Genomic DNA, 57,671 nt, shown 5'->3' on the forward strand with positions numbered 1-57,671 from the left:
CTGCAGAGGCAGAAGAACGATACTACGCCACGCTGGACGCACCAGCTATGGCCGCATAACTTAAACCAAACGGTCTCCGGCAAAGTCGGGGCGGTTCAATGCGCCGAAAGACAGCTTCGCGGTAGGTGATGAAGAATGTCGGTTTCCTAAGACTTTTGGCGATCGCGCTTGCCCAGTCGGACGTAAGATCCGCCTGCGGGCTCATAACTTGCGCAAAATAATAACGTTCGAGCTGCCTCACTCGGCTGCGATAGACATCGAAGAACCGATACTGCCGGGCTTCGATCAACAAGAGCAGCGAGATGATCAGCATACCGAACAGGATGACGCCATGATGCGATGTTGGAGTTGAAAGAGAGATCGACAACAATGCTGCGACGACGGTGATCGCCCAGTTGGACGTGCGGTCAATTCGATCCCGCCAGCTGGTCATCCTGCCCATCTCGCCCCGGTAGTAGTGGATGACCGCATTGACCTTCTCAGATGAGGTTACCGGCAAAGGCGGGCCCGTCTGATGTTCATCGGTCTCAATCCCCGGATTCACTCCGATCAACGTTTCCATGGTGCAATCCTCCAATACTGCATGTTCTTAAAGCCGAATTTCTGTGGTCTATATCGGCCAGACAAGCAGTAACATCGGAACGCTGACGATGAGAACGATGAAGGACAGGGGCAGGCCCAAACGGGCGTAGTCGCCGAACCGGTATCCGCCTGGACCCATCACCAGCGTATTGCACTGGTGGCCGATGGGCGTCAAAAAATCACAGCCGGCGCCAATAGCGACCGCCATCAGAAATGCGTCCGGCTGAAACCCTAGCTTCGATGCGAAGGTGGCAGCGATCGGGGCCATAACCAGAACGGTAGCCGCGTTGTTGAGAAACGGCGTGACCGCCATGGCCGCGACCATAATCAGAGCCAGCGCACCATAAGGCGGCAACATCTCGGCCGTGCGCGATAGCAAGTTGGCAATGATATCAGTCGTTCCGGTGGTTTTCAGCGAGCCGCTGATTGGAATGAGTGCAGCGAGCATGATCAGGATCGGTGCGTCGAGATGTCGATAGACCTCACGGAGGGGCAAAGACCCGCTTACGACCATGAAGAACGCGGCCGCAACGGGCACACCCCCGAACGCCGTTGCGCCCATTGCGGCGGCAAGAATAAGGACAGGAAGGATAGCGTTGCGGGCACTGCCCAGCTTCAGGTCGCGCTCGACGAGCGGCAGGCATCCCCATTCTCGCAGGAGATCGGGAAGGGCTTGCAGATCTCCTTGGAGAACGACGACGTCGCCGTTGCGGATCTTGATTTCGCCTAAGCGTTCCGTGAAACGTTTGTCACGACGGCTGACGGCGAGCAGGTTGAGACCGGTGTTGTCGAAGAGTGAAACGTCCTTCGCGCTCAGGCCGATGAGGCGTGAATGCTCGCCGACGATCGCTTCGACAGAGGTGATGTCTATGGCCTCGTCAGGCGCGACCACTCGATCGGACAGCTGGAGCTTCGCCTCGCTGACAATCTTGTCGAGCGCGCTTTGCTCACCCTCGATTATCAGAAGGTCGCCATCTTTCAGGATTGTGTCAGGAAGCGGAGTTCGCTTTTGACCCCCGTCGCCGATGATTGCCGTAACCATCGCATCGCCGCCGCCCGGTTTCTGCAGCCAGCTCACCGACTGGCCGATTGCACCGGACAAGGAGGTAATCCGGGCCTCGGTCGTGTAGTTCTTGATGTTTACGGCCTCGTTCATCGAGGCTTCCTGCCGGGCCCGTTCAGGAAGCAGTTTGTAACAGAGGCCGAGAAAGAGGACGCCCGTGACCGTAAGCGCCACTCCCACGGGGGTGTAGTCGAACATCGTGAAAGGCTGCCCGGTGATCTCCTCACGAACCGCGATACGATGATGTTCGGCGATGTTCCGATCTGCGTCATCAGTCCGCCGAGGAGAGACGCAAACGACATCGGCATCAAAAACATGGACGGCGACACGCTCGATTTCCGGGCCATCTGCATGGCGACCGGGATCATGATGGCGAGGGCGCCAATATTCTTGATGAACGCGGATAGCACGGCGACGATAATCACCAGAATGATCAGCTGCGTCCTCGGCCCGCGCCTTTCGGGCGACAGGCGCCGCAACGCGACGTCCATCAGGCCCGATCTTGAAATGGCCGCGCTGACGACGAGCGCGCTACCGACGATAATGACGATATCGTCTGAAAACCCCGAGAAGGCATCATGTGCCGGGACAATACCGACACCAATTGCCGCCAGAAGGGATCCGACAGCGACCACATCGTACCGATATCGGCCCCACACGAAAGCGCCCATCATCAAAGCGATGATGAGAAGAGAAAGCCATTGATCTGTGCGCATGTTTGCTTCCTGGTGGGCCCTACCAAACGGGCGAGACGTGAATTTGATGCTGGGGATCGGGCAGAATGTCTGGCGCCGGGGATAACAACGTCTTCCGGCGCCTTGATCGGCCGATGTCTTCGACACGCTTTACGCTTAAGAGCGAGTATTTTCTTCAAGACGGTCATCGAATTGAACGCGGCTGAAGGTCCGATGAACACAGCTGAGATCGGCCCGGAAATCTCCGACGACCGCGGCAGGGGTTAGGTTTGCGCCGCAAGGCTTCAATTCGGCGCGTGCCAGTCCTTCTGATGGGCTACACCTCTGCCGTGCATAAAAACCGTCGGTGGCCGCACCTTGACTCTATCGATAAGTGTCATTGCCGCTTTTGCCCGGCTTAGCCGGATCATCAGTGTATGGGCGTCCTTCCGGGACAGCAATATTTCGGAAATTTGTTGCCAGTTCGTTCAGCCGGTTTCGCATGCTCGGCCCTCTGACTGGCTTGCCGTGGCCGCTCATCACAAGCTCGGGCTCCAGCGCCGCGAGGTGCTTGACCGATCGCTCCGCCTCGTCCCAATCCGGGGTGAAGTAGCGTGGCGGTCCATGCATTTCCGGCGACTGCATAACTGCTTCGTAAACCGACTCCTGGCCGGTTGTCACAATTGCATCACCTGAAATCAGCGTACGGTCAGATTGGCGCCACAGGGAGACGTGGCCGGGCGCGTGTCCCGGTGTGTGCACCCACGTCCATCCGGGCATGGAGGGTACCGTCTGGTCTGCCGGAAGCATTTTCAGCCATGGTTCGACATTGACGGGAGAGCGGGGAAACAGTGGCGATAGCAATGCCATCAGGCCCCCGCCGACCAGTGGGTCTGCCGGTGGGTAGGAAGCTTGTCCCGTCAGATAGGGAAATTCCAAAGGGTGGGCAAAGACCGGTACGTCCCAGTGCCGTACCAATGCTTCGATCGATCCAGCATGGTCAAAATGGCCATGGGTCATGATGATCGCGGACGGTCTGCTGTTCTGGCCAAAGCGGTGTTCCGCAGCATGGATGATACTCGCCTTGGACGTCGCTAGCCCCGTATCAATAAGGACCCAGCCGTCACCCTTCGTCGGATCCCCATAGAAGACAACATTCACGATTGAGAGGCGCAAATATCCAAGATCGGGAGCGAAAGCGAGCACGCCCGAACCGGTCTCGGTCGCCGGCGCGAGATCTGTTTCTTCAAGCGAAAGCTGAACAGCCATGCGTGTCTCCTGCTGGAGCTGATTGAACCTGCTGAAGGCGTTAAAGTTCCTCCCGGCTCACTGGCTCAATCTGCGACTGTCCGACGGCCGGAGACGGCTCATGTCCGACCGGCTTCATGGTTTAGGGAAACCGGAACTGTCAGCATCGCAGCGCGAGACCGAGGCATCGGGCTGCGGCTTTCGTTTATATGCTGGTTTTGCCACTCTTTGCCGGGCCTTGTCGCCGCGTTTTCTCGTCGTTGATGCCTCCCGTCGGCGGATAGACCAGATGTGCAGCCGAAATGGCAGCGGTCACTGTATTACCGTCGGGATCTTTTTGGTCATGATCGTTCCTTGTTTCGAATAGACAGATCTCGCCGGACCCGACCCCTCGCGTTCCGAGATAAAGAAAGGCTTGATATTCTTCGTTCCTGTTGAAGCGCCTTTCCGCGATGCTTGGCGTGGGAACTTGTTCGCGCAGAACCAGTTAGCGCGCCACAGGAGAAACCAGATGACCCCAGAAAACCCTAAAAACAGATCGTTCCCGACGCCCACGATTGCTAAGTCTGTTTCAAAGCCAGAGTCGCTCAACCTTAACGAGGTGGATCTAAGCCGCGATGGCACCCAAGGTGATGTCGTTGTCTCCAAGGGGCGTTCACGCACGTTCGTCAGCAAGAGATCAACAGCTGGCGATGACAAATGATCACCATGTCGCTTTACGCTTGGAAATTAACCGTTCCCACAAGACTGCCCTACGAGAAAACCGGTACGCTGGACGAACTGGAAGCGTATCTGGACGCCTCAGGGCTTGCGGGCGCTAGCCCAGCGAGACCGCTAATCGAACGCACTCGACTTTTGCAGTCTGAGAAGGGGTAGAGGTAGTATGAAGAACCGACCAACGGGGACGGCTGGTCGTTGCTTTGGGTCGAGCTCCGCGCCGGCGACAAAACCCGCCCCAAGTCTAGACGGCTCCTCGGTGAGTGAAAAAGACAAAGATCCTCGGCCGTCGCGGCTCTTGAAAATGCGAGGGCAAAGAAAGGCTTCAATGTCGGGCAAGCTTGAACAGACTATCTGGGACTGTGCGGTCATCGGTGGCGGTCCCGCTGGCTTAACGGCGGCAATTTATCTGGCCCGCTATCATCTCTCGGTGACGGTATTCGACGATAACACCAGCAGGGCGGCGATGATCCCGATATCGCATAATCATGCAGGATTTCCGGATGGGATTAGTGGGCCGGAACTTCTGGCTCGAATGCGCGCACAAGCACAGCGGTACGGCGCTTCGATCCGAGGGCGCAAGATCACGGGAGTGCAAAAAGACCATGGCCTTTTTACTTTGCAGTGCGACCGGGGCACATCGTTTGCACGGACGGTCCTGATGGCGACGGGCGTCCTCAACCATCGTCCATCGATGCTGCCAGCCGCGCACGACGAGGCGGTAGCGCGTGGGTTGCTGCGTTATTGCCCGGTCTGCGATGGGTTCGAGGTCTCGGACAAGCCCGTTGGTGTCCTCGGTTCGGGCACGAAAGGGTTTAGCGAAGCAAAGTTCTTGCGAAGCTACACCCGGGATGTGACGCTGCTGGCGCCTGATGGAGAGCATCAACTTGCCGACGCCGAGCAAAGAGACTTGGAAGGTCTCGGCGTCAAAGTTGAGGACGGACCGGTGATATCAATTGCGTTAGGTGCAGATACCATCACCGTTGCTACAGCTGCGCGATCATTTGCGTTCGCTTCACTCTACCCGGCCCTGGGCTCCGACATTCGTTCCGACTTGGCGAAATCCGCCGGAGCCCGCGTTTCGGACGAAGGATGCATCGACGTTGACAGTCATCAGAGGACGAGCGTGCCAGGCTTTTATGCCGCTGGCGATGTCGTGATTGGTCTCGACCAGATCAGCCACGCGATGGGGCAAGCAGGTGTCGCTGCGACATCTATTCGCAACGACCTCTGTGAAATCGAAGCGTTGGTTCGCTGAGGAACGCGATGTTATACGGTTCCAATTCGCTACGACAATCGATTGCGTCAGATGCCCATCGTGTCACCCGCGTATCCCTGCTATCGACGTGCTGCCAGCCTAAGCCCTAACGGGCAGGCCTGAGTTGGGGCGCGGAGAACCGCGCCCCAGGGACGGTCAGTTGATCGGCGGTGAGGCTTTTCCAAGCTTTACCGATGGCTCGCGTCCCCAAACACGGAGTTTGCCAAGTTCCGACACGAACGCGGACAGACCGTCTTCTCCCGGCAGAGCCAGGACACCTTCGTCAAGATCGTTGGCGATCCCGGCCTTCTCAAGCAACGGCAACGCCGACTGATCGTAACCGATGAACTTGCAGTGCTGGAACGCGTCAGCAACGAAGTCTCGGGCAGTCGCCTCCTTCACCAGATCGTCGATTGCGGCGGCGGAAGTGAGAACGGCAACGGCATCGAACAGAACCGATGGCCCGCCGTCGATCATGTGATGCGCCTCTATCCAGGACCCATCAGATGCCGTCACGCCACCAACCTTCGGCGCAATCAATTCAAAAACCGCCTTCTCCTTGGTGATCGCCGTGGTCAGTTCCTTTAGCAACTTGGCATCGACCCCGTCGGTGATCAGGATCCCGAGCTTGCGACCTTCGAAACGCTTGGGACCGCGCTCGACGATGCTAAGTGCTGGCGAGGGCTCCAGATCCTGACGGGTCGGCATAGCCGCATCGGCCGGCTTCGGCATCGACTGGAACCCCAGCTTCTGCGCGACGGTCGTTGCCAGGGTCTCGTCGATGTTCATCAGATGAGAGACCATTCGTTCCCGAATGACCGGCGCTTCGACCTTGCTGAGCTCAAAGGTCAGCGCCATGGCGATGTGGCGCTGCTCCGGCGGGGTCTGGCTGATATAGAACTGGCGGGCTTGGCTATAGTGGTCGGCGAAGCTTTCAGGGCGAAGGCGGACCTTCGAACCCTGTTCTTCGGACGGAAAGTGCCGGTAGCCATTCACCGGAGACTCCCGTGGTCCCTCGTTGCGCGAGTTCGGCTGATAGTTAGTCCTGCCCACCGGGTTGCGCATCGCCATGTGGCCGTCCTGCTGGAAATTGTGGAACGGACACTTCGGCGCATTGATTGGCAGATGCGTGAAGTTCGGGCCGCCCAGACGCTTCAGCTGCGTATCGAGGTAGGAGAAGTTGCGACCCTGCAGCAGCGGATCGTTGCTGAAGTCGATACCCGGCGGCACGTTCTGGGTCATGAACGCGACCTGCTCGGTTTCGGCGAAGAAATTGTCTGGCATGCGATCGAGCACAAGTCGGCCGATTGGCTGCGGTGGCAGGATTTCTTCCGGTATGATCTTCGTCGGATCAAGGATGTCGAAATCGAAGTTTTCGGCAAACTCCTGATCAAACAGCTGGACGCACAGTTCCCATTCAGGAAAGTTTCCGGACTGGATCGATTGCCAGAGGTCGCGGCGATGAAAATCCGGATCGGCGCCGTTGATCTTGACGGCCTCGTTCCAGGCGACTGACTGCAGCCCGAGCTTCGGTTTCCAATGGAACTTGACGAAAGTGGACTCATCCTTGGCGTTGACGAACCGGAACGTATGGACGCCAAAACCTTCCATGAAGCGGAACGAGCGCGGAATGGTGCGATCGGACATGATCCACATGACCATGTGCATGCTTTCGGGCGTCAGGCTGATGAAGTCCCAGAAATTGTCGTGGGCTGTCTGCGCCTGCGGGAAAGCACGATCAGGCTCCTGCTTGGCGGCATGGATCACATCCGGGAACTTAATGGCGTCCTGAATGAAAAACACCGGAATGTTGTTGCCGACAAGATCCCAGTTGCCCTCCTGGGTATAAAGCTTGACGGCGAAACCCCGAACGTCGCGAGCGAGGTCGGCTGATCCCTTGTTCCCGGCGACGGTCGAGAACCGAACGAAGGCTGGCGTCTTTTCTCCCGGTCGTTGAAAAAGGTCGGCCCGGGTGTAGGCAGCAAGGGACTCGTAGGTTTCGAAGAAGCCATGCGCGCCGTAACCGCGAGCGTGGACAACCCGTTCCGGGATGCGCTCGTGGTCGAAATGAAACATCTTCTCGCGATAATGGAAGTCGTCCATGACGAGCGGACCGCGGGCACCGACACGCAGCGTGTTTTGGTCGTCGGCTACTGGACCACCCTGGGCCGTCGTCAACACCTCATGCCCATCTTCGGCGAACTGGTGGAGCTCGCCTCACACTCCGCGATGAAGCTGCTGGTCATGGATGGTTATGGTGTTGAAGCCGATGGAATTTGGGGTAGACGGGTTCTTGGACTTGGACATCTTCGGCGAAGCTGCTTGTTTTGACGGTGAAGACTTTTTGACCATCGGTGTCTCCTCAGAATGGTGACGGCGCATAGAGAAAAGGCCGCCCGATTGGGCGGCCTCTCAAGAGACGACGAAATATTAGGCAGATTTCTTGCCCTTGGGATTTGCTGAAGCTTTTGCAAGCTGAGTGAGCTTCTGGTCGGTCGCCTCTTCCTCGGCAAGGTTTGCCTGAAGAAGAGGGATCGCATCAGCGAGACCGAGCTGGTCGGCCCACGCAATCAGGGTGCCGTAACGCGCGATCTCATAATGCTCGACTGCCTGCGCCGAGGAAATTAGGCCTGCATCGAGTGCAACCGAACCCTTGTACTCCTCCATGATTTCTTCGCCCTCGGCGATGATGCCCTGGATGGCTTCGCAGGTCTTGCCGCGGGCCGCTTTGCCAAGAAGTTCGAAGACCTGCTCCAGGCGCTCGATCTGGCCCTGCGTTTCATCGCGATGCTGCAAGAACCCGGCTTTGCCTTCTTCGGACTGAGCAGCACGGGCCATTTTCGGCAGCGCTTTGAGAATTTGCTTCTCGGCGAAATAAATATCCTTGAGGGTGTCAAGGAACAGGTCGTCCAATGTTTTCTCGGCCATTATGTTCTCCTTCGGCGGCAAAACTGTTCGCGGCGACTCAACGTAGCGTTCACGAAAATGTTCCCAGCGCTGAAGCCGCCCCGCCAACAGCGGTGGCGGGGGCAGGGCCTTACTATTCACGATCGCAGCGAGATCACAGCGAGGCTAGACTTTGGCTTTTTCGCCGGCTTCCCGCAGCGACAGAAATTTGGTCGTAACTGAAACCAAGTTTTCGTTGAGCCACTGCGCCATGGCTTTCTCTTCTGCAAGGTTCGCCTGCAGCGCCGACGTGGCAGCGGCGTATCCGCCTGCTTCTGCAACTGTCAAAAGAGACTTGTAGGCGGCCATTTCGAAGTTTTCGAAGGCAAAGTTGGCAAAGGAATTCTTCAAGATTTCGTCGCCCGCCATCGCGTGGCCCATCGCCGCCATCGCTCCGGTAAATGACAGCGCCATGTCCTTCAACGAGGAGTGATCTTCATTAAGCCCTGCGAGAACGTCTTCAATACGAACTATCTGGCCTTCTGTTTCACGAATGTGCTGTTCCAGTTTCGCCGCGACTTCGGGATAATTCTCGATGCGCGACAGCTGCGGCTTCATGATCGAGAGGGCCTGGTTCTCCATGGCGTGAGCATTCTTCAAGCCCGTTACAAAGATGGCTCGTGTTTCATCGTTCATTTCAATCTCCAAAGTTGTGTCGTCGTTTAACTCCGCGCAAAATTCAAAGTTCCGCGCCTCGGGCTCCCTCACCGCCACGATTTTGTCAGGCAGTCAGAACGACTTTGATGCAGTTGTCTTTCTTGTCGCGGAAGGTCTCATAAAGCGATGGACCGTCCTCTAGGTTCGCCCGGTGGGTGATGATGAAGCTGGGATCGATCTCGCCCTCCTCGATGCGGCGAAGAAGATCGAGCGAGTAGCGGTTGACGTGAGTCTGTCCGGTGCGGATGGTCAGGCCCTTATTCATCGCGGCTCCGAACGGAATCTTATCGAGGAACCCGCCATAGACGCCGGGAACCGAAACGATGCCACCCGGGCGGCAGGCCATGATGGCAGCGCGCAGGGCGTGCGGCCGGTCCGTGCCCAGAAGCGTCGCCGCCTTGACCTTGTCGATGACGGCGTCGAACGATGCAGTGGCATGGGATTCAGCGCCCACTGCATCAATGCACTTGTCCGCGCCGTGCCCGCCTGTCATTTCCTTGATGCGGTCGGGAATGGTTGCATCTTCATCGTCGAAGTTGATGATCTCGGCTCCAGCCTGCTGCGCCAGTGCAAGGCGTTCCGGTACATTGTCGATCGCTATAACGCGAGCGGCGCCCTGCATCAGCGCGCTTTTGATGCAGAACTGGCCGACGGGGCCACAGCCCCAGATCGCCACGATATCGGACGGTTCGATCTCGCAGTTCGCGGCCGCCATCCAGCCTGTCGGGAAGATATCACCGAGGAACAGCGCCTGCTCGTCGCTCATGCCGTTCGGAATAATGATCGGCGAAACGTCAGCGTAAGGGACGCGAACATATTCCGCCTGGCCGCCGGCATACGCACCGGTGAGATGGGAGTACCCAAACAGCCCTGCCGTTGGATAACCAAAAGCCTTCGTCGCATTGTCGGCGTTGCGGTTGGTCCTTTCGCAGACCGACCAGTTGCCTTTCAGGCATTGCTGACACTCGCCGCAGCAGATGGTGAATGGAACGACGACCCGGTCCCCGACCTTCAATTTCTTGTTGTCGCGGCCGACTTCAACCACTTCGCCCATGAATTCATGGCCGAGAATGTCACCTTTTTCCATAAAGGGAATGTAGCCATCCATGAGGTGCAGGTCCGACCCGCAAATCGCGCAGGCGGTCATTTTGATAATGACGTCTCGACCATCTTCGATCTTCGGATCGGGAACGCTGTCGCAACGAATGTCACCTTTGCCGTGCCAACACAGTGCTTTCACTTATATCTCCTTCAAGAAACAATCAGGCTGCGGTGCCCTCGCCACGGATCTTCGTGGTGAATACCAGCGCCAAAGAAAGGACGCCGAAGACAAAAAATGGCCACTGTGCCGTACCGGTCATATCGAGGGTCAGCGGCAGGAGGAGCATCACGACCCCGAACAACGCGTCAAGCAGCAGATGGAAGCGTATGCGAAGGAAACGTATGGCCCCAAGCTCGTAGTCCGTCACAAGGCTGTACAAGAGAACCACTACGCCGAGCGCGATCAGGATGCCTTTCACGGCACCTTCAGATCCCAGTAGGAAAGGCAGAGCGATAACGGCTAGCCCAACAAGATAATCGGCGACCCCATGAACAATCGTTGGAATGAAGCGCACACCGACCTCCAGCTTACAGTTGAACACTGAACACCAGGATGCGCGCTTTGTTCCGGTTATTCCCCGACTGATGGGTGGCAAGGGTAGTTCAACGCCATCGTCGGAACGCCGGTTGATCGCCGTTTGATGACCTGGACCCTAAAAAACTTGAGGTTTGCCACTCTAATCTTGCGCGACGGCGAAATGCGATGAACGGCTGAAACATTCCTTCGGACACTGCGTTATTTCGTCACCATTCAGCCGAGGTGAACGTTGTCCAGTCCAGTGCAGTCCGACATTGAAGGCGATCTTCCCGCTGCGGCAACGGAACAGGGGATGCTCGATCGGAAGGAGCTTTCGGCATTTGCGTTTCAGCGGACACGAATGCCAATGGTCGTTTCGGATGCCCGGCAAGAGGATTACCCGATCGTCCTCGCAAACGACGCGTTCCTAAACTTGACCGGTTACACTGCCGAAGACCTCCTCGGCAAGAATTGCCGTATTTTGCAGGGAGAAGCGACGTCTCAAACCGCAGTGGCTCAGATTAGGGCGGCCATTGCGAGGCAGCGCGATCTTACAATCGAAATTCTAAACTACAAGAAAGACGGGACGCCGTTCTGGAACCAGCTTCATTTAAGCGCGATCCATGACGAACACGGCGAACTTGCATACTACTTCGCCTCGCAAATTGATGTCACCGACTATCGGCGAATACAAACACTCGAGGAAGCCGAGCACCGCCTGCTTCTCGAGGTCGATCACCGGACGAAAAATGTTCTGGCAGTCGTCGACAGCATCGTGCGTCTTTCGAGATCTGACAATGCAGCCAGTTACGCGGCTTCCGTGCAGCAGCGTGTTCAAGCCCTGTCGCGCACCCATATGCTTCTGGCTGAAAAGGCTGGCAGGAGGTGGAGTTCTCCGAAATTGTCCGCACGCAAGTCGAGGTTTTTGGCGACAGTGGCATCGAGATCGATGGGCCGCTTGTCATGGTTCCCGCTCCTGCCGCGCAACCCCTCGGTCTGGCGATCCATGAACTCGCCGCCAACGCAGCTGTTCATGGAGCACTCGCTCAGCGCCACGGCAGATTACGGATCAGTTGGTTTGCGAATGAGACTGGCTTGACGCTTACCTGGGATGAACTCGGTGGCACGGTAACGCAAGGTGAGCCAGCGCGGGGGTTCGGGAACATACTTCTCGGGGCGGTCGTGGAGAAGCAACTTGGAGGCAATATCACTCGGCATTGGCGCGACGATGGTCTGTCGCTGCTGATCGAGCTACCCGCCTTGGCCCGTGTGGGGCGCGCGATGAAATCCCGGCCGTAACGAGCATGTTCGAACATCGACGAGATCGCGATAGCGAATACACGCCGGCGCCTGTGACCCGGGGCCGCTACTTTCTGGAGGACCGACGATTGCGCATCATTCGGGATAACGGGCTTACCATCGTGTTGCTGGTGTTGTCGCTTTCAACGATCGGAGGCATGCTCCTGACAGGCTGGAACGTGTACAACGAACAACTTTCGGAGCACGGTTCGTCCCAGATCAGCCTCGCAAGTTACGCGCTGTCCGGTCACTTCCTGTCGGCAATCTTCGAAAATTGGGAAAGCGAGTTTCTTCAGATGTCGGCCTACGTGATGCTGACAGCAATACTTTTCCAGCGCGGCTCCGCAGAGTCCAAGGATCCAGACGAGCCGGCCGCCCAGGATCAGGACCCAAAGGACAGACAGACCGCTGGGGACACACCGTGGCCAGTGCGGGTTGGAGGTGTCGCGCGCACGCTTTACTCGTATTCGCTCGGGATCGGGCTGGCGCTATTGTTCGTTCTCAGTTTCGTGCTTCACCTGAGATATAGCGCCGAGGACGCAAATGCCGAAGCGGTGATGCATGGACAACAGCCGGTCTCTCTGCTCGACCATCTCGGCACCGCGCAGTTCTGGTTTGAATCGTTACAGAACTGGCAGTCGGAATTCCTGTCGACGGCAGTTCTGGTCGTCCTGTCGATCTTTCTTCGGTTCAAGGGGTCGCCAGAGTCAAAACCGGTGGCGGCGCCTCACTCCGAAACCGGCAGCTGAAGATGTACTTTTCCATGAAATCAATTACATCTCGCACAAAGAAAACATGCGTGGGTGGCGGCGATCTCAAATTTCCCATTTTCAGGTGTCAGTGGCGACATTATTGACGTCATTCGTGCTTTTCCATGGGCCGAAACGGCCTTAGGGCCAATGTCTGCATGGCCTGCCGAGGTAAAGTCGACAGTCTCGCTGATCCTGCGTTCTAACGTCCCGATGGTGACGATGTGGGGAGAGCGAGGCGTCATGGTCTATAACGACGCCTATGCTGCACTCGCTGGCGCCAAACATCCGAGCCTTTTGGGCTGCGATGTCCGAACGGGATGGCCAGAGGCTGCGGATTTCAACGACAATGTCATGCGTGTCGTCTTGGCTGGCAATAATCTTGCCTACCGCGGACAGGAGCTGACCTTGGACCGCAAAGGCCAGCCGGTTCAGGCTTGGTTTGACCTCGACTACTCACCGATCGTCGGATCGGGCGAATTACCAATCGGCGTTCTTGCGGTCGTGATCGAAACGACGGAAAAAGTTCAGGCTGCCCGCTGGCGCGACAGCGAGCGCGACCGCTTGCGATACATGTTCGAGCAGGCGCCTGGCTTTATCGCGATGATGCGCGGCCCCGACCACGTCTTCGAACTTGTCAATCAGGCTTATCTGCGGCTCGTCGGAAACCGGGACGTGATTGGGAAATCCGCTCGCCAAGCGTATCCCGATCTGGAAGGACAAGGCTTCTTCGAATTACTCGATCAAGTCTACACCACCGGTAGGCCCTATGTGGCCTCAGCTGTTCCAATAACGTTCCAGGCGCATGTAGATAGCCCGCAGGAAAAAAGGGCGATTGACCTCATCTACCAACCCGTCCGTGATCCCGATGGGGAAATTGTAGGCGTCTTCGCGCAAGGCTCGGACGTGACAGATCGGGTAGAGGTCGAGCAGGCGCTTCTGGCAAGCGAACAACAAAGCCGCCAGATTATCGATAGTGCCATTGATTATGCCATCATCGCGCTCGACCTTGACGGGAGGATACTTCGCTGGAGCGACGGTGCAAGACGGACGTTCGGCTGGACGGAAGACGAAGTCGGCGGTCTCTACTGGGAAATGCTGTTCACGCCGGAAGATCGCGCAGCCGACAAACCGAAAGAAGCCATGGACGCCGCGCTCGAGTTCGGTGAGGCGCATCACGATCGATGGCATCTTCGTAGGTCCGGCGAAAAATTCTGGGCCAATGGCGAGATCCGCCCGCTCCGCGACGGGGCCGGGAACGCGATCGGACTTGTCAAGGTTCTCCGGGATCGCACGGTCGAGCATTTGGCCGGCGAGGCGTTGAAGGAAGCGGAAGCCAAGCTGCGTCGGGCACAGCAGGCCGGGGGCGTGGGTGTCTTTTCGCTTAGCCTCGTAGACGACGTGCTCACACCGACGCCCGAATTCTGCAAAATCTACGGCCTCGATGAGGTCGAAGCAATTCCAATCTCCGCAATCCAGGATTTGGTGGTCGCCGAGGATCAAGATGTGGCGTCCAACCCGCAGACGCGCAAGGACGGCACCTCCCCGCTTAACGTGGAATATCATATCCGCCGCGCCGACTCAGGCGACATTCGGATCATAGCTCGCCGAGGCGAATTCGAACGCGATGAACAGGGAGATCCTATTCGTTTCGTCGGGGTCGTTCAGGATGTCACTGATCGCCGAAAGGCTCAGGCCGAGCTTCGCGACAGCGAAGCCCGCTTCCGCGCTCTGATGCAGGCTCTCCCCAATCATGTCTGGACGGCGCGATCTGATGGTCAGCTCGATTGGTTCAATGATCGCGTTCTCGACTACTCGGGGCTGATGCAGGACGAGTTGCACGGTGAAGGCTGGGCCCAAATGGTCCATCCTGACGACCTTGCTTCGACGTCTGAACAGTGGGCTTCAGCGCTCAACACGGGATCTACATATGAAACCGAGTTCCGCCTGCGCAACAGGGGCGGAAATTATCGGTGGCACATTGGACGGGCCGTTCCGATCAAGAACGATAAAGGCGATGTATTGCGTTGGATCGGCACCAACACCGATATTGAAGATCAGCGGACTGCGAGGGCGAAGCTTGAGGACTTGACGCAGACTCTCGAGCAGAGGGTAGCGGAACGGACGGCTGATCGAGACCGCATGTGGCGGTTGTCGACGGATATCATGCTTGTAGCCAGTTTCGACGCCACAATTAGCGCAATCAATCCTGCCTGGACCGCAGTCCTGGGGTGGGTCGAAACCGACCTTATTGGCAGATCGTTCATGGACCTTATCCATGTTGACGACGTCGACGCCACCATGCAGGAAGTCGGAAAACTGGGGAAGGGGGTCACCACTTTCAAATTCATCAACCGGTATCAGACCAAGGACGGAGGCTACCGTGTTATTTCCTGGACAGCCGTCCCGGATAACCAGTTTATCCATGCCGTCGGGCGCGATATCACCGAAGAACAGGAAGCGGCTGCCGCCCTCAAGAAAACGGAACTGGCCCTCCAGCAGTCGCAAAAAATGGAGGCGATCGGCAACCTGACGGGGGGCGTGGCGCACGACTTCAATAACCTGCTGCAGGTCGTAGCCGGCAACCTTCAACTGCTCAGTAAGGACCTTGCCGGAAACGACAGGGCGCAGCGGCGCGCCGCCAACGCGCTCGAAGGCGTTAATCGAGGTGCCAAACTGGCATCCCAGCTTTTAGCGTTCGGACGCCGTCAGGCGCTTGATCCGCGTGTCGTCAACGTCGGCCGGCTCGTTCGTGGTATGGACGACATGCTGCGGCGTACGATTGGTGAGGGAGTCGAGGTAGAGACAATTGCCTCTGGTGGTCTTTGGAATACGCTGGTCGATCCCATGCAGATCGAGAACGCCCTATTGAACCTGGCAATCAACGCGCGTGATGCCATGGAAGGGTTTGGCAAACTTACAATCGAGGTCGGCAACGCATTTCTCGACGACTCGTACGCTCGCTTGCATCAGGACGTCGATCCCGGGCAATATGTTGTGCTTTCGGTCACGGATTCTGGAAGCGGAATGGCACCCGAGGTCATGGAGAAGGTGTTCGAACCTTTCTTCTCGACCAAACCCGAGGGAAAAGGCACCGGCCTCGGGCTCTCAATGGTCTACGGCTTCGTCAAGCAAACCGGCGGTCATGTAAAAATCTATAGCGAGCTCGGTCTTGGCACGACGATCAAGATGTATCTTCCGCGTTCGACCCAGCAGGAAGATTTGGAGGTAATCCGGCCCGACATGCCCGTGGAAGGCGGCCAGGAAACTATCCTTGTGGCCGAGGACGACGAGGGAGTGCGCGCAACAGTCATCGAGCTTCTCCAGGAGCTTGGTTATCGAGTGCTGAAAGCCCCAGACGCCGCGTCCGCGCTGACGATCATCGAAAGTGGCGTCGCAATCGACCTGTTGTTCACGGATGTGGTGATGCCTGGCTCCCTCAAGAGCGCCGACCTTGCCAGGAAAGCCAAGGAACGCCTTCCGCACATCGGAGTACTGTTCACATCAGGATACACTGAAAACTCGATTGTTCACGGTGGTCGGCTGGATCGGGGCGTACAGCTACTGTCGAAGCCCTACAGCCGTGAGCAGCTCGCTCACAAGATCCGCTATGTCCTCAACAACCGCCAACAGCAGGATGTTGCCGTTGCTCGCCTTGCATCCGAGGCGCCGGCAAGTAACGAGATAGCGATGAGCGGGCATGAAGAGGGAAGGGTCGTATCCCTCCTGCTTGTCGAGGATGAGCCACTGATCCGAATGTCGGCTATGGATATGCTGGCAGAGGCAGGATACCAAGCCCGTGAGGCAGGATCCGCCGAGGAGGCACTCCTGCTCCTGGAGCAAGAGGTCGCCGACATTGTGTTGACCGATCTAGGGCTGCCCCGGATGAGCGGTGAGGACTTCTGCCACGAGATCAGGAAACGTTGGCCTCAGATCGCGATCATCATTGCGACTGGCATGACTCCCGGTCCAGTGTTGGACGAGCAGGCGCGGGCCACTCTTTTGCGGAAACCATTTGGGATGGAAGAGTTGGTATCGGCAATCGAAGAGGTTATCCGACGTTGTTAAAGTTGGGAGCGGGGCGGCCCGCACATTTGCCCGACCTCGATATCTGGTACGATCCGGAGGACATCGCACTGAAATTTATGTTAGACTTTCCACGCTTTTCGCTAAGAGAGCGGGCATCTCGGCAGCTTTGAAAGGCACCGGTAGAGTTGGATGGTAGCTTCCACATTCGTTGAATGACGCTAACAATTGGGATCTCGCTACCCCTTCCGATGAATGCACAGCTTTTGCGAGACGAGAGGTGGAACAAACGCCGCACGGACAACATTTGCATTGCAAATCACCGTGAGACGCCGATGGCCGATAATCTCTCGAAATACCGCGAGAAACGCGACTTCAAGAAAACCGCCGAGCCCAGCGGCGAAGCCGGGGTGAAGTCATCGAACCGCCGTCGCTTCATCATCCAGAAGCACGACGCGACCCGGCTCCATTACGATCTTCGGATCGAGATGGGCGGGGTGTTCAAATCGTGGGCGGTGACAAAGGGACCATCGCTCGATCCCCAAGATAAGAGGCTCGCAGTCGAGGTCGAGGATCACCCGCTCGACTATGGCGATTTCGAAGACACCATTCCCAAGGGCCAGTATGGCGGCGGAACCGTCATGCTCTGGGACAGGGGATACTGGGAGCCGGAGGGAAACAAAACGCCTGAGCAAGCCTTGGCCAAGGGCGATTTCAAATTCAAGCTCGAAGGCGAGCGCCTGCACGGCAGTTTCGTGCTTGTCCGGATGCGGGGGCGCGAAGGTGAGAAGCGAACCAACTGGCTTCTGATCAAGCACCACGACGACTATGCGGTCGAGGAGAACGGCGCGGCCATCCTTGAAGAGAACGATACCTCTGTTGCATCTGGTCGCACTATGGAGGCGATCGCGTCCGGAAAGGGCCGCAAGCCAAAACCCTTCATGAAGAAGGGCTCTGCCGTCGAAGCCGATGCTGTGTGGGATAGCACCGAAGGGATCGCCGCCGACGAGCGTAATGCCGGAACGAAGACGAAGGCAAAGCCGACCAGGAAAACCGCCGCTGCGAAGCCGCCGAACAGCGCCGTGCCGGAATTCGTGCCGCCGCAGCTTTGCGAAACGCTGTCTCGTCCACCTTCGGCCGCAGGCTGGATTCATGAGATCAAGTTCGACGGCTACCGCATCCAGATGCGTGTGGTAGATGGCGAGGTGACTTTGAAAACACGCAAAGGCCTGGAGTGGACCGCGAAATGGCCCGCCATCGCCAAGGCTGCCTCGTCACTTCCTGATTGTATTATCGACGGAGAGATCTGTGCGCTCGACGATCATGGTGCTCCCGACTTCGCCGCCCTGCAGGCAGCACTATCGGAAGGAAAGACGGATGATCTCGTCTTCTTCGCTTTCGATCTCCTATTCGAAGGTGGGGAAGATCTCCGCGAGGCGCCGCTCACCGAGCGCAAAGAACGGTTGTCGGCAATGCTGTCCGATGCGGGTGACGATCCGCGTCTGAGGTTCGTCGAGCATTTCGAGACAGGTGGCGACGCAGTGCTGAAGTCGGCGTGCCGACTTTCGCTGGAAGGCATCGTGTCGAAAAAGGGCGATGCACCATATCAATCCGGCCGAAGCGAGACATGGGCAAAATCCAAGTGTCGGGCCGGGCACGAGGTGGTGATCGGTGCTTATGCCACGACCAGCGGTGCATTTCGATCGCTGCTGGTCGGTGTCTATCGCGGAGACCATTTCGTCTATGTCGGACGGGTGGGTACGGGCTACGGAGCGAAGGTCGTCGACCAGATCCTGCCGAAGCTTCAAGCGTTGGAAACGTCGAAATCGCCATTCACCGGAATAGGCGCCCCGAAAAAAGCCGCCGAGATCGTATGGCTGAAGCCGGAATTAGTGGCCGAGATCGAGTTCGCCGGTTGGACGGCCGATGGGCAAGTGCGCCAAGCTGCGTTCAAAGGCCTGCGAGAAGACAAGCCCGCAAAAGAAGTCGAGGCTGAGAAGCCGGCCGAACCGACGGAAGTGGATACGCCCGACCCGGAAACCGCTTCCAAGCCGGCTTCGACGCCGACGAAGTCTTCCCGTCTTCGCAAGGGTGCGAAGGTCGACGTGATGGGCGTCCTGGTATCCAGCCCGGACAAGGAGTTGTGGCCTGACGCTCTTGATGGCGAGCCGGTAACGAAAGTCGACCTTGCTCACTATTATGCGGCAGTCGGGCCCTGGCTTATTGACCATATCAAGGGCCGACCGTGCTCGATCATTCGCACGCCCGACGGTATCGGCGGGGAGCAGTTCTTCCAGCGCCATGCAATGCAGGGGATCTCGAACCTGATCGAGCAGGTGAAAGTGTCTGGCGACAAGCAGCCGTACCTGCAGATCGACCGCGTCGAGGGCCTGGCCGCTATCGCGCAAATCGGCGGCGCAGAGTTGCATCCGTGGAACTGCGAGCCCTATCAGCCGGAAGTCCCCGGTCGTCTCGTCTTCGATCTGGACCCAGGCCCCGGTGTCGACTTCGCGACAGTGGTAGAAGGCGCACGAGAAATCAGGGATCGGCTTGAAGAGTTGGGTCTGGTCAGCTTCTGCAAGACGACCGGTGGCAAGGGCCTCCATGTGGTAACGCCTCTCGCCGTGCCGAAGGGAAAGAAGCTAAGCTGGGACGAAGGCAAGGCTTTCGCGCACGACGTGTGTCTGCAGATGGCCCGCGACAATCCCGATCTGTATCTGATCAAGATGTCCAAGGCGCAGCGGGAGGGCCGGATCTTCCTGGATTATTTGAGAAACGACCGCACTTCGACGGCGGTGGCTCCCCTGTCGCCCCGTGCCCGGCCGGGAGCAACCGTCTCGATGCCCCTGAACTGGGCTCAAGTAAAAAAAGGTCTTGATCCGAAGCGGTTCACAATTCGCACGGTGCCTGGACTTCTGAAAGATAATACGGCGTGGCAGGACTATTGCGATGGTCAAAGGCCGTTGGAGCAGGCGATCAAGCGGCTGGCCAAAGTTATGAAGCGGGCTGCATGACCACACATTGCCCGCTTCAGGAAGGCTTAGGTGGCGTCGTCGTCGCTCAGGCTAGCGCAGCGATCATCCTGCTTTGCGGGATTTGAGTTCTTTGGCAACTGACTTTTTCAGAGCATCCATGATATTAACGACGTTGCTCTTTTGCTCGTCGTCACCCTTTGTGGATTTCGAAGCCTTCGCCTTGCTCGGCTTCTTTGCCTTCTTCTTATCGGCGATGAGCTTCAGCAAGCTTTCTTGAATAGGATCGGACACCATGTCCGGTGACCAGTCCTTCATGCGCTTCTTGATGACAGCCTCGACAGCCGATACGCCCTTAGCGTCCGACTTTTTCTCGATCCCCGTGAAATACTCGCTTTCAGGCCGGACTTCATCGCCAAAGCGGAGCGTCCAGACGACGATGCCTTCGCCGCGTGGTTCCAGCAGGACCGCCCGCTCGCGCCGACCCAGAACGACGCGAGAAACGCCAACGACGTCTTCAGCCTCCATCGCTTGTCGGATCACCGCAAAGGCCTCATCGCCGATTTTGTCGTTCGCCGTCAGATAAAACGGCGTTTCCAGGTAAACCCATTCGATGCTTCCGCGCGGAATGAATTTCTCGATGTCGATCGTCCGAACAGTCTCCAGCTCGACCGACTCCAGGTCTTCGTCCCTCAGGAGCACATAGTCGTTCTCGCCTCGCTCGTAGCCCTTGGCTTCTTGCTCGTCTTTGACAGGCTTACCGGTAACGCTGTCGACATATTGCGAGACAACCCGATTTCCCGTGTCCTTGTTGAGTGTGTGGAAGCGAACCTTTTCCGATTCAGAGGTTGCGGGGGTCATCGCCACAGGGCAAGTGACGAGCGAGAGCTTGAGATAACCTCTCCAATAGGGACGACGCGGTGCCATCGATCAACTCGCTTTCTTATGAGTGGGTTTCGCCGGGCTCTTAGTGGACTTTGAAGCAGGTGCTTTCTTGCCCGCGTTGGCATTGGCGGCCTTCGGTTTCTTCACTGACGGCTTATCCATGCCGGCACTCTCCCGCAGCGCCTTGAGGAGATCGTTGGGTTTGGAGACCTTGACGGGCTTGGATTTCGGGAGTGGCTTGCCCTCGGACTTTGCTTTCACCAGTGCGGCCAGTGCGTCTTCATAACGGTCATCGAACTTGGCCGGGTCGAAGTCGCCCTTCTTGGTGCCGATGATGTGCTTGGCCAGGTCGAGCATTTCGGCTTCGACCTTGATCTTTGCCACATCCTTGAACGCCTCGTCGGAGGATCGGACCTCGTAGTCGAAGTTGAGTGTGGTGGCGATGATGCCCTTGCCGTGTGCCCGGATCAGAACGGTTCGCATCCGGCGGAAGAGGACGGTGCGCGCGATTGCCGTCGCGCTGGTATTGCTCAAAGCATCCCGAATGCTCGTAAACGCCTCATGATCTTCGTCGTCGACCGGGACGAGGTAGTAGGGCTTGTCAAAGTAGACGTCATCGATCTTTCCGCAGGGGATGAATGCTTCGGCCTCCAGCATTTTGTCGGAATCCGGCACGACCGCCGCGACTTCGTCCGGGTCGATCATGATATAGTCGCCGTTGCCTGTCTCGAAGCCTTTCACCTGCTGGTCGCGTTCCACAACTTTCTCGGTCTCGCTGTCGATGAATTCGCGCTTCAGCCGGTTTCCGGTCGCCTCGTTAATCATGTGGAAGCTGAGCCGTTCGGATGTGGACGCGGCCGTATAAAGCCCGACCGCACAACTGAGTTCACCGATCTTCAAGTGTCCCTTCCACTGAGCCCGATGCGCTGCCATCTGTGTCCTCCAAACCGTTGCCTTGTAAACGGGAACATTGGCGGCATTGTTCCGCCGAACGCCTTCAGCAAGTGCGCTCCGGCGTGGGTTCGCGAGAAGGGCGCTCAGCGATCGGACCCGGTCCGCAAAAGTCGTTTCGTGAGAAGTTGTCGCTCTTCAGCGACAGTGTCCGCATATAGCTCCAGGCTGGCGAGGTCGAATTCCAGAAGATCCTCTATGATCTCCATTTGGCGAAGGCGGGAACGGAAGCGACGCCTTTCGGGTGTCGGCTCATCTGGAGTCGAATTGCTCATCGCCACGCTTCCAGTAAGTCGCCACTTGATCCGAACAGAGGGTCGGTCTTGGGCAGGGCTAACGATAAGATCGTGTCTAGCATAGCAGGCGTGGCCGCGTCTGTCTGGATGTCCGCGTGCTGATCCGGCGGATAGGCGCCGACGACCTGGAAGTCGTGCGATGACGCGAGCTTGCGATGGCCTGTTCCCGCAGGAAGGACAAGGCAATCGCCCGTCGAGACTTCGAACGCCTGGCCGGCTGGACCGCCGATCAGGAGTGTGGCGCTGCCGCGGCCAATGCCGAGTACCTCATGAGCACCGCAATGGTAACGTTGATAATCGAAGACGCCGTTGCGCCAGATTCCCGTCCAGCCGTTCCGTGCGAAGTTCTCTTCGAAGGCGGAAGAACCTCCGTCCGGCATGGCGGCGCGATAGACCACGACCGGCAACCGTTGATTATTCGGGACCCAGTCACTCTGTGGGAAAAGCACTGTCTCGACGTTCATTGGGTAACCTACGCTGGATGCCGATGTCAGTTCGAGGCTGGCTCGTCACTCTCGTCGTTCAACGACGGGAGGAAAGTTTCGACGTCACGTCTCTCCCGCTCCGACAAGGTCGCTATACGTTCGTTCCAGAACGCCGCCGCTTTCGGTGTGTCGTCATCCCAGTTGCGAGACGATCCGACATTGTCGTCGATCACTGCCACTCGACGGCCGCCAAGCGCGCGATACTCATCGGCTAAACTTTTCGATGCATTTTCCATGTCGTGGCTCCCGGGTTCCTTTACAGTATTAATGGCCGGGACCATTGGTAGTTCCGTTTACAAGCGCGGTGGTCGGAACAGTGTCGTGAAGATTGCGTTCCGTTAAGGCATCGAAAGGGGGCATCATGAGAAGTCGCGTATCGCGTCTGGGATTTCCGGTTAAAGTGATGATCCGCGATGACCTCAAGAGCAACGATGCCCGACGGGCATCGAACATGCCTCACCTGAAGGTGTCGCTCGAATACGTCGATCAGATTCTGGATCACTTGGCCAAGCACAAGATTTCCATGTACCGGCTATCATCTGACTTGGCGCCCTATGCCACCCATCCAGACATGCCGCAGTTCCATGGCATGCTCGATGAAAGCAAGTCCGAGCTCGCCGCCCTTGGCGACAAAGCCCGTCGGCTCGACATACGTCTCTCGTTCCATCCATCTCAGTACATCGTGCTGAACAGTCCGGACCGCGAGCTTGTCGCCAAGAGTGTGTCGGACCTGCTGAGCCAGGCAGAAATGCTCGACTTGATGGGTCTGGGGCCGGAGGCGGTGTTGGTCATCCATGTCGGTGGCGCCTACGGAGACATCCCATCCAGCAGGCAGCGATGGGTGGATACCTGGCACACCCTTCCCGAACCGGTTCGGCGAAGACTGGTCCTGGAGCATCACGACATCAGGTTTTCGGCGGCCGATGCCCTGTGGATTCATGAGCAGACGGGCGTGCGGCTGATTTTCGACCACCAGCATTTCTGGTGTCTGAACCCGGAGAGAGCGGACCTGGTTGATACCTTCGCGAAAATCATGGCGACCTGGCCCTCAGATCAGCAGCCAAAAATCCATTTCTCATCGCCTCGCACCGAGATGCGCGAGAAGATCACCGTCGACAAAGCCACCAGAAAAAAGATCGTGAAGCCGGTCGCGCCGGTCTTCACCGGCCATGCGGATTTCTGCAATCCGTTCGAGTTTGCGACTTTCATGCGGATGGTCGCGGATTTCGATTTCGACGTCATGCTGGAGGCGAAGGCGAAAGATCTTGCTTTGGTTCGGCTGCGTCCGGATTTGCTTCGCTACGCTCCCGATGTTGCGGAGCGCTTCGGCGTGTACCCGGCGGAGTTTAGCAACCTTTCCGAAGAAGAGACTTCGGCCATGGATGACGACGTATCGTGAGACAGATCCATGGACAGCGAGACATATGGCGGCAATCTTATCGCAGCATACTCTTCACCGATCTAACGCGACCGTACAGGGAAACTTAATCGGCCTGCGATAAGCTTACGGTTTAACCGCGGAGATCTGAACGATGTCGAACTCATGCAACGGCTGCCGCGATGCCAAGGCTTTCGATCTGCCCTTCACGATGGCATTCCAGCCTATCGTCGATATCAAGACCGGCGCGATTTTTGCGCACGAGGCGCTGGTGCGTGGTCCAAACGGAGAAGGCGCAGGCTCCGTGTTAAGCCAGGTCAGCGCCGACAATCGCTACGCCTTCGATCAGCAGTGCAGGGTGAAAGCTATCGAGCTTGCCGCAAAGCTCTACGACAGAAACGATCAGGTCAAACTCTCGATCAATTTCATGCCCAACGCGGTGTACGAGCCGCGCGCGTGTATCCGGCTGACGCTTGCAACAGCCATGAAGGTCGGGTTTCCACTGGACCGGATCATCTTCGAGTTCACGGAAGACGAGCGGCTCGACACGAAGCACGTCCTGCATATTCTTCGCACCTATCGCGACATGGGGTTCAAGACCGCCATCGATGATTTCGGAGCCGGGCACGCCGGTCTCGGTCTGCTCACGCATTTTCAGCCAGATATCGTCAAGTTGGACATGGACATGGTGAGAGGCATCGACACCGATCCAGTCCGGCGCACGATCGTCAAGCATACTCTAAGAATGCTCGAGGAGCTTTCGATCGTTCCTTTGTGCGAGGGTGTGGAAACAACCGATGAGCTTCAGGTGTTGCATGACCTCGGCGTCTCCCTCGTCCAGGGTTACGTTCTCGCCAAGCCAAGACTGGAAGGCTTGGCTGAGATGCCGGCCGTTGCCCACCTGCTTGCCGCCGCCTGAAGGCCGGCTGCATCGTAAAGCTGAAATGCGATTCCTGAATTTACAAGAAAAACGAACTCCCGTGCCTGCCATTTGGAGGGTGCGTGGCTAGCGTGACGGCGTTAGCAACGGAGTCCCGGTATGACTGAGCACGTCTACAAGAAAATCGAAATCGTTGGCACGTCAAAGACCTCCATCGATGATGCCATCCAAAAAGCGATTGGCAGGCATCGGAGACGATCAAAAATATCGATTGGTTTGAAGTTGGTGAAATACGCGGCCATGTCGTGGTTGCGAAAGCGGACCATTACCAAGTAACGCTCAAAATCGGCTTTCGCGTCGAGGACTAAAGCGTAAGACTGTCTTCGAAGCTCGTTGAGATTTGCCTGGTACAGCCCCGCGTCGAAGGTTCGCCGCTGTCGATACCTTTAACCCTTCGTTTTCGTGGAACAAACATTTCTCCCAAAGGTTTGCGCTTTAACCAAGGGGGAAATTATCATGAAGACTGGACTTATCGGTACTGTAGCGCTTGTGGCGACGATTTCGATTTCTAATCCAACCCACGCGCAGCAGGGCGACGGAACGGATGTCCAGATCATCACGAATGTTTTTAAACCAAACAAGGTGCAACCGACCAGCGACCGCATCGGGCAACTGAAGGTTCCGGAAGGGTTTACGGTTACGCCGTTCGCGCAGGGACTCGGCAATAGCCGGATCATCGCCGTTTCGGATCAGGGCTTCGTCTATGTCAGCCGCCGAGAGGAAGGCGACGTCTTGCTCTTGAAGGACGAAGACGGCGACGGCAAAGCGGACAGGCCACCGGTACAGGTCGTGGCGCGTGCCCAGGCGCATGGCATGGCGATCAAGGGCGACAAGTTTTACCTCGTCACCGTCAAGGAGGTTTTCGTCACCGATATCAAACAGGACGGCACGCTCGGCCCGCTGGAGATGATCATCGGCGATCTCCCGGACTCCGGCCAGCATCCGAACCGGGTCATGGCGTTCGGCCCGGACGGCATGCTCTATATCAGCGTCGGCTCGACCTGCAATGCGTGTAACGAGAGCAATGCCGAGAACGCCACGATGCTGCGGGTGACACCCGACGGCAAAAGCCGGACGATCTTCTCGTCCGGGCTGCGCAACACGATCGGATTCGATTGGAATCGGCAGAACGGCGAACTCTGGGGCCTCGACCACGGTATCGACCTGCTCGGCGACGAGGTTCAGCCCGAAGAGCTCAACAAGCTCGAACAGGGCAAGCAGTACGGCTGGCCCCATGTCTACGGCAAGGGTGACATTTACCCGCAATCGACGCCTGTCGGTGGACTGACCAAGGAGCAGTGGCGCGCCCAGAGCGTGCCAATGGTTTTGGGTTATACTGCGCATGCGGCGCCGATGCAGATGAAGTTCTATAGCGGCACGTCATTTCCGGCGGAATATGACGGAGATGCATTCGCCACGATGCGCGGTTCATGGAACCGCAATCCCGCATCCGGCTATGAGATCGTCCGAATCCATTTCGAAAATGGTCAGCCAAAAACCATTGAGCCGTTTCTCACCGGTTTCCTTACAGACGGCGGCAAAACGCATTTTGCCCGCCCGGTTGGTTTGGCGATAGCAAAGGACGGATCGTTGCTGATGGCGGATGATGCGAATGGCGTGATCTATCGCATTGCCTACACAGGCGATGCGCAAAAGGTTTCGGAGCAGAAGGCCGCGCCCGCAGATGTGATGGAAGCGCAGGCCGCGAAGGGAGTTGGCGTGCCGCTTGCCAAGGATCGGCCCGAGACCGAGGCGAAGAGCGCCCTCAAAGTTTCGTCGTCCGATATCGCTGCGAACGAGGCTATTCCAATGAAGCACAGCGAATATGCCGATGGCGTGTCGCCAGCGCTTCGTTGGGATGCAGTCCCGGGTGCTGTCTCTTATGCAATCGTCATGGAAGATCCGGACTCTAAGCCGATCAAGCCGTTCGTGCATTGGGTCGCCTGGAATATTTCCGCCACTCTCACCACTCTGCCGGCAGGTTTGCAGGAGCAGCTGCGTCTCGTCGAGCCGGAAGGCGTTCTGCAGGGTCGCAACAGTTCGGGAACGCATGGTTATTTCGGGCCAAAGCCGCCGGTCGGGGACCCCGCCCACCACTATCATTTTCAGGTCCTGGCGCTTGATTCCATGCTGGATATTCCGGCGACCTCTGACCGCGACGCATTTCTGGCAGCCGCTTCCGGGCACGTCCTGGCCAAGGGTGAACTGATCGGCCTTTACCAGCAGAAGATCGAGCCGCCGAAGCAGTAATCGGCTGCTCGCCAACTCTTTAGCTTTTTTGATAGGGAATACCATGCTCGTTTCACCGAAAAAACTCCGCGCCGTCGGCCTTGCTATTGTCCTCCTCTCCTCCGCGGCGGTGGCCCAAGCGCAGCAGGCCCAGCCCGATCCACAGATGCAGGCTGTGCTCGACGCGCTCAAGGCGTTGGATGCCAAGCCCCTGCATACGTTGAGCGTCGCTGAAGCTCGGACGCAAGCGAGTGCCGCAGACGCGGCGCGCACCGTCCAGCGCGACAAGAAAATCTCTCCTTACCCCGAAACCAAAGTTGCAACGAAAGATATCGCCATTCCGAACGCGGCGGGCGCGATTCCCGCCCGCGTGTATATCCCGGAGGGCAAAGGCCCTTTCCCGGTCGTTCTCTATTTCCACGGCGGTGGCTGGGTGGTCGCCGATATCAATACCTATGACGCGACGCCGCGGGCTTTAGCACTCGGGGCCAAGGCGATCGTCGTGTCGGCGGATTATCACCATGCGCCGGAAAGCAAATTCCCGGCACAGCATGAGGACGCCTGGGCTGCTTACACCTGGACGGTCGAGAATATTCATACGCTGAACGGCGATGCCAGTCGTATCGCGGTAGCAGGCGAAAGTGCCGGCGCCAATCTCGCAGCCAACGTCGCTCTGATTGCCAAGGAAAAGTAGACGACCATGCCGGTGTATCAGCTTTTGGTCTATCCGATTGCCGGCAACGACATGAACACGCCGTCCTACCAGGAGAATGCCAACGCCGCTCCGCTTGGCAAGGCTGACATGGAATGGTTTGTCGCAAATGTTTTCAAATCCAAGGACCAGGCGGCGGATCCTCGCATCAATCTCGTCGCTCGCACCGACCTGAAGGAATTGCCGGGGGCAACCGTCGTCACGGCCCAGATCGATCCCCTGCGTTCCGAGGGGCAGGCTTATGCCGAGAAGATGAAAGCGGCGGGTGTATCCGTCAACCTCATCAACGTCGAAGGCGTCACCCACGAATTCTTCGGCATGGCGAAGGTGGTGGATAAAGCAAAAGCTACCGTCGACGCCGCCAACGCCGATCTCGTCAAGGCCTTCGCCAAAAGCAAGTGACCAGCCGCAGCAAATGACCAGCCGCCAAGGAGCGCCCAAATGAATTTCCCAACCTTGCATCTCGCTGCTTTTGCCGTGGCTTTGACCGTCCAGCCAATCGCGGCCCAAGAGATGAAACCGAAGCCCGCCGGCGACGCCGCCCCGATGATGGCAGTAGACACGCCGACCTTTGTCAAGATGGTCACGAGTTCGAACGAATTCGAGATCCGTTCCAGCGAACTAGCTAAGCGGAATGCCGACCAGGAAGGTATCAAGATGGCGGCCGACATGATCATCGCCGACCACAAGAAGGCTGGCGGAAAGCTCAAGGCGACGCTCGAAGCCAAGGGCGGCGCGCCTGCCGAGCCCGTCAAGCTCGCGCCCAAGCACCAGAAGATGCTCGATCAGCTTCAAAGCGCCAAGGGCAAGGACTTCGACACGCTGTATCTCGACATGCAGGCGCAGGCGCATATGGAAGCCGTCGGCCTGTTCCGGACATATGCGGGCTCCGGCGACGATCAGTCTTTGGTGGGTTTCGCCAAGGAAACGCTTCCCAGCCTCGAGACTCACCTTGGCCATGTTATGATGCTGATCGCAAAACAATAATCAGATCTCCGATCAGCAATTGCGCCTTTTAATCTGGAGAAGAATGTGAACATCGAGGATTTTGCGGACAAGACGCCGACCTTCGTTCTGGAAGAGTTTTTCTCCGGGGACCTCAAGGGCTGGGGAACGACCCTTCGTCGGATGGGCGGTCTGCAAAACCGGTTCTCCATCGACGCACAGGGCGTGTGGGATCCTTCGGCCAACGTGCTGTCGCTCAAAGAAATGTACACATTTGACGATGGTCATTCGGACGTGCTCACATGGACGATCATCAAACGCGACGAAGGCAAGTACGAGGGCCGGCAACGCGTTTCGGTGGCAATATCAGCGCGAAGTTCCGTCGGCCAATGGTTCGAAGACCAAGTTCGGCTTCAACGACTGGTTTTTCCTTCATGACGAGCGCAGCATGTCGGCTCACGCTTCCCTCACCAAGCTCGGCGTTGAGGTCGCTACGCTCAACGCGTTCTACCAGAGAGTGACTTAGTGCGAAGCGCTTTCCCCAACCACGGTACAGCAATATCTGATGGAGCGGATCCAGAAGGGCGAGATCGATCCGTCCTTCATTATCACCCACCGCGCCACCCTCGAAGAGGGGCCGGACCTCTGTAAGACATTTCGAGACAAGAAGGACGGCTGCATCAAGGTCGTTCTCAAGCCCTGAGGAGAAAGAAAATGGCGATCGAAACTGTGAAAGGTTTTGCCGTCGTTACCGGCGCCTCCACCGGCATTGGCTATGAACTTGCCAAATGCGCCGCAGAAGAAGGGTATGATCTGATCATCGCCGCCGATGAGCCGCGCATCAATGAAGTGGCCGAGACCCTGAGGAAGAGCGGCATATCGGTCGAGGCGATTGAAGCTGATCTCTCGACTGAAGACGGCGTCGACCGGCTGCTGGAAGCGATCGAGGCGTCGGGACGCTCGGTCGACTTGCTGATGGCCAATGCCGGCCGTGGTCTAGGCAAGGGGTTTCTCGACCAGGACTTTACCGCGGCCCGAAAGGTGGTAGACACGAACATCGTCGGCACGATCTACCTCGTGCAACAGGTCGGCAATCTCATGCGCAGCCGCAGAGAAGGACGCATTCTGCTGACGGGATCGATCGCCGGCTTTATGCCAGGCTCCTACCAGGCGGTCTATAACGGCACGAAGGCGTTCATCAACAGCTTCTCGTTTGCCCTTCGCGAGGAGTTAAAGGACAGCGGCATTACCGTCAGTTGCCTGATGCCGGGGGCCACGGAGACCGAATTCTTCAAGCGCGCCGACCTGATGGATACGTCGATCGGTCAGTCCGAGAAGGACGACCCTGCAGAAGTTGCCCGGATTGGCTTCGACGCCATGATGGACGGCGAGGGCGATGTTGTCAGTGGCTGGAAGAATAAGCTTCAGGCAGCCGTCGCCAATGTCACGCCCGCGAGCGTCCTTGCCCACCAGCATGCGAAGATGGCCGAGCCTGGCTCAGGTGAGAAGTAAGCGCGGTAGCAAAAGCACTGATATCGCGTGAAGTCGGCATGAGTTCCCTTTGGCATTAGCAGCTTAACTTCGCGGCAACGTAAGGGCTCCGGGAACTGTTGGTAGCTTCAGAAGTTTCGCCTCGACAATCGCATTATGATGCTGCTCGAAGGATAGCGCATGGAGTTTTACTCGCCATACAGCCACGGTTTCGTTCGCTGCGCCACCTGCACGCCGGAGTGCGAGGTCGCCGATCCCGAGTTCAACGCTGCGGCAATCCTCAAACTCGCTCGTGAGGGCCACGATCAGCGTGTCGCCCTCATGGTGTTTCCGGAACTGAGCATCTCGGGCTATGCCGTCGACGATCTGCTCGGCCAGGATGTCTTGCTGGACGCCGTCGAAACAGCCATCGATACCATCGTATCGGCCAGCAAAGACCTCAGCCCGGTCCTGCTGGTCGGCGCGCCACTGCGGCACGAAAGTCGGCTCTTCAATTGCGCGGTCGTTATCCACGCAGGACGGGTCCTCGGCGTTGTGCCCAAAACGCATCTGCCCAATTACCGCGAGTTCTACGAAAAGCGCTGGTTTGCATCTGGCCGCACCGTGCAGGACGCCGAGATATCGGTCGCGGGTCAGGTCGTGCCTTTCGGCAGAGACCTACTCTTTGCGGCGAAGAACGTCGCCGACTTCATCTTCCATGTCGAAATTTGCGAGGATCTCTGGGCGCCGGCGCCACCGAGCGACTTCGGCGCCCTGGCAGGTGCTCTCATTCTGGCCAATCTGTCGGCGAGCAATATAACGGTCGGAAAGGCGGATGTCCGTAAGCTCCTCTGCTCGGCCCAATCCGCCCGAACCTGGTCCGCGTACCTTTATTCCGCCGCCGGCCCCGGCGAGTCGACCACCGATCTTGCCTGGGACGGGCAGGCATGCATTTACGAGCTCGGCGATCTGCTGGCCGAGACTGAGCGCTTCCCCGACGGCTCGCAAATGTGCATCGCCGACATCGATCTCGAACGGCTCCGGCTGGAACGGATGCGCACGGGCACCTTCAACGATGCCGCGACGCTGAACGCGGATGCGAAAGCCTTTCGTCGCATCGCGTTCGAGTTCCAGATGCCGTCGGGTCGAATTGAGCTTTTTCGCCCGATCGCCCGTTATCCCTTCGTCCCGGCCGATCCCGGGCGTCTCGATCAGGACTGCTACGAGACATTCAATATTCAGGTCCAGGGTCTGATGAAACGGCTGAAGACCACCGGCATCAAGCGGCTGTGCATCGGTGTGTCGGGCGGACTGGACTCGACCCACGCCCTTCTCGTTGCAGCGCGAGTATTCGACCGGCTGGATTGGCCGCGCTCTGATATCCTGGGATTCACTATGCCCGGTTTTGCAACGGGCGATGCGACCAAAACCAACGCCTGGGCGTTGATGCGCAGTCTTGGCATCACAGCGGAAGAAATCGACATCAAACCGCTCGCGACCCAGCTGTTGACGGATCTCAAGCATCCCTTTGCGGACGGAGAACCAGTCTACGATGTCACCTTCGAGAACGTTCAGGCGGGGCTTCGCACCGACTTTCTGTTTCGGGCCGCCAACCAGCGCGGGGCTTTGGTGCTCGGGACAGGTGATCTGTCGGAGATCGCCCTAGGTTGGTCGACCTACGGCGTCGGCGATCAGATGAGCCATTACAACGTCAACGCATCTGTCTCGAAGACCTTGATCCAGCATCTCGTTCGCTGGGTCATTAAGTCAGAACTCTTCGATCAGGAGACGGGCAAGACGCTCGGCAGCATTCTCGACACCGTGATTTCGCCTGAGCTCGTCCCCGCCGATGACCAGGGTCTGATCCAAAGCACGGAGGACAGGATCGGCCCATACGATCTGCACGATTTCTTCCTCTATTACATCACCCGGTTTGGCCTGAAGCCGTCGAAGGTCGCCTACCTTGCCTACAACGCCTGGCGTGATCGCGAGACCGGCGAATGGCCGGCGCATTTCCCGGAAGCCAAGAAGCGTGACTTCGATCTGCCGACGATCAAGTCGTGGTTGGAAGTCTTTCTGTTCCGCTTCTTTACGACCAGCCAGTTCAAGCGCTCCGCATCCCCGAATGGACCAAAGGTCACCTCGGGCGGTTCTCTGTCGCCACGCGGCGACTGGCGGGCGCCGTCGGATGGGAATGCGAGGGTTTGGCTCAAGGAATTGAAGGCAAATGTCCCAGAATAACCCGCAGCGGCAGTTTGACATCAGAGGACCCGGGATCGGTCGGAGATCGACATGAAGGAACTTGGCAACTGGAGACACATCTGTGTCGATGCCCAACGAATGTTTGCGGAAGACACACCTTGGTACGTGCCGTGGAAGTCCAGGGTGCTTCCTCAGCTTCTTGAGGTCTCAGGGCGCCATGCCGAGTGGACGATTTTCACCCGCTTCATGCCGCCAAAACACTCTGACGATTGCGTCGGCACCTGGAAGGATTACTACCAGAAATGGTGGATGATGACCGGCGATCATCTGCCGCAGCGAATGCTTGGTCTTTCGCCGGTTTTGCAGGCGCTGGTGCCACCCGCCCGCATCTTCGACAAGATGACTTACTCACCGTGGGTGGACGGCAGGCTGAACGCGCACCTTAGGCAGGAGGGCGTCGCAACCGTCGTCGTTACAGGCGGTGAAACCGATGTCTGCGTGCTGTCGACCGTGCTCGGTGCAATCGACCTCGGCTTCCGCGCAATTGTGTTGAGTGATGCCGTCTGCAGTGGCGCCGACGAGACCCACGATGCTGCGGTCGACCTGCTTGGCGACCGGTTTTCGGTTCAACGCGACTTGATGAAGACTGAGGAATTCCTGTCGGCGGTCACCACTTGAGAAACCTCCTTGCAAGACTTTACCCAAAAACATCGACTGCGGGAGCGCTCAAGTACATCGCCTGAACCCGATATGTCTCATAGAAAGGATATTGTCATGCCGCTAAAAGCACTTGCCTTCAACAGCACCCTTAAAGCCTCCACCTCGTCCGAGGCGTCCTCGACGGGGAAGCTCTTGGACCTGATTTCTAGAGAGCTCGAAACGCATGGTGTTCAAACAGAGATTGTTCACTTGGCCGATCACGATATCAAACCGGGCGTGACATCGGATGAGGGCGAGGGCGATGCCTGGCCCAAAATTCGGGAAAAAGTACTCGCAGCCGATATCCTTTTGATCGGTACGCCAATTTGGCTTGGTCAGCCATCTAGTGTCTGCAAACGAGCGCTGGAGCGGATGGATGCTTTCCTGGAGGAGACCGACGATAAAGGCCGTATGGTGTCCTACGGCAAGGTTGCAGCCGTTGCGGTAGTGGGCAACGAGGACGGCGCTCACCATGTTTCTGCGGAAGTGTATCAGGCATTGAACGATGTAGGTTTTACCATTCCCGCCAACGCGGTTGCCTACTGGGTCGGCGAAGCGATGGGCTCGACCAATTTCGTCGATCTCAAAGAGACGCCGGAGGAAGTCCAGACGATGATCGCTATGCTGGCGCGCAACACAGCTCACCTGGCCGAGCTGCTTACGGCCTCTCAATATCCCGGCGAGGGCGAGTGAGGCAGGTCCCGTGTCTATGGCCCGAAACAGCGCATGGGTACTGTGGAAATCTGTTTGTATAATCGTTGTCTGCGCTGGTGCGGCAGCTTTGGCTGGTTGGTTTGTAACTGCCGCCAGACCCCCGTTTTCAGATGGTGACAAACGGTTCGAAGGCAAAGGGGACGTCCTACGTGGCCAACTTATATTCGCGGCCGGCGACTGCGCATCCTGTCATGCAACGCCGGGGCAGTCCGATCGCCTGAAGCTGGGTGGGGGTTTAGCGCTGGCCTCACCGTTCGGGACGTTTCGCCCGCCCAATATTTCTCCGGATCCGGTGGACGGCATCGGCAGATGGACGGCCGTCGATCTGGCGAACGCGCTCGTCGGCGGTGTGTCGCCTGAGCATGAGCATTACTATCCCGCTTTTCCCTATACGAGCTTCACTGGAATGACGGCCGGCGACATCCGGGATCTCTACGCGTATCTCATGACGCTTCCCAAAATCTCGGGACGGGCACCGCCGCATCACCCTTCGATCCTATTTCGCATTCGCCGGTTCGTCGGATTCTGGAAGCTGCTATTTTTTCGAGAGGGTCAATCGGAGGCCCGGCTGAGTGGCGAGCCGATCCATGATCGCGGCGCTTATCTTGTCGAGAGCGTCTCCCACTGCGCTGAATGCCACTCCAGTCGGAACGTCTTCGGCGCCATCAAGCCCAACACCCGGTTTGCCGGGGGCGTCGATCCGCAAGGGACCGGGTTCGTGCCGAATATTACGCAGCAGGACCTGGGCAAGTGGAGCGAGCACGACATTGCAACGATGCTCAAAACTGGCGACACGCCTGACCATGGCCGTGTCGGATCGTCGATGGCCGACGTCGTGACCAACACGGCCATGCTGCCCGACAGCGATCGTGATGCGATTGCGCGCTACATCAAGGCCCTCCCGGCCGTGCCGACGCCCCATCCCTAACCTCAATGTGCGTAGAGGTAGGCGGCAAGGTCCTTGGCTTCCTGCTCTGAGATGCCGGTGTTCGGCATCGCGGTCTGTGGCGAAAAGCTCTGCGGCGAAACGATCCATGCAACAAGGTTGTCGGAGCGGTTTTCCAGCACGCCGGCGATAAAGACGCGCTTGGATAATCCGGTGAGTGGCGCGCCGGTTTGGCCGTCCGCCCCCGGTATGCCCGGAATGGTGTGGCAACCCGAACAGCCATAGCGACGAAAGAGTGCGGGAGCGCGCGCAGGATCGCCACCGGTCAGCGCCACAGCTGCGGCCGTCCTCGTCTGACTGTCGCGTATTGTATTGGTAACGACAAAGGCGCTCAGCCCAGCAGCAATGGCGGCGGCAACCCAGACTAGGCGGCGAGGGGCCAAGCCGGCGACATCATGCATTTCGCGCTCCTCTCTCGCTGGAACCGCGGATCCAGAGCGCCAGCATCGTCATCGCCACGGCTGCATAGATGGTGCCGGCCGGCACCCACATGATCATACCGGCCAGTTGCTGATCCTCCAGGGGTGTCAGCCCCCAGGCAGACGCGGTTTGCGTTTGAGCGATATAGAGAACGCGCGGCGCCAGCGCCATCAAAGCGCCGAGGATGCTCGTGTGTAACATCGTCAGGAAGAGGTGCCAGGCAGCGGCGCCGTAATCGCTTTTCCAAACGACCGCCCACCAGAACAGGATTGCCGTTGCAAAAAAGCTGAGGTGCTGGAGGCGATGCATGGCGGTGTTGGTCACGGCTGCGTCGAACAGGAAGGGCAGGTGCCAGCCCCAGATGGCGACACCATGGATGACGGTGGCGCTTGTCCCTCCCGTGCTCCAGTCCCATGACCGCCCGATGAGCGGAGTTCGCATGGCAGCGCCTAAGCCACGACGCACCCGTTTTGGCAGACCCCACAGAAGGAGACCGACCGGGCGCGCAAGCACGATCAACGGCGCCGAGACGGCCATGACGATCTCGTGTTCGATCATATGAAAGGTAAAAAGGTGCTCTCCGAGCCAATGGAGCGGCGAGATGAGAGCCCCAGCCAAAGTGAGCATCCCGCCGCAGAAGAACAGGTCTTGCCAGCGCAGTGGACCGGAGCGATGTACCCGGCGCGAAAGCCTAATGCGCCCTGCGAAATAGAGAAGACTGATCAAGGCGATCGGTAGCACGATCCACGGATCGAACGTCCAGCTCAAGGTTGCTGCGTGATCATCGTCACCATGCGCCATTGCCGGTACGGCTATCGTTAGAAATATCAGGGTGCAGATCAGCGCTGACATGGATCCAGCAGCATCGAGGCCGCCCCCTGCAATACCAGCGCAAAGACAAACGAGGAGGCGATCAGAAACCCCGTATCGATGACAAACCGCTCAGTCCGGCCGACGGGTCTTGGCGCAAGACGAGAGGCAGCTGCTCCTGCAATCGACATCAATAAGAGGGCCGAGCAAAGGGCGGGTGTCCAAACCATCTGTCGCCGGCAATCGAAGTAGGGGATGATTTGCCCAAGCTGCGTCCCCACGGCCCAGGCCAGTGGTGGGACAGCAAGTCCGCCATATCGCATCCAGGCTCTGGTCATAGCCGCGGTACCCAGTAGAGGCAAATGTACATCGGCAACCAGGTCGCCACCACGAAGTTCCAATACATCGCATTGTCGCTGACATCGCCGTAGCGGCGCGGATTGTCGCCATGCCTGGAAAACATCAGGCAGGTCAGCACCACCGTATCGATCAGGTCGGTGATGATATGGGTTGTGTGCAGGCCAAGCATCACCCACACGATTGAACCGTAGGCATTCTGGTCCCACGAGATGTGCATCGCCGGAAATTCGAAGATACGAACGATGAGCGGCGCCACCCCCAGCAGCGACATGATGATCAGTCCGACACGGACCTTCTCTAAATTCTGCTGCCCCGCCCAGCGGGCAACCAAGATGTTGGGCAAGAAGCTGGCAACGAGCAACGCCGTCAACGCCGTTCCGGGCAGCAGATCGGGTGGCGGTGCGTTCAACGGCCATTGCGGTGCGAGGCTCATAAGGTAGAGGTAGACAACGATCGAAAGTGCAAAGCCTGTGCCCTCGATCAGCATGAAGGCGAGCGTTCCCCACCACGTCAGGCTTGCGGCGCCAAGCCCATGCGCGGGAAGTTTTGACAGATCGAGGACGATGGATTGTTTCATGCGTCGTCCTCCGGAGTACCTTTCGGCCAGAACCATCCGATCAGGGCAATCGACACAGGGATCGATCCCCAGACGACTGCCCAGGGCGTGAAGATCGACCAGATCAACAGCACCGTGGTTGCGAGTGCCGACCAGAGCGGCCAGATCGAATTGTCAGGTGACGACTCGCGCGCCTCCGGAAGCGCTTCGACGACGCTGCTGACGATCAGCTCGCGGCGGTCGACCGACAGGCCCGAAGCAACGGGAAGTGTTTCGGGATTATTGGACAAAGGTTCCAGGCTGCCGACGACTGGTAATCGCGCGAAATTATAGGGCGGCGGTGGTGACGACGTCGCCCATTCGAGTGTCGACGCCCCCCAAGGATTAGCCGGCGCAGTCGCACCCGTTGCGGAGCTGCGGATGGCGTCGATAAAGAACAGCAGGAAACCCGCCGCAAGGATCACGGCACTCAGACTGACAAACATGTTCAAGCCGGACCATGGCATTTCCGGCTGATAGGTGTAGATGCGGCGCGGCATGCCCTGGAGCCCGAGAATATGCATGGGAAAGAAGGTCAGGTTGAAGCCGGTAAAGATCAGCCCGAATACCCAGCGGCCGAGCGTCTCGCTCATCATTCGGCCGGTGATCTTGGGGAACCAGTAATAGATTGCCCCGAGCAGCGGAAAGACCGCGCCGCCCACCAGAACGTAATGGAAGTGAGCAACCACGAAATAGGTGTCGTGAACCTGTGTATCGAAGGGCACGGAGGCCACCATGACCCCGGTCATCCCGCCGATGACGAATATCACCATGAAGCCGATGACGAACAGGAACGGGGTCCTAAACACCGGTCTGCCGGCCCACATCGTTGCCAGCCAACAGAAGATCTGCAGACCAGCAGGAATGGCGATCGCCATGCTCGACGCCGTAAAAAAGCTTTCGCCGAGACGCGGCAGCCCGGCTACGAACATATGATGCACCCAGAGCCCGAAGGCCAAAACCCCGGTCGCAACCAGGGCCATCACCATGGCGAGGTAGCCGAACACGGGGCGTCTTGTGAAGGTCGCGACGATCGTCGAGACCATGCCGACGGCCGGCAGGAAGATGATGTAGACCTCCGGGTGGCCGAAGAACCAGAACAGGTGCTGCCACAGCAATACGTCGCCGCCCTCGGCCGGATTGAAGAAGTGCGTCCCGACAAGCCGGTCAAGGATCAGCGTCGAGCTGGCGATCATGATGGCCGGCATCGCCAAGATGATCAGAAACGATGTGACCAGCATCGACCATACGAACAAAGGGATTCGGTCGAGCGACATGCCAGGCGCGCGTTGTTTGAACACGGTAACGACGATCTCGACGGCGACGGCCAGTGCCGAGACTTCAGTAAACGTGATCATCTGCGCCCAGATGTCGGCGCGCTTTCCGGCAGCATATTGCGGTCCCGACAGCGGAACGTAGGCAAACCAGCCGATGTCAGGGCCGGTATCGACCGCAAAGGCGATCCACAGCAGCAGCCCGCCGGCGAGATACATCCAGTAGGAGAAGGCGTTGAGGCGCGGAAAGGCGATGTTGCGCGTGCCAACCATCAGCGGCACGAGATAGACCGCCATCGCCTCCATGACTGGCACGGCAAACAGAAACATCATGTTCGTGCCGTGCATGGTGAAAATCTGGTTGTAACGATCGGGACCAATGAACCGGGCTTCCGGCTGGGAGAGTTGCAGCCGCATCGCCATCGCCAGGAGCCCACCGAGCGCCAGGAACACGAAGGCCGTCACGATGTAGCGGCGGCCGATGATTTTATGGTCGACGCTCGAAAGGGCGCCCCACAATCCACTGGGTGTCGACCAGGTCGCTGAAAGACGGTGGTCAAGCTCGATCTCACCCAATCCGGTATCACGCAGATTCTGGCCGTCCTCCCTGATGGTCATTTAAGGCTCTCCATATAGGCGGAGATATCCCGCAGCTCGACGCTGGTTAGGGGAACCATGGGCATGTTGTTGCCGGGCTTGAGGGTCTGCGGATCGGCAATCCACGCCGCAAGCGACCCGCGTGTGGTTTCGAGAAGCCCGGCCGCGATTGTCTTTCGGCTACCGATATGGGTGAGATCAGGGCCGGTGGTGCCGGTGGCCGGCGTGCCGCGAACCGTGTGGCAGGCAGCACACGGCTTTGACAGGAAGGCAACCTTTCCGGCGACGGCGTCCGGGTCGGTTGGCATCACGCCGTTCTGGCGTTGTGCGGCGATCCAGCGCTCATAGTCCGCCGGTTTATCGGCGACGACCATCATCGCCATATGGGTGTGTTGAAGTCCGCAAAATTCGGCGCATTGACCGCGATAGATGCCGGGCCGTTCCGCACGCAGGAGAAGACTGTTGCTGCGCCCCGGCACGAGATCCTGTTTGCCGGCAAGGCTTGGCACCCAAAACGAGTGCACGACATCGGCACTTTCGAGCTGGACCCGAACATCCTGTCCGACCGGGATATGGATCTCGTTGGCCGTCTGGAAACTGAGCGCCGGATCAGGGTCGGCGTAGTTGACCTGCCACCACCATTGCTGCCCTCTGACGGTGATCGTTAGTGCGGCGTTTTCCGGCAAGCCGATGCCGCGTGTGGTGTAAAAGCTTGCGATCGTCAGACCTGTGATAATGATAACCGTCGCGGCAACGGCACTGCCAACGCTTATCGTTAAAGACCGCTCGCCGGGCTGGCTGCTGTCGCTGGGCCGTTTCCGCAGCAGTGCCCAGCCGAGCACGATCATGACCAGGAGCCAGACGGCTGCGCAGATGACGGTTATGCCGATGATCAGATGCTCGACATGGATCGCGGGAGCGCCCTGAGGATCCAGAGCCGACTGGTTGCCGCTGCAGCCAGCGACAGCAGCAATGATCGACAGCTGAAGGATCCGGGCGGTTCTCAAGGGGAGGGTCCCTGGTCTGGATGGGCGCCAACCGGTCCTTCGTTGAACAGGATCTTCGCCGGAGCCCGGTTCTCGGCCGGCCGCGTGTGGCGGTCGTCCCTGCGACCCGTCGCCGCCACTTTGGTCGAATAGGCGCCGATGGTCTGGACATAGCCGGCCAACTGCCAGATTTGCTCGATCGTCATCCGGTCACGAAAGGCCGGCATGCCGTGCGGCCGACCGTCGCGGATCGACGCGACAATCGACACCATCTCCGGACCATACAGCCACCAACCGTCGAGGAAGGAAGGACCTACGTTTCCGCGCCCGTCGCCGTGACACGATTGGCACCCAAACCAGGTATACAGGCGCTGACCCTGGCTGAGATTATAAGCATCGCTTTCGTAGGGTTTCCCCTCGGCAAAATAACTCTCGGGCGGCGAACCGCCGATGCTATTGGACATCAGCCGGAATCGATCGAGATCGGCGACGAGGGGTGGATCGGTCCTGAGTTCCCGCGGCTGCTGGGCCCAGCCGAGAAACGCGGCTCCCGCGACCACCAGCAGAAAGGTCGCCAGGAACGACCACTTTGCGTCGTTGATGTCTCCGAACATCATGTGCTCACCCGGCGGCCCCCTCGATCATGTGGTACTTCCGAGGATCGGCTGAGACGCACCGGAAGGAGCTTGTAGGAGGGCGTTTTTGACTTCGGATCGTGGTGAGCCAGCGGAAAGAGCGGGTTCGTCTCCGGATAATACGCGCCGCAACATCCCCTGGGAATATCGTAGGCAACGATCCTCAACGCTGTCACCGTCCGAACGTTGTTTGCATCGATCGCAGTGGTCAGATCGACACTGTCGCCGTCCTTGAAACCCAACCGGAGGATATCCTCCGGGTTCATGAAGACCACCTTGCGAGTGCCTTCGACACCGCGAAAGCGGTCGCTATACCCGTAGATCGTCGTGTTGAACTGGTCGTTAGATCGCAGGGTCGCGAGATGGAGGACGTCGGTGCTCTGCGCCGTCGAAAATTTCGGAAACAGTTTTTCCGGCGTCAGGAAATTTGCCTTGCCGCTTTTCGTCACCCACTTACGTTCGCGCGCCGGCAGCGGCCTCACAAACCCGCCCGGCGTAAACAGCCTTTTGTTGAAATCCTTGAACGTCTCCGGGTAGGTTTGCTCGATCGCATCACGGATCTCAGCATAGTCTCCGACCCAGCTGTCCCAGGGAACCTTAGTTTCGCCGAGTGTCGCCTTGGCTATGCCGGCGACGATTGCCGGCTCCGAAAGAAGCTCCGGGCTTGCTGGTTTCGTCTTGCCGCGCGAGCCGTGGAAATGGGCGATGGAACTCTCCATCGATACGGCCTGCGGACCGGTCGCCTGCTCGTCCAGTTCGATGCGACCGAGACACGGCAGCAGATAGGCAATCTCGCCATGGACGACATGACTGCGATTGAGCTTGGTGGCGATCTGCACGCTAAGCCGCAGCCTACGCCACCCTTCTTCCATGGCAGTCGTGTCGGGGACGGCTCTCAGGAAGTTGCCGCCGAGACTGATGAAGGCACGTGATTGGCCGCTCATGATCGCCTCACAGGTCTCCACCGTCGAGCGGCCCGTCCACCGCGGCGGTTCGAAGCCGTAGAGTTCAGAGAGCTTGTCCAGCGGCGCCAGTCCTGGTTTCTCGGTGATGCCGACTGTCCGCTGTCCCTGAACGTTGGAGTGGCCGCGGACGGCGCAGATGTTGGCGCCCGGTTTGCCGATATTGCCGCGCAACAGTGCCAGATTGCAGACCATATGAACGTTCTGGACGCCCATGAGCTGTTGTGTAAGGCCCATGCCGTACACCATCATCACCGCGTCGGATTTGGCGTAGGTCGCCGCGGCCTGCGTCATCTGATCCCGGCTGAGGCCTGAAACTCGCTCCAGTTCCTCCCACCGATGGCCGCGCGCGGCATTGGCGAATTCCTCGAAGCCGGTGGTGTGCTCCTCGATAAAGTCATGGTCGAGAACATGCTTCTTGTCGGCGGCGGCAATTGAGGCTGCAAAGGCAACCATTGCCGCGTTGTCCGGATCCTTCGGTTTCTCGTCCTCGCCTGCAACTCGACTTTGATGGGAGTCTTTCAGCGCATCGTCGGCTTCAATCAGCGCCTTGCAGACGCCGAACAGCGCGGCGATATCGCCGCCGCTTTTCACCTGGTAATATTCGGAGGAAATTTTGGTTTCCTTGCCGGTGAGCATCTGTGCAGGTGACTGCGGATTAACGAACCGTTCGAGGCCGCGTTCCCGCAGCAGATTAAAGGTAACGATTTTGACGCCGCGATCGACGGCATCCTGCAGATCGTGGAGAAGGCGCGGCGACGAGGTTCCGACATTCTGCGCGATGTAGAAGATACAATCAGTATTCTGGAAGTCCGACAGGACGGCTGTTCCAACAGAGGCCCCGATGCTTTCGGGAAGGGCGACCGAGGAGCTTTCATGACACATGTTGGAGCTGTCGGGCATATTGTTGCTGCCGTACATACGCGCGAACAACTGGTACATATAGCTCGCTTCTAGGGATGCACGGCCTGACGTGTAAAAGTCGACCTGATGCGGGCCGATGGTGCGCAGTTCCCGACCGATAGCTTCGAACGCTTGGGCCCAGGTCACCGGAACATATTTATCGGTCGCTGCGTCCCATTGCATCGGATGTGTCAACCGACCCTGTTCCTCGAGGTCGTGATCGTCCCAAAGTTCGAGCTCGCGAAGAGGATATTTGTCGAAAAATGCCCGGTCGGCCCGTTTTGACGTGATCTCCCAAGCCGTAGCTTTTGCGCCGTTCTCACAGAATTCGAGCGGATGGGTTTTCGCCGGTTTCGCCCAGGCGCAACTCACGCACATATAGCCTTCCGGCTTGTTCTGCGTGGAAAGTAACTTCGGCCCACGCAGCGCGACATGCTCTCTAAGAGTGATCTCGGCGACGGATTTTGCAGAACCCCATCCGCCCGCAGGTCCGGAATAGGGCTTGATTTTGGGAGAGCGTGTTTTCGACGTCATGGATGCCTCAAGAGATACCCCGAGGCGAGCCATCTCGGTTGAGGCCCCCCGGTCACAGTAAACTTTCGATGTCGCACCAAGTTCCGTTGCGCCGGAAGGCGCAGCTTGCTTCTCAGCTCTATCCTCGAAACTCGCCCTCGTTCATGTCGCGCTCGTCATAATTGATGTCCCAGTCCTTGGTGTCTTTGTCCTTGCCCGGCGTTTTCTTGTTGACCGTCGCGTCGTCGGAATGGGTGATCACGCGCGGCTTGGCGCTGCTGACACCGTTGTTGGTGCCACCTGCATGGTTGCTTTCGGACTGCCCTCTGGCGTCCTGTTCAATCTGCGATTTGGACGGTTTGCCATTTTTTGTCATGATTGGGCTCCTGGGCGTTCGGACCGGCGGTTTCTCATATCATCCTCAGCCTGCGTCTCGCCCACTGCGCGGCGCAGTCCCTTTTCGGCCTCTCGAGCCAGACGTGTGCGACGCCGGGCGGCGGTCGGATTATCCGCAGCGCGAGAATCATCCGTTTCGGCTGGAACCGTCTCGAGATCGTCACTCCCGAGCGCGCCCCATGACGGATTCCATTCGACGCCTTCGGTCAGCTCCACGAAGATCGGCTTGCCGCTTTCTCCATTGTGGGATTGGGCCAGTTTGAAAGCAGCCTCCGGCTCCATCTCCTCACCAGGAAATATCGAATCGTCTTGCCCGGTCTCGGCGATCTTGCGGACATATCCGCGAACTTGATCGCCGGAATGATAGAACTTGATCACCAGTGATCCGGCAGACGCCGCGCCAGCAGAGTAAGGTGTGTAGCGAGCGCCTTCGCCGGTAGCGCTGGCTTCGCCGTCTGCCGCCTGATACCAGTGCGCAAGATCCCGGCCTTCCGGCCGCCCCTCGCTCTCCCAGATCTCGTAGGCGCGCAGTCTTTTTTCCTCTTCGTCGATCATGACTTGCCTCCTGAGATTTTTCGCTGCTTGCCAAAGTCCTTGCGCAACTCGTCCTTGGCGCGATTGAGCGTCGCCAGGCGTGATCGGGACAGCTGCTTGCCAGCGCGATTGATGTAAAAGGTGAGCATCGACATCGCAGACTGGAAAGGGCTGGCCTTGCGTCGCGGGCTCTCTTCCGCTGAGTGTTTGAGCGAATCCGCGATCTTCTTGGCGCTGCGCTGCTTAAAGACCCCGCCTTCGAGATCCATCGCATCGCTGTTGTCGGTCACGTCCTGCGACCATTTCTGCATGGTTTTCTTTTTGGGCATCGGATCCTCCGCATGTGAAGCGGCGCCGTCGGTGATGACGCCGTCTCCCAATCAATGATGGGCTTGGTGCTCATTGCGCTTGCGCGTGGCAGCGGCCTTCTTGGCCGAAGCGGAACGCTCTTCCTTGGTCCGTGATGCAGCAGCGGCACCACCCTTGCGCCCGCCCTTTTCGGAGGAGGCATGGTTTTCGGGATGGCCACGGCCGGATCCAGCCTTCTTGCCACCGCCGCTCTCCTTGTTGACGGTGGCCCACGCGCGGCGCTCGGCTTCCTTTTCGGACACGCCACGGTCTTCGTAGCCTTCCTCGATGTGCTCAGCCTTGCGCTTCTGCTTGTCGGTATAGCCGGACTTGTTACCTTGGGGCATGGAACATCTCCTTAGCTGTAAAAGACAAAAACTGCCGTTTCACTGTAAAGTTCCGGGGATTGGTTCGCGCCTGGAGCGCATTGTGAGGCGCGGCATACCCGCCATCTGCTGCTTTTGACGATCGAACGGCCGAAGCGAGCTGCAAGCGAAGCAGCGGCACGAGTGGACAATCCCTATCGGATCTTACTGAACCGATCTCAAAACAGTGAATGCACTTTCGAAGTTTTGAAGTTCAAGCACTTCGCTCAGCTTGACCTGTCGATGTGTGAATACATCGACGAAACGGCGGTTATGGAGGACGTCAGGAATGGCGACGCTAAGTCCCTGCCAGGACGAAATACCAAGTGTTCGAGCTCCATAGCTAAGCCGCTGTGATATGATGAGAATAGCGTCGTTCCCTTCCGCGCGTGCATAGGCAAGGACGCTGTGCGCCTTCGTCCCGCTTCCAGAGAGCGGGATATAGCTCCCTTTACGAAATAAGGAGGGCATTTCTTGGCGCAGGCGAAGGAGCGTGGCGATGACATGCTGCTTCAGTCGACCGCTTGCCCAAGCATCGTCGTCGAAACTGGATTTATCGGTCTTCACCAAGCGCTTCTGGAGCATGGCGAAATCCGGCTCCCGGCGATTGTCAGGGTCTACGAGACTGAAGTCGAGGCCTTCACTACCCTGGTAGATATCGGGCACGCCAGGACCAGTGAACTTGATAATCGTCTGGGTGATGCCGTTGACGAGGCCGGCCCGGGCGAAAGGACGAAGTGTATCGGCAAAATCAGCAAGGAACGCCTGATTGTCAGGAGATAGCAGGTGGCGGGCATAAGCGATCACAGCCTGTTCATAAGCTTCATTGCTATCGCCCCAGTTGGTGCGCAGCTTTGCTTCCCGCAGCGCCTTTTCGACATAGGCGATAAAACGCCCTTCAAGTGCTTTCAGGCCTTCCCGGTCTTCCGAATGAAGGTCGACGGGCCAAGCGCCCGCTAAGGCTTGGTAGAGCATCCACTCGACCGCTGGCTCGGGTGCCAGGCCGTCATCCAGGGTGGTTGCCGCGCTTCTGTTCACAGTCCGCCACCGGCTGACCGCGTCGCTCCAGATTTCCGGAGCTTCGGTTATGGCATAGAGGCGTGCACGGGCATCCTCTCCACGCTTGGTGTCATGGGTCGATGTACCGGAAAGCGCGTCAGGCTGACGCTTCAGTCGGGTTTGCATTTCCTGATGAAAGCGATCGAGCGAAAAGGCGCGTGGCAGCGGTTCGGCGCCGACTTCGTTCAGCGCAAGCGCCATGTGTTGGCGGAAGAACAGGGTGTCCTCGACCGATTTCGCCATCAACGGGCCCGTCAGTTGCTGGAAACGGGTGCGAAAGACGGTCGCCGTGGCGGCAACGGAGGATTCCACATCGCCGGTCAGCATGCGTTCGAAGAATGCGAGCGCCGGTTCATCCGGTGCATTCGGCCCTTGACGGACTTTTTCCAGAACGACGGCGAGCATCTGCCGGCCCTCCGGCGGCAGGCCTTGGCGGGTGCCGTATGTCCGATAGACCGGAAAGCCGATAAGCAATTCGCGCAGGGCCGCTTTCAGCGCTTCTTCCGGCAACGCCGAATCGCGATCTTTCGTCTGGACGATTTGCCGCGCGAGTTTCAGCAGTGTTGCAACCTCGCCGGCGAAGTTCTTGTCCGCCATCAGCAATTTTGCCGCGCGCAATTCGGCTTCCATATCGATCGGCCGGCCGGCGACCGTATCGTATGCGGTGCGCAGTTCATCCAGTTTCTCACCATCGACCAATGCGTCGCTGATGGCGGAAATGAATTCGTAGCCGGTGGTGCCGGAAATCGGCCAGTCGGCCGGGATATGTTCTCCTTCTCCGAGGATCTTTTCCACGGTGATGTAGCAGTTCGGTCCGGCCTCACGGCGCAGTTGCTCCAGATAGGCTTTCGGATCGGCAAGGCCGTCGACATGATCGACGCGCAAGCCGTCCACCGCTCCGGAATGCACGAGTTCGAGGATGAGCTTGTGCGTGTCGTCGAACACCGCTCCATCTTCGACGCGGATACCAGCAAGGCCGGTGATCTCGAAGAAGCGGCGATAGGAGAGGTCTCGCGGCGCATCCCGCCAGGACATCAGCCGGTAGTGCTGCAGTTCGTGCAGTTTGGCAATCGCCGCCTTGTCGACAAGTTTGAGGACGTCAGCTTCGCGGCCCGAATAGGTCTGCGGATTGAGCGGGTAGAAGGTTTCGTAATAAGCGAACGCCGGTCTGCCCGTCTTCGGATCGGGCTTCAGCGAAATCTCGCCGGCCCCCAATACCGTCTCGAACGTGTCGCCAAGAAACGGGAGCGTCAGCTTGCGCGACCAGTCGATATCGAAATGGCGGGCGTAGCGGCTATTTTCGCCATTCTCGACGACATCGCGCCACCAAGGGTTTTCGAGCGACGCTGCCATGTGGTTCGGCACGATATCAAGGATAAGGCCAAGGCCGGCGGCCTTCAGCGTCCGGACCATCCGCTCGAAACCTGCGCGCCCGCCGATCGAAGGCTCGATCTTGTTGGCGTCGGTTACGTCGTAGCCGTGGGTCGAGCCGCTCGTCGCGGTGAAGACCGGCGAGGCATAGAGGTGGCTGATGCCGAGGCGTTTCAGATAGGGAACCAGTTCCGCCGCGCGGTCGAAGGTCATGCCGTTGCGGAACTGAATGCGATAGGTGGCTGTCGGTATAATCATGACGTTTCCAGCGAATTAAATGAGGCGGGCAGGATCAGGTGCGGGTTTAGCCATCCGACCAGGCCAGCAAAGATGGCCGCGCAGTAAACCTGACGGACCGCAAGTTGTTCCGCTTCACATCGAGGCATATGACAGGACGTTGAGCAGGGGTGGGCTATTGTCGAATACCTTAGCGCCTCGGCGCTAGGCGGCTCACGCGCGCCTTACCGGCGAACGTCATCAAACGGACCATGAGCGAGGGTCTGGAACTTCGGCATGCTCTTGAAGTTTCTACTCGCGCAAAGATGTTGGAGATTGCAATGACGTCAGCCGTAGCCCTCGTCACTGGAGCCGGATCCGGAATCGGAAAGGCAGCGGCATTAGCCTTAGCCAGCGATGGATTTGCCATTGGGGCGCTTGGTCATACCGAAGACGAGATCTCCGCCACGGTCGCCGATATAAAGGGCGCCGGAGGTGAAGCTGTTCAGCTTCTCGCCGACATCTCCGACGAACTTCAGATGACGGAGGCTGTTAGCCAGCTCGTCACTCAGTTTGGCCGCCTCGACGTTGTTGTCGCCAACGCGGGCATCAACGGTGTCTGGGCGCCCATCGACGATCTGAAGCTTGCAGAGTGGAATAACACGATCTCCGTCAACCTGACGGGGACCTTCCTGACAATCCGCGCGAGCGTGCCCGAGCTGAAGAAAGCGGGCGGCGGCTCCATCATCGTTGTCTCTTCGATCAACGGAACCCGCACATTTACGACCCCGGGTGCGACGGCCTACACGGCGACAAAAGCCGGTCAGGTCGCGATGGTTCAGCAACTCGCTCTGGAGCTCGCCCGCCATCGCATTCGCATCAACGCCGTCTGCCCTGGTGAAATTGAAACCAATATCGACGCGAATACCAGCCTGCGCAAAGTAGAGGAGACCGCGATACCGGTTGTATGGCCCGAAGGCCAGGTGCCGATCACCGGGGGCTGTCCAGGCCGCAGCGAAGACGTTGCTGACGTGATTGCCTTCCTGGCTTCCAACAGATCTCGCCACATTACCGGTTCCCCGATCTGGGTCGATGGTGGACAGGGATTGCTCCGGTGATGACATTTTTTCAAAGCAGGATGGTATCGTGATCGAATATGCATTTGGCCCGCTGATCGATGAGCACGGCGTCGAGTTCCGGTTATGGGCTCCCCTTAAGGACAGCGTTCATGTGCGTGTGGAAGGACGTAAGGCCGAGCCGATGGAGCCAAACGATAACGGCTGGCATCGATGCCGGCTGGATGGGCTCGGGCCTGGGAGCCGCTACAAGTTTGTGATGCCTGACGGCTCCGAGGTGCCGGACCCGGGATCGCGCCATCAGCCGCACGATGTGCATGGTCCAAGCGAGGTCATCGATTTGTGTCGATACGAGTGGAAGACCAATGCGTGGTCCGGTCGTCCGTGGGAAGCGATGGTCATCTATGAGCTGCATATTGGCTCGTTTACATCGGAAGGAACGTTCCGCGCTGCAATCGCAAAGCTTGATCATCTGGCGGTTCTCGGGATCACCGCGATCCAAATTATGCCGGTCAGCGAATTTCCCGGCCGCTACAACTGGGGCTATGACGGCGTCCTCCCCTACGCATCGGACAGCAGCTACGGCCGTCCCGAAGACTTCATGGCGCTAGTGGACGCCGCGCACGAGCGCGGCATCAGCATCTTTTTAGATGTTGTCTATAATCACTTTGGCCCAGATGGAAATTACCTTCCAACTTACGCGCCTCTCTTTACCGAAAATCACAAAACACCATGGGGCAATGGCATAAACTACGATGGCGAAGGTTCTCGAGCCGTCCGTGAATTCATCATTCAGAACGCAATCTATTGGGTCGAGGAATACAGATTGGACGGGCTGCGCCTCGACGCGGTGCATGCCATCAAGGACGATAGTGAAGAACATCGTCTCCAAGAGCTTGCCCGCCGGGTCCGCGATACCGCCGGGGCGAGGCATGTTCATCTAATCGTGGAGAACGAAGACAATGACAGCGATCTGTTGAGGCGAGATCAAAAGGGGCAGGCTGTCAACTTCACCGCACAATGGAACGACGATGTTCACCACGTCCTTCACATCGCTGCAACCGGTGAAACCTTTGGCTACTACCAGGATTACGCCGATGACACCGGCAAGGTTGGCCGGGCACTTGCGGAGGGTTTTGTTTTTCAAGGCGAACATATGCCTTATCGTGGCGGAAACCGAGGCAAGTCGACCGATCATCTGCCACCAACCGCCTTCATCTCGTTCATCCAAAATCATGATCAGATAGGTAATAGGGCACGGGGCGATCGCATGATCACCTACCGACCGCTTGCGCCCCTTAAAGCAGTGACCGCTATCTACCTGCTGTCGCCGCAAATCCCGATGCTCTTCATGGGTGAGGAGTGGGGCGCACGGGAGCCGTTCCCCTATTTCTGTGACTTCGATGAAGATCTGAACGACAAAGTGAGGAAGGGACGCCGTGAGGAGCTGTCGCGTCTTCCGGGCTTTGACGCTGACGATTTGCTTGATCCCACAGCGGAGTCGACGTTCGAAGTGGCAAAGCTCAACTGGTCCGCGATCGCCGGTCTGGACGCTTCAGAGATGCTGGCCTTTTACAGCTCTCTTCTTGCTCTGCGGCATCAACGGATCGTGCCGCTGTTGAAAGACATTGGCAATGGCAATGCGTCGTTTCGCCAGGAGGGCAGCGCAACGACTGTCGACTGGGTAACGAAACATGGCGCAACGCTAAGCTTAGTTGCAAACCTTTCAGACGGCCCGGTGCGGCTACGGACATCGCCAGCAGCGGAGCCAATTTTTTCCCTCGGATCATTCAGCCACGAAACGTTATCGGCTTGGGCTGTCATGGTCAGCCTTACCGAACCTCGGAGCTGACCTGGCATGGCTTCCTCTTGGAAAGTGGCGCTGCGATGACCTTGCATCTCGACAAGTTAGCCAAAAGGCATGGGATCAGCTTGACAAGGCCAAGCCCGCAAGAGGTGGACGTGGCCGTTACCGACACCACAAAGCGGAAAATTCTTTCGGCACTTGGCGTGGCGGCTGACAGCGATAGTCAGCCCGGAAGACGGAATGATGCGGATAAGAAGTCTTCCAGCAGGATCATCCCGCAATCCTTCCTGCCAGAGTTTCTCAAGTCCAGTCGCGTCTGGGGTATCAGTCTGCAGCTCTACGAGCTGCGCTCAGAGCGCAACTGGGGCATTGGCGATTTTGAGGATCTCGTCGTGATGATCCGCCTGGGCGGGTCGCTGGGTGCCGACTTCATCGGGCTCAATCCTCTTCACGCCCCTTTTCTTGCCGACCCCGATCGGTGTAGTCCGTATGAACCGTCAAACCGCCAAATGCTTAATCCGCTGTATATCGCAGTCGATAAGGTCACAGGGTTCGAAAGCAACCCTCATCTCGAAGCACGGCTGCAGGAGCTGCGGTCGACCGATCTTGTCGACTACGTCCATGTTGCCCACATCAAGCTCGGAGTTTTGCGTGATCTTTGGATGAGCCGGAGATCCTCTCCCGATCGTCACTCGAAGGACCGGCAAGAGTTCAATGCTTTCGTCCAGGGCGGCGGTGAAATCTTGCGACGGCACGCGTTGTTCGAAGCCCTGTCCGCGTTCATGGGAGAACAGGGTATCGGGGCTGGTTGGGCCTCTTGGCCCGCCGAGTATCAGCGGCCAGACAGCGCCGAAGTCGTCGCGTTCGCCAACAAACAGCCAGACTTGATCGAGTTTCACATCTGGCTTCAGTGGCTTTGCCATCAGCAGCTGGCAAGGGCCGTAGAGGCGATGCGTGACGCCGGTTTGCGAATAGGACTTTATCTTGACCTGGCTGTCGGAGAAGCACTCGATGGCTCAGCGACCTGGAGCGAGCAGGGTGCCTATATTTCGCAGGCGACGATCGGCAGCCCACCGGATCCGTTCGCGCCCGAGGGGCAGGATTGGCATTTGGCAGCCTTCCATCCGTCATCGATCGCTTCGGGCTGCGACGCGCCATTTCGGAGGATGGTCACGGCTGCGATGCGTTACGCCGGCGCCATAAGGATTGATCATGCAGCCGCTCTGCGCCGGCTGTTTCTCGTGCCGCTCGATAGTTCGCCCGATGAGGGTGCCTATGTCGACTACCCACAGAGCCAGCTGTTGCAGATTTTGGCCGATGCTTCCTCGGAATTCAAATGCTTGGTGATTGGCGAGGATTTGGGAATGTTGCCGGAAGGGCTGCAGGACGATCTCGCTGCAGCCCGGATCCTGTCTTACCGCATCCTGTCGTATGAGCGCGAAGAAGATGGCTTCAAGCCTGCAGCGGATTATCCTCGGCTGTCGCTTGCATGCGTCTCGACCCACGACCATCAGACCTTGGCCGGATGGTGGCGTGGCGCTGACATCAAAGCTAGGTCGGACCATGGAATCGTTCCTCCTGATCTGACAGAGGTGCATATCGAACAGCGTCACCATGAGCGAGAGGATTTAAAGGTAGCGCTAAAGGAAGCAGGCGCCTATCCGCTGAATCGCTGGCCTTCGTCCGTTGCGAGCGACGAAAAACTGAAAGACCTCGTCGTGAGCGCTCATGGCTTCATCGCCAAAACCGCGTCCATATTGGCTGTGGTTCGACTGGCCGACATGACAGGTGAGAAGCGTCCAACGAATATTCCGGGCACTAGCGACAGTTACCCCAATTGGAAACCAAAGCTCTCCGTGCCGATGGAAAAGTTGGGGAGCTTGCCTTTGCTTTCGCAGATCGCTGGGGCAATGCAGAACGAACGGCCAAAGTAGCTCGTTACACTTGGACGCGGGCGATCCTGGCCAGATAGTCGATCAGCGCTTTCCCATGGCCGCCGAGCTGTGCGTTAATGTACGCTTATCAAATTCGGCTCTGCTCGCGGTCTGCTTCCTTTCAAGAATGGTCTTTCGTTCGGCATGAGCATCTCTAACTACCCGCCCGACAGCGGATTGAGAGAGCAATTACCTTTTCCCGTTACTGCCATTGGTGAAATAGGCCTCACCATCGGTCAGAGGCTGACAGCACGAAAGCGAAAGGGCCGCAGCAGTCTTTTAGATACGGCGGTTCATCGAATCTCCAGCTTAGTTCAGGCTTCCACAACCGTCATTTGCTGCCAAGGTCTATCCGCACCGCAACTGACCGAGGGCGTGCTCGATCCGCTCGACTTGATGCTCTGGAACTCGGTTGGCCGCAGGGTCTTCGGCCGCCGAGATTTCGGCTACCGTCAAACCGGTGGCGATCGCAAAATCTTCAAGGCTGTATTCTTTCGCCAGACGGGCGGCCAGGCGACGAGCCGCAGCTGTGGTTTGCAATGTAACAAGCTGATCCATACGAGAATCTCCACATTCCACTTGCGCAAACCTCCTTAGGCCAACGTGCAATGCTCACCTGCAAGGCCACGGCCTCTGTCTCTTCGCAAGCCGTAGATGCCAGACTGATAGAGACCGCGACACTCTTCGGCGATTCGCGATCTCTTGACTAAGGCAAAGGCGGTGGCCGCTCGACCTTTCGGGTCAGCGACCAGACGTATTAAATCATGATCTCGCCGCCAGTCACGGGGATGACGGCGCCCGTCATATAGCTTCCGAGATCAGAGGCGAGGAGGACATACGCCCCTGCCAGCTCTGCTGGCTGTCCCGCGCGGCCGATGAGGGTATTTTCCCCAAACTTCGCAGCTTTTTCGGCTGGCATTGTCGAAGGTATGAGCGGCGTCCAGATCGGCCCGGGTGCAACGGCATTCACACGGATCCCTTTTTCCGCCAGCATCTCAGCCAAACCTGCGGTGAAGTTTGAAACTGCGCCTTTGGTGGATGCGTAGGCCAGAAGCTGCGGCGATGGCTGGCGCGACTGGATCGAGGTTGTGTTGATGATTGAGCTGCCGGGCTTCATGTGAGGAGCGGCAGCCTTGGACAGGAAGAATGGTGCGTAGATGTTAGTGCGGAAGGTTTCGTCCCATTCCTCGGCTGTGATGTCCGCAATGCCCGCGTAGGTTCGCTGAAACGCAGCGTTGTTGACGAGAATATCGATCCCGCCGAGTTCGTCGATGGCACGCTTTACAAGATCCTTGCAGTGTTCTTCGGATTTGATGTCACCGGGAGCTACCAGGGCCTTGCGCCCGGCATCCTCAACCCACTTTGCAGTATCGCGAGCGTCATCGTCTTCACTGAGGTAGGAAATGACGATGTCAGCACCTTCGCGAGCAAAAGCAATGGCGACGGCCTTGCCGATACCGGAGTCAGCCCCTGTGATGAGGGCGACTTTGCCGGTCAGCTTGCCATCGCCCTTGTAGGACGTTTCGCCATGATCGGGCACAGGTTTCATTTCGGCTGTCTTGCCCGGTGGCTCCTGCTGCTGTTCCGGATAGGGCGGAGTAGGGTGGCGCGTTTTTTCCATCATGTGTCTCCTTGTTGGGGTTAGGACGAAAACCATGAAGGACGCTCCAGGTTCCCTAAGGATGATTTCTAGCTCGGATGGGAACAACAGTGGGCGGCCGTGCTTTATCCCGGACAAGTCCACGTCACCTCTCCCTTCGGTTTGCAAGGGCATCGAATTGGTCGTCAATGCTTCATCACCTTGTCCCCGACCGCACCCATGGTTTTCTTCCCCTTGAACACTATGCGGCTATCGGAGATGGACGTTCGGTTGCTCTCATCGGAGCAGATGGTTCGATCGACTGGTGGTGTGCTCCAGAGATGGATTCACCTCCGCTTTTCAATCGCATGCATGACCGCGATGGTGGACGCTTCTCCATTACCCCGGCGGAGCACTTCAAGATTGAACGACGGTACCGGGAAAACAGCAATGTTCTCGAGACGACCTTCATTACCGAAAAGGGATGCGCCCGGGTCACTGAATCCCTGAACAGCGGTATCTCGGGGCGTCTTCCGTGGTGTGAACTGGCGCGCCGGATCGAAGGTCTGTCGGGATCCGTCGAGTTTCAGATCAGGCTCAATCCAATATGTGCTCGCGGAGAGGTCATCCGGGCTGACCACCCGAATGCAAAAATCCGCTACCTCGGCGATCTTACAACGACCTTTTGCCACGATGACCAGGTCGAGATCACGTTGGATACTGACGATCACACCGAAGCGACATACGTCACAACGGAAGGGCAAGGAACATGTATCGCGCTGCTTGCCGCTGATCGTGCCCCGCTCGCGATCCCGCGCCTGTCGGACATAGATGCCCGCATCGATCTGAGCGACAGAGAATGGAAACGGTGGGCGGCTCAGCTCACCTACGACGGACCGTTTGCCACCGATCTCGTGCGATGCGCACTCTCGCTGAAATTTCTGCTATTTTCGGAAACCGGTGCGATCGCTGCCGCTGCGACCGCAGGCCTTCCTGAACGAATTGGCGGCGACAAGAACTACGACTATCGCTTCGCCTGGGTGAGGGACGCGGCATATACGATCAAGGCGCTGCTGCGAGCCGGCGCGCTGTCGGAGCCGATCGCTGCTTTCGGCTGGCTCGTCCGGACGATTGAGGCTGACGGTCTGGAACCGAAGGTCGTCTACACCTTGCGCGGAAAAGAGGTCCCGAATGAAGAAGTGATCCAAGTACCCGGTTATCTCGGCTCCTCGCCTGTACGGCGGGGAAACCGTGCAAAGCAGCAGCTGCAACTGAGCTGTTATGGCGATTTCCTGGAGACGGCGTTCCTGTTCGCGAAGATGGGTCACGTCCTTGATCCTGCGGCATCGAAGCTCCTGGCCCGTCTGGCGGATCAGGTGGTCGAGCGGTGGCGGCTAAAGGATTCTGGAATCTGGGAATTGGAGGAAGAGAACCATTACACCTTCTCCAAGATCGGTTGCTGGCTGGCGCTGGACAGGGCCGTGAGGCTTGCGGATGAAGGGCACATCGAGGGTCGACGTCGGGACACCTGGTGGACGGAGCGCGATATCATCCGCGACTGGATCGATGAAAACTGCTGGTCGGCCGAGAAGCAGGCGTACTCGTTCTATGCTGGCACGGACAAGCTTGACGCCTCCCTGCTGCTTGTCACGCGGTTTGAGTTCGACCGTGACGACCGCATGCGAATGACCCGTCAAGCGATCGAGCAAGAACTCGCGGTCGGGCCGCTGGTCTACCGCTACTCGGGCGCTGCGCAGGAGGAGGGGGCGTTCGTCGCCTGTTCTTGCTGGCTGGTCGAGGCCTATGCTTTTCTCGGCGAGGTGGACCGCGCCAAGGAAATGCTCGGCGAACTCCTGAAGCGGCTCGGAAACAATTTCGGCATACTCAATGAGCAGATCGATCCGGCGACAGGAGCGGGCCTCGGTAATATGCCGCAGGGGCTGAGCCACCTTGCGCTCCTCCACGCAATATTCTCGATACAGGAGAACTTCGGATGATCGAACTCCTCGACGTAGAACTGCCGCTCAGCCAACTCGGCGAAGGGGCCTATTGGAGCAAGCACAGCTCGACATTCTATTGGGTCGATATCGCCGGGCATAAAGTTCACGCCTATCGCTTACCCGACAAGGTCCACTCGTCATGGCAACTCTCGAAAGAAGTGAGTTTCGCCTTTCCGCAGCAGGATGGCCACCTCCTGGTTGGTCTCACTGACGGCGTTTACGACTACAACCCTGAGAGCGGCGAGGAGGTGCCAATAGCCCTTCTCGATCTTCCGAGCCACCATCGCTTGAACGATGGGAAGGTGGACCCGGCCGGACGGCTATGGGTCGGGACCATCAACACCGCCGACGAGCCGAGCGAAACTGCGGCACTTTACGTGCTGCGGGACGATCGCTTGGAGGAAGTCGAGGGTAGCTATGCAAATGCCAATGGCAAGGCCTGGAGCCTCGACGGTACCGTGATGTATCACGCCAACACCAGCCGTGGGACGATCTGGAAATATGACTACGATGTCGAAACCGGGGCGACGTCGAACAAACGGGTCTTCGTCAGACACGAAGACTGGAATCCGGATGGCCTCTGCATCGACCCCGATGGAAATCTGCTCATTGCAGTTTTCGGGGGCGCCCGGGTCGAGGTCTATTCACACCGCGCCGAGCACGTGCGTGACATTGAGTTGCCCGTACCGAATGTGACGAGTTGCGATCTTACAGAAGACGGGACACTGTTCGTCACCACGGCTTTCGATGGGATGTCATTGGAGGCTCGTTCTAATGCACCGCAGTCGGGCGCAGTCTTTAACTGCCATTATTTCGACGGGCATGAGCGAAACGTCAACTCCCAATGATACGCTTCAGTGGGATCTGCAGCCGTCGCCTTCACGTGCGATATCGCGTTTCGCTCGAGAAACCGTTCAAGCATTCAGAGCTCGGCTTCGGCGAACCCTAGTCGCGTTTCCGCAATCATCTCCGCCAATATGGAGATGATCGCTCGGAGCTGACTGTCTACTGCGGGAAGGACCTCATCGGACGCGACTGCCGCTTCCCTTAGGGCGAGGGACATCGCCGGTTCGCAGAACCGCGCCGCCTTGGAACATCTGGCCATCGCTCGGAAACCATAGGCTTGTCAGCCGCGCAACCTCCGCGTCTCCACACGATAGAGCAAGGCGGGCACCGATCACCGTCGCGCGCTCACCCATGCCGTCGAGTGGAACAAATGAGCAATGGCTATGCCGCAAGCTCAGGCCAACGTTCGCATCAGATCACGCAGAGCACCGTGGCAACGATATGGGCACCATCCGTAGCCTTGAATCCCCGCACTTGAGGAGAAAGAACCTGATTAGTCTCCGAGAAACCTCACCGGCTAGACAAAACTGCCTGAAGCGCCTTTGCCAATTCCGAGAGCTGGTACGGTTTCGGCAGTATTCGAATCCCCTCGGCATCTGCCGCTTTCTTCGCCGCATCGGAGTACCCGCTCGTCAGGAGTATCGGAAGCTCAGAACGCCGTTTTCGTATCTCCTTCGCGAGATCAATGCCGTTCATTCCGCCCGGCATCATGATATCGGAGAACACTATGTCGATGCTTCGCCCGTTGGCGAGCGCACCGAGTGCAGCGGCGGCAGTTGCGGCCCTGGTCACCTCAAAGCCGAGCTCGTCCAGCATCTCGCTGACAAGCACAGCGACTTCTTCGTCATCTTCGACCAGTAAGACGCTGCCTGCAGATGCGGGGCGTCGGCGTTCGACATGAAGATCGATAAGATTGCTTTGATCCTGTGCCGGCACCTTCATGGAACGCGGCATCAGCAATGTAATCGTCGTCCCTTCGCCGGGTTCGCTGTCGATCTCGACCTTGCCTCCCGACTGCGTGATAAACCCGTGCACCTGCGCAAGGCCGAGGCCGGACCCCTTGCCAATTTCCTTGGTCGTGAAGAACGGCTCGAAGACCCGAGCTCGGACCTCGGGCGACATCCCCACTCCGTTGTCGCTGATCGATAGGCTGACCCAATCATTTGTCGTTCCATGCTGATCGGCGCGAGAAATATTCGCCGCGCTGATCAAAATCGTTCCGCCATCAGGCATCGCATCCCGGGCATTGACCGCAAGGTTGAGAACAACAAGTTCCAGTTCGCTTGCATCAACCTCGACGGGCCACAGATTCGGCGCGAATTCCAAGCTGACGTGAACATCGCCCCTGAGGCTGCGATCAAGCAGCTCGCGCATCCCGCCGATCTGACGCTCAAGATCGACAGTTTGTGGCTTGAGCTCCTGAC

45 protein-coding genes and 7 pseudogenes (1 of these 52 running past the window's edge) are annotated in these 57,671 nt (G+C 58.2%); 25 read left to right on the forward strand and 27 right to left on the reverse strand.

Translation table 11 applies throughout. The features are described 5' to 3' along the window. Positions 1-94 precede the first annotated feature (94 nt). The 3 genes and pseudogenes from ASC86_RS11825 to ASC86_RS11835 form a co-directional block, all read right to left on the reverse strand. A pseudogene (locus ASC86_RS11825) lies at positions 95-562 on the reverse strand (DUF2270 domain-containing protein); the annotation flags it as partial. Positions 563-610: 48 nt separating this feature from the next. After that, positions 611-2,361, reverse strand: a pseudogene (locus ASC86_RS11830) (SLC13 family permease). 342 nt (positions 2,362-2,703) lie between these two features. Continuing rightward, positions 2,704-3,588 (reverse strand): MBL fold metallo-hydrolase, encoded by an 885-nt coding sequence (locus ASC86_RS11835; protein ID WP_056320946.1) that lies wholly within the window; start codon positions 3,586-3,588, stop codon positions 2,704-2,706. A gap of 100 nt (positions 3,589-3,688) precedes the next feature. Here ASC86_RS11835 and ASC86_RS25785 point away from each other — a divergent pair, with 100 nt between their 5' ends. From ASC86_RS25785 to ASC86_RS11840, 3 genes are all read left to right on the forward strand, one after another. Further along, positions 3,689-3,934 carry a hypothetical protein gene (locus ASC86_RS25785; protein ID WP_156387024.1) on the forward strand — a complete coding sequence of 82 codons (246 nt, stop codon included), beginning with the start codon at positions 3,689-3,691 and terminating at the stop codon, positions 3,932-3,934. 144 nt (positions 3,935-4,078) lie between these two features. After that, a complete protein-coding gene (locus tag ASC86_RS25790; RefSeq protein ID WP_156387025.1) occupies positions 4,079-4,270 on the forward strand; it encodes a hypothetical protein in 192 nt (63 codons plus the stop codon). A 342-nt stretch (positions 4,271-4,612) separates the two neighbouring features. Next, positions 4,613-5,542, forward strand: a complete 930-nt coding sequence (locus ASC86_RS11840; protein WP_156387026.1) for an NAD(P)/FAD-dependent oxidoreductase — start codon at positions 4,613-4,615, stop codon at positions 5,540-5,542. Between the two features lie 156 nt (positions 5,543-5,698). Here the strand turns inward: ASC86_RS11840 and catE are convergent. From catE to ASC86_RS11865, 5 genes and pseudogenes are all read right to left on the reverse strand, one after another. Then, a pseudogene (gene catE / locus ASC86_RS11845) lies at positions 5,699-7,849 on the reverse strand (catalase C). Between the two features lie 123 nt (positions 7,850-7,972). Further along, positions 7,973-8,473 (reverse strand): ferritin-like domain-containing protein, encoded by a 501-nt coding sequence (locus tag ASC86_RS11850; protein WP_156387028.1) that lies wholly within the window; start codon positions 8,471-8,473, stop codon positions 7,973-7,975. A 141-nt stretch (positions 8,474-8,614) separates the two neighbouring features. Then, a complete protein-coding gene (locus ASC86_RS11855) occupies positions 8,615-9,124 on the reverse strand; it encodes a ferritin-like domain-containing protein (RefSeq protein ID WP_056320957.1) in 510 nt (169 codons plus the stop codon). An 85-nt stretch (positions 9,125-9,209) separates the two neighbouring features. Further along, complete coding sequence (locus tag ASC86_RS11860) at positions 9,210-10,385, reverse strand: zinc-dependent alcohol dehydrogenase (protein WP_056320960.1); 1,176 nt, start codon at positions 10,383-10,385, stop codon at positions 9,210-9,212. 22 nt (positions 10,386-10,407) lie between these two features. Further along, positions 10,408-10,761 (reverse strand): hypothetical protein, encoded by a 354-nt coding sequence (locus ASC86_RS11865; protein ID WP_056321063.1) that lies wholly within the window; start codon positions 10,759-10,761, stop codon positions 10,408-10,410. A gap of 252 nt (positions 10,762-11,013) precedes the next feature. Between ASC86_RS11865 and ASC86_RS11870 the strand changes: the two are divergent. From ASC86_RS11870 to ligD, 4 genes and pseudogenes are all read left to right on the forward strand, one after another. After that, positions 11,014-12,062 (forward strand): annotated as a pseudogene (locus ASC86_RS11870) (PAS domain-containing protein). 89 nt (positions 12,063-12,151) lie between these two features. Further along, positions 12,152-12,811 carry a DUF6766 family protein gene (locus tag ASC86_RS11875; protein WP_056321066.1) on the forward strand — a complete coding sequence of 220 codons (660 nt, stop codon included), beginning with the start codon at positions 12,152-12,154 and terminating at the stop codon, positions 12,809-12,811. 243 nt (positions 12,812-13,054) lie between these two features. Beyond that, positions 13,055-16,879 (forward strand): PAS domain S-box protein, encoded by a 3,825-nt coding sequence (locus tag ASC86_RS11880; RefSeq protein WP_244477601.1) that lies wholly within the window; start codon positions 13,055-13,057, stop codon positions 16,877-16,879. A gap of 293 nt (positions 16,880-17,172) precedes the next feature. Next, positions 17,173-19,851 (forward strand): DNA ligase D, encoded by a 2,679-nt coding sequence (ligD, locus tag ASC86_RS11885; RefSeq protein WP_056320963.1) that lies wholly within the window; start codon positions 17,173-17,175, stop codon positions 19,849-19,851. 63 nt (positions 19,852-19,914) lie between these two features. Here ligD and ASC86_RS11890 read toward each other — a convergent pair whose 3' ends face one another. The 4 genes from ASC86_RS11890 to ASC86_RS11905 all read right to left on the reverse strand — a co-directional run bounded on the left by ASC86_RS11890 (position 19,915) and on the right by ASC86_RS11905 (position 22,662). Continuing rightward, complete coding sequence (locus tag ASC86_RS11890) at positions 19,915-20,736, reverse strand: Ku protein (protein WP_056320966.1); 822 nt, start codon at positions 20,734-20,736, stop codon at positions 19,915-19,917. A 3-nt stretch (positions 20,737-20,739) separates the two neighbouring features. Then, positions 20,740-21,627, reverse strand: a complete 888-nt coding sequence (locus tag ASC86_RS11895) for a Ku protein (protein ID WP_056320968.1) — start codon at positions 21,625-21,627, stop codon at positions 20,740-20,742. 289 nt (positions 21,628-21,916) lie between these two features. Further along, positions 21,917-22,405: a hypothetical protein gene (locus ASC86_RS11900; protein ID WP_056320971.1), complete on the reverse strand. Its 489-nt coding sequence runs from the start codon at positions 22,403-22,405 to the stop codon at positions 21,917-21,919. Positions 22,406-22,431: 26 nt separating this feature from the next. Then, positions 22,432-22,662, reverse strand: a complete 231-nt coding sequence (locus ASC86_RS11905; RefSeq protein WP_082510142.1) for a hypothetical protein — start codon at positions 22,660-22,662, stop codon at positions 22,432-22,434. 167 nt (positions 22,663-22,829) lie between these two features. Here ASC86_RS11905 and uvsE point away from each other — a divergent pair, with 167 nt between their 5' ends. The 13 genes and pseudogenes from uvsE to ASC86_RS11965 all read left to right on the forward strand — a co-directional run bounded on the left by uvsE (position 22,830) and on the right by ASC86_RS11965 (position 34,643). Continuing rightward, a complete protein-coding gene (uvsE, locus tag ASC86_RS11910) occupies positions 22,830-23,825 on the forward strand; it encodes a UV DNA damage repair endonuclease UvsE (protein ID WP_244477602.1) in 996 nt (331 codons plus the stop codon). A 133-nt stretch (positions 23,826-23,958) separates the two neighbouring features. Beyond that, positions 23,959-24,723, forward strand: a complete 765-nt coding sequence (locus tag ASC86_RS11915; protein ID WP_056320979.1) for an EAL domain-containing protein — start codon at positions 23,959-23,961, stop codon at positions 24,721-24,723. Between the two features lie 120 nt (positions 24,724-24,843). Continuing rightward, a pseudogene (locus ASC86_RS11920) lies at positions 24,844-25,052 on the forward strand (dodecin). A gap of 148 nt (positions 25,053-25,200) precedes the next feature. Beyond that, the gene (locus ASC86_RS11925; protein ID WP_082510120.1) at positions 25,201-26,994 is read left to right on the forward strand and encodes a YbhB/YbcL family Raf kinase inhibitor-like protein; all 1,794 of its coding nucleotides are present in this window, start codon (positions 25,201-25,203) and stop codon (positions 26,992-26,994) included. 145 nt (positions 26,995-27,139) lie between these two features. Continuing rightward, positions 27,140-28,087, forward strand: a pseudogene (locus ASC86_RS26635) (alpha/beta hydrolase). A 54-nt stretch (positions 28,088-28,141) separates the two neighbouring features. Then, a complete protein-coding gene (locus tag ASC86_RS11935) occupies positions 28,142-28,672 on the forward strand; it encodes a DUF4142 domain-containing protein (protein ID WP_162245000.1) in 531 nt (176 codons plus the stop codon). Between the two features lie 45 nt (positions 28,673-28,717). Further along, positions 28,718-29,068, forward strand: coding sequence for a DUF3833 family protein (locus ASC86_RS11940; RefSeq protein ID WP_056320986.1), 351 nt, complete (start codon positions 28,718-28,720; stop codon positions 29,066-29,068). Positions 29,069-29,165: 97 nt separating this feature from the next. Next, positions 29,166-29,333, forward strand: a pseudogene (locus ASC86_RS25210) (glutathione-dependent formaldehyde dehydrogenase); the annotation flags it as partial. An 11-nt stretch (positions 29,334-29,344) separates the two neighbouring features. Further along, entirely contained in the window at positions 29,345-30,142 is a 798-nt protein-coding gene (locus ASC86_RS11945; protein ID WP_056320989.1) for an SDR family NAD(P)-dependent oxidoreductase, read from the forward strand. A 159-nt stretch (positions 30,143-30,301) separates the two neighbouring features. Beyond that, positions 30,302-32,341, forward strand: coding sequence for an NAD(+) synthase (locus ASC86_RS11950; RefSeq protein WP_056320992.1), 2,040 nt, complete (start codon positions 30,302-30,304; stop codon positions 32,339-32,341). A 51-nt stretch (positions 32,342-32,392) separates the two neighbouring features. Further along, positions 32,393-32,980: a cysteine hydrolase gene (locus tag ASC86_RS11955; protein WP_056320995.1), complete on the forward strand. Its 588-nt coding sequence runs from the start codon at positions 32,393-32,395 to the stop codon at positions 32,978-32,980. 96 nt (positions 32,981-33,076) lie between these two features. Then, positions 33,077-33,694, forward strand: coding sequence for a flavodoxin family protein (locus ASC86_RS11960; RefSeq protein ID WP_056321000.1), 618 nt, complete (start codon positions 33,077-33,079; stop codon positions 33,692-33,694). A 16-nt stretch (positions 33,695-33,710) separates the two neighbouring features. Further along, the gene (locus ASC86_RS11965) at positions 33,711-34,643 is read left to right on the forward strand and encodes a cytochrome c (protein ID WP_056321002.1); all 933 of its coding nucleotides are present in this window, start codon (positions 33,711-33,713) and stop codon (positions 34,641-34,643) included. A gap of 2 nt (positions 34,644-34,645) precedes the next feature. On the opposite strand, the gene ASC86_RS11970 is transcribed toward ASC86_RS11965, so the two are convergent. From ASC86_RS11970 to treY, 12 genes are all read right to left on the reverse strand, one after another. Continuing rightward, complete coding sequence (locus tag ASC86_RS11970; RefSeq protein ID WP_056321005.1) at positions 34,646-35,062, reverse strand: c-type cytochrome; 417 nt, start codon at positions 35,060-35,062, stop codon at positions 34,646-34,648. Beyond that, positions 35,055-35,933, reverse strand: coding sequence for a cytochrome c oxidase assembly protein (locus ASC86_RS11975; RefSeq protein WP_056321008.1), 879 nt, complete (start codon positions 35,931-35,933; stop codon positions 35,055-35,057). Before ASC86_RS11975 ends, ASC86_RS11970 begins: the two co-directional genes overlap by 8 nt. 292 nt (positions 35,934-36,225) lie before the next feature. Further along, on the reverse strand, positions 36,226-36,828 hold the full coding sequence (locus tag ASC86_RS11985) for a cytochrome c oxidase subunit 3 (RefSeq protein ID WP_056321014.1): 603 nt from the start codon (positions 36,826-36,828) through the stop codon (positions 36,226-36,228). Next, positions 36,825-38,738, reverse strand: coding sequence for a cytochrome c oxidase subunit I (ctaD, locus tag ASC86_RS11990; RefSeq protein WP_082510126.1), 1,914 nt, complete (start codon positions 38,736-38,738; stop codon positions 36,825-36,827). Before ctaD ends, ASC86_RS11985 begins: the two co-directional genes overlap by 4 nt. After that, positions 38,735-39,724, reverse strand: coding sequence for a cytochrome c oxidase subunit II (gene coxB / locus ASC86_RS11995; RefSeq protein ID WP_056321017.1), 990 nt, complete (start codon positions 39,722-39,724; stop codon positions 38,735-38,737). The genes ctaD and coxB overlap by 4 nt, the downstream gene beginning before the upstream one ends. Continuing rightward, positions 39,721-40,320 carry a cytochrome c gene (locus ASC86_RS12000; RefSeq protein ID WP_244477603.1) on the reverse strand — a complete coding sequence of 200 codons (600 nt, stop codon included), beginning with the start codon at positions 40,318-40,320 and terminating at the stop codon, positions 39,721-39,723. Before ASC86_RS12000 ends, coxB begins: the two co-directional genes overlap by 4 nt. Then, positions 40,317-42,737, reverse strand: a complete 2,421-nt coding sequence (locus ASC86_RS12005; RefSeq protein WP_056321020.1) for an FdhF/YdeP family oxidoreductase — start codon at positions 42,735-42,737, stop codon at positions 40,317-40,319. The genes ASC86_RS12000 and ASC86_RS12005 overlap by 4 nt, the downstream gene beginning before the upstream one ends. Before the next feature lie 118 nt (positions 42,738-42,855). After that, positions 42,856-43,092 (reverse strand): hypothetical protein, encoded by a 237-nt coding sequence (locus tag ASC86_RS12010; protein WP_056321023.1) that lies wholly within the window; start codon positions 43,090-43,092, stop codon positions 42,856-42,858. Next, the gene (locus ASC86_RS27035) at positions 43,089-43,667 is read right to left on the reverse strand and encodes a DUF2934 domain-containing protein (RefSeq protein WP_082510128.1); all 579 of its coding nucleotides are present in this window, start codon (positions 43,665-43,667) and stop codon (positions 43,089-43,091) included. Before ASC86_RS27035 ends, ASC86_RS12010 begins: the two co-directional genes overlap by 4 nt. After that, the gene (locus ASC86_RS12020) at positions 43,664-43,975 is read right to left on the reverse strand and encodes a DUF3175 domain-containing protein (RefSeq protein WP_056321081.1); all 312 of its coding nucleotides are present in this window, start codon (positions 43,973-43,975) and stop codon (positions 43,664-43,666) included. Before ASC86_RS12020 ends, ASC86_RS27035 begins: the two co-directional genes overlap by 4 nt. A gap of 51 nt (positions 43,976-44,026) precedes the next feature. Further along, the gene (locus ASC86_RS12025; RefSeq protein ID WP_056321026.1) at positions 44,027-44,341 is read right to left on the reverse strand and encodes a hypothetical protein; all 315 of its coding nucleotides are present in this window, start codon (positions 44,339-44,341) and stop codon (positions 44,027-44,029) included. Between the two features lie 183 nt (positions 44,342-44,524). Then, on the reverse strand, positions 44,525-47,047 hold the full coding sequence (treY, locus tag ASC86_RS12030; RefSeq protein ID WP_056321031.1) for a malto-oligosyltrehalose synthase: 2,523 nt from the start codon (positions 47,045-47,047) through the stop codon (positions 44,525-44,527). 293 nt (positions 47,048-47,340) lie between these two features. On the opposite strand from treY, the gene ASC86_RS12035 reads away from it, so the two are divergent. Genes ASC86_RS12035 through malQ form a run of 3 tightly spaced genes read left to right on the forward strand, consistent with a single transcriptional unit; the run spans position 47,341 to position 51,822 of the window. After that, positions 47,341-48,123 carry an SDR family NAD(P)-dependent oxidoreductase gene (locus ASC86_RS12035; protein ID WP_162245001.1) on the forward strand — a complete coding sequence of 261 codons (783 nt, stop codon included), beginning with the start codon at positions 47,341-47,343 and terminating at the stop codon, positions 48,121-48,123. Positions 48,124-48,151: 28 nt separating this feature from the next. Continuing rightward, positions 48,152-49,933: a malto-oligosyltrehalose trehalohydrolase gene (treZ, locus tag ASC86_RS12040; RefSeq protein ID WP_056321083.1), complete on the forward strand. Its 1,782-nt coding sequence runs from the start codon at positions 48,152-48,154 to the stop codon at positions 49,931-49,933. Between the two features lie 35 nt (positions 49,934-49,968). After that, on the forward strand, positions 49,969-51,822 hold the full coding sequence (malQ, locus tag ASC86_RS12045) for a 4-alpha-glucanotransferase (protein ID WP_056321036.1): 1,854 nt from the start codon (positions 49,969-49,971) through the stop codon (positions 51,820-51,822). A 348-nt stretch (positions 51,823-52,170) separates the two neighbouring features. On the opposite strand, the gene ASC86_RS12050 is transcribed toward malQ, so the two are convergent. Continuing rightward, positions 52,171-52,380: a hypothetical protein gene (locus ASC86_RS12050; RefSeq protein WP_056321039.1), complete on the reverse strand. Its 210-nt coding sequence runs from the start codon at positions 52,378-52,380 to the stop codon at positions 52,171-52,173. 199 nt (positions 52,381-52,579) lie between these two features. Next, the gene (locus ASC86_RS12055) at positions 52,580-53,446 is read right to left on the reverse strand and encodes an SDR family oxidoreductase (RefSeq protein WP_200943811.1); all 867 of its coding nucleotides are present in this window, start codon (positions 53,444-53,446) and stop codon (positions 52,580-52,582) included. A gap of 164 nt (positions 53,447-53,610) precedes the next feature. Between ASC86_RS12055 and ASC86_RS12060 the strand changes: the two genes are divergently transcribed. Then, complete coding sequence (locus tag ASC86_RS12060; RefSeq protein WP_056321042.1) at positions 53,611-55,398, forward strand: glycoside hydrolase family 15 protein; 1,788 nt, start codon at positions 53,611-53,613, stop codon at positions 55,396-55,398. Further along, a complete protein-coding gene (locus tag ASC86_RS12065) occupies positions 55,395-56,249 on the forward strand; it encodes an SMP-30/gluconolactonase/LRE family protein (protein WP_056321045.1) in 855 nt (284 codons plus the stop codon). Before ASC86_RS12060 ends, ASC86_RS12065 begins: the two co-directional genes overlap by 4 nt. A 508-nt stretch (positions 56,250-56,757) precedes the next feature. Here ASC86_RS12065 and ASC86_RS12075 read toward each other — a convergent pair. Next, on the reverse strand, positions 56,758-57,671 hold the 3' portion of the coding sequence (locus ASC86_RS12075; protein ID WP_056321051.1) for an ATP-binding protein. The gene runs 775 nt beyond the window's last position; only the last 914 of its 1,689 coding nucleotides appear in the window; the start codon falls outside the window, past its right edge; the stop codon is at positions 56,758-56,760.

This window comes from Rhizobium sp. Root1212, from assembly GCF_001424985.1.
GTDB lineage: Bacteria > Pseudomonadota > Alphaproteobacteria > Rhizobiales > Rhizobiaceae > Pararhizobium.

Coding starts and splice junctions, on each gene's coding strand:
- ASC86_RS11905 (WP_082510142.1), bottom strand. CDS start 22,662: ATGGAAAATGCATCGAAAAGTTTAGCCGATGAGTATCGCGCGCTTGGC.
- treY (WP_056321031.1), bottom strand. CDS start 47,047: ATGATTATACCGACAGCCACCTATCGCATTCAGTTCCGCAACGGCATG.
- ASC86_RS11925 (WP_082510120.1), top strand. CDS start 25,201: ATGAAGACTGGACTTATCGGTACTGTAGCGCTTGTGGCGACGATTTCG.
- uvsE (WP_244477602.1), top strand. CDS start 22,830: ATGATCCGCGATGACCTCAAGAGCAACGATGCCCGACGGGCATCGAAC.
- ASC86_RS12050 (WP_056321039.1), bottom strand. CDS start 52,380: ATGGATCAGCTTGTTACATTGCAAACCACAGCTGCGGCTCGTCGCCTG.
- ctaD (WP_082510126.1), bottom strand. CDS start 38,738: ATGACCATCAGGGAGGACGGCCAGAATCTGCGTGATACCGGATTGGGT.
- ASC86_RS11840 (WP_156387026.1), top strand. CDS start 4,613: ATGTCGGGCAAGCTTGAACAGACTATCTGGGACTGTGCGGTCATCGGT.
- ASC86_RS11900 (WP_056320971.1), bottom strand. CDS start 22,405: ATGAACGTCGAGACAGTGCTTTTCCCACAGAGTGACTGGGTCCCGAAT.
- ASC86_RS25785 (WP_156387024.1), top strand. CDS start 3,689: ATGTCCGACCGGCTTCATGGTTTAGGGAAACCGGAACTGTCAGCATCG.
- ASC86_RS12005 (WP_056321020.1), bottom strand. CDS start 42,737: ATGACGTCGAAAACACGCTCTCCCAAAATCAAGCCCTATTCCGGACCT.
- ligD (WP_056320963.1), top strand. CDS start 17,173: ATGGCCGATAATCTCTCGAAATACCGCGAGAAACGCGACTTCAAGAAA.
- ASC86_RS11880 (WP_244477601.1), top strand. CDS start 13,055: ATGGTCTATAACGACGCCTATGCTGCACTCGCTGGCGCCAAACATCCG.
- ASC86_RS11985 (WP_056321014.1), bottom strand. CDS start 36,828: ATGAAACAATCCATCGTCCTCGATCTGTCAAAACTTCCCGCGCATGGG.
- ASC86_RS11960 (WP_056321000.1), top strand. CDS start 33,077: ATGCCGCTAAAAGCACTTGCCTTCAACAGCACCCTTAAAGCCTCCACC.
- ASC86_RS11835 (WP_056320946.1), bottom strand. CDS start 3,588: ATGGCTGTTCAGCTTTCGCTTGAAGAAACAGATCTCGCGCCGGCGACC.
- ASC86_RS12060 (WP_056321042.1), top strand. CDS start 53,611: ATGCTTCATCACCTTGTCCCCGACCGCACCCATGGTTTTCTTCCCCTT.
- ASC86_RS11915 (WP_056320979.1), top strand. CDS start 23,959: ATGTCGAACTCATGCAACGGCTGCCGCGATGCCAAGGCTTTCGATCTG.
- ASC86_RS12020 (WP_056321081.1), bottom strand. CDS start 43,975: ATGCCCAAAAAGAAAACCATGCAGAAATGGTCGCAGGACGTGACCGAC.
- ASC86_RS11970 (WP_056321005.1), bottom strand. CDS start 35,062: ATGCATGATGTCGCCGGCTTGGCCCCTCGCCGCCTAGTCTGGGTTGCC.
- ASC86_RS11895 (WP_056320968.1), bottom strand. CDS start 21,627: ATGGCAGCGCATCGGGCTCAGTGGAAGGGACACTTGAAGATCGGTGAA.
- malQ (WP_056321036.1), top strand. CDS start 49,969: ATGACCTTGCATCTCGACAAGTTAGCCAAAAGGCATGGGATCAGCTTG.
- ASC86_RS25790 (WP_156387025.1), top strand. CDS start 4,079: ATGACCCCAGAAAACCCTAAAAACAGATCGTTCCCGACGCCCACGATT.
- ASC86_RS11975 (WP_056321008.1), bottom strand. CDS start 35,933: ATGTCAGCGCTGATCTGCACCCTGATATTTCTAACGATAGCCGTACCG.
- ASC86_RS12065 (WP_056321045.1), top strand. CDS start 55,395: ATGATCGAACTCCTCGACGTAGAACTGCCGCTCAGCCAACTCGGCGAA.
- ASC86_RS12025 (WP_056321026.1), bottom strand. CDS start 44,341: ATGCCCCAAGGTAACAAGTCCGGCTATACCGACAAGCAGAAGCGCAAG.
- ASC86_RS11950 (WP_056320992.1), top strand. CDS start 30,302: ATGGAGTTTTACTCGCCATACAGCCACGGTTTCGTTCGCTGCGCCACC.
- ASC86_RS11855 (WP_056320957.1), bottom strand. CDS start 9,124: ATGAACGATGAAACACGAGCCATCTTTGTAACGGGCTTGAAGAATGCT.
- ASC86_RS11955 (WP_056320995.1), top strand. CDS start 32,393: ATGAAGGAACTTGGCAACTGGAGACACATCTGTGTCGATGCCCAACGA.
- ASC86_RS12000 (WP_244477603.1), bottom strand. CDS start 40,320: ATGATGTTCGGAGACATCAACGACGCAAAGTGGTCGTTCCTGGCGACC.
- ASC86_RS11945 (WP_056320989.1), top strand. CDS start 29,345: ATGGCGATCGAAACTGTGAAAGGTTTTGCCGTCGTTACCGGCGCCTCC.
- ASC86_RS11965 (WP_056321002.1), top strand. CDS start 33,711: ATGGCCCGAAACAGCGCATGGGTACTGTGGAAATCTGTTTGTATAATC.
- ASC86_RS27035 (WP_082510128.1), bottom strand. CDS start 43,667: ATGATCGACGAAGAGGAAAAAAGACTGCGCGCCTACGAGATCTGGGAG.
- ASC86_RS11890 (WP_056320966.1), bottom strand. CDS start 20,736: ATGGCACCGCGTCGTCCCTATTGGAGAGGTTATCTCAAGCTCTCGCTC.
- ASC86_RS12055 (WP_200943811.1), bottom strand. CDS start 53,446: ATGATGGAAAAAACGCGCCACCCTACTCCGCCCTATCCGGAACAGCAG.
- ASC86_RS12010 (WP_056321023.1), bottom strand. CDS start 43,092: ATGACAAAAAATGGCAAACCGTCCAAATCGCAGATTGAACAGGACGCC.